The organism is Actinomyces timonensis, assembly GCF_040702965.1.
Taxonomy (GTDB): Bacteria; Actinomycetota; Actinomycetes; order Actinomycetales; family Actinomycetaceae; genus Actinomyces; species Actinomyces timonensis_A.
Genome location: NZ_CP159989.1, coordinates 1722678 through 1780348, shown reverse-complemented (window position 1 = coordinate 1780348; position 57671 = coordinate 1722678). Strand labels below are relative to the sequence as shown.

At 72.2% G+C, this 57671-nt stretch carries 45 protein-coding genes, 3 tRNA genes and 2 pseudogenes (2 of these 50 cut by a window edge); 37 read left to right on the top strand and 13 right to left on the bottom strand.

Features of this window, described 5'->3' with window-relative positions; genetic code table 11:
• The 5 genes from ABXS69_RS07755 to ABXS69_RS07735 form a co-directional block, all read left to right on the top strand.
• Window positions 1-481: the final stretch of an alanine/glycine:cation symporter family protein gene (locus tag ABXS69_RS07755; protein ID WP_366180135.1), read on the top strand. It extends 1058 nt beyond the left edge of the window; only the last 481 of its 1539 coding nucleotides appear in the window; its start codon lies beyond the left edge, outside the window; it ends in the stop codon at window positions 479-481.
• Window positions 482-500: 19 nt separating this feature from the next.
• Entirely contained in the window at window positions 501-2060 is a 1560-nt protein-coding gene (locus ABXS69_RS07750) for an alanine/glycine:cation symporter family protein (protein WP_366180134.1), read from the top strand.
• Window positions 2061-2071: 11 nt separating this feature from the next.
• Window positions 2072-3517 (top strand): alanine/glycine:cation symporter family protein, encoded by a 1446-nt coding sequence (locus ABXS69_RS07745; protein ID WP_366180133.1) that lies wholly within the window; start codon window positions 2072-2074, stop codon window positions 3515-3517.
• 144 nt (window positions 3518-3661) lie between these two features.
• Complete coding sequence (locus ABXS69_RS07740; protein ID WP_366181569.1) at window positions 3662-5155, top strand: alanine/glycine:cation symporter family protein; 1494 nt, start codon at window positions 3662-3664, stop codon at window positions 5153-5155.
• Window positions 5156-5233: 78 nt separating this feature from the next.
• Window positions 5234-6070 carry a fumarylacetoacetate hydrolase family protein gene (locus ABXS69_RS07735; RefSeq protein ID WP_366180132.1) on the top strand — a complete coding sequence of 279 codons (837 nt, stop codon included), beginning with the start codon at window positions 5234-5236 and terminating at the stop codon, window positions 6068-6070.
• Window positions 6071-6140: 70 nt separating this feature from the next.
• Here the strand turns inward: ABXS69_RS07735 and ABXS69_RS07730 are convergent, their stop codons facing one another.
• Complete coding sequence (locus ABXS69_RS07730) at window positions 6141-7373, bottom strand: aminotransferase class I/II-fold pyridoxal phosphate-dependent enzyme (RefSeq protein WP_366180131.1); 1233 nt, start codon at window positions 7371-7373, stop codon at window positions 6141-6143.
• Between the two features lie 188 nt (window positions 7374-7561).
• On the opposite strand from ABXS69_RS07730, the gene gltX reads away from it, so the two are divergent.
• Entirely contained in the window at window positions 7562-9106 is a 1545-nt protein-coding gene (gene gltX / locus ABXS69_RS07725) for a glutamate--tRNA ligase (protein ID WP_366180130.1), read from the top strand.
• Between the two features lie 101 nt (window positions 9107-9207).
• Here the strand turns inward: gltX and ABXS69_RS07720 are convergent, their stop codons facing one another.
• On the bottom strand, window positions 9208-9984 hold the full coding sequence (locus ABXS69_RS07720) for a hypothetical protein (RefSeq protein ID WP_366180129.1): 777 nt from the start codon (window positions 9982-9984) through the stop codon (window positions 9208-9210).
• 238 nt (window positions 9985-10222) lie between these two features.
• On the opposite strand from ABXS69_RS07720, the gene ABXS69_RS07715 reads away from it, so the two are divergent.
• From ABXS69_RS07715 to ABXS69_RS07705, 3 genes are all read left to right on the top strand, one after another.
• Window positions 10223-10294: transfer RNA gene (locus ABXS69_RS07715), tRNA-Gln, on the top strand.
• 37 nt (window positions 10295-10331) lie between these two features.
• Window positions 10332-10404 (top strand) — tRNA-Glu (locus ABXS69_RS07710).
• A gap of 31 nt (window positions 10405-10435) precedes the next feature.
• Window positions 10436-10508 (top strand) — tRNA-Glu (locus tag ABXS69_RS07705).
• Window positions 10509-10560: 52 nt separating this feature from the next.
• Here the strand turns inward: ABXS69_RS07705 and ABXS69_RS07700 are convergent.
• On the bottom strand, window positions 10561-11418 hold the full coding sequence (locus tag ABXS69_RS07700) for a polysaccharide deacetylase family protein (RefSeq protein WP_366180128.1): 858 nt from the start codon (window positions 11416-11418) through the stop codon (window positions 10561-10563).
• Window positions 11419-11595: 177 nt separating this feature from the next.
• On the opposite strand from ABXS69_RS07700, the gene ABXS69_RS07695 reads away from it, so the two are divergent.
• The 9 genes from ABXS69_RS07695 to ABXS69_RS07655 all read left to right on the top strand — a co-directional run bounded on the left by ABXS69_RS07695 (window position 11596) and on the right by ABXS69_RS07655 (window position 21563).
• Complete coding sequence (locus ABXS69_RS07695; protein WP_366181568.1) at window positions 11596-13230, top strand: ribonuclease J; 1635 nt, start codon at window positions 11596-11598, stop codon at window positions 13228-13230.
• A 5-nt stretch (window positions 13231-13235) separates the two neighbouring features.
• Window positions 13236-14159 (top strand): PfkB family carbohydrate kinase, encoded by a 924-nt coding sequence (locus ABXS69_RS07690; RefSeq protein WP_366180127.1) that lies wholly within the window; start codon window positions 13236-13238, stop codon window positions 14157-14159.
• Window positions 14160-14273: 114 nt separating this feature from the next.
• Window positions 14274-17180, top strand: coding sequence for a DNA translocase FtsK (locus tag ABXS69_RS07685; RefSeq protein ID WP_366180126.1), 2907 nt, complete (start codon window positions 14274-14276; stop codon window positions 17178-17180).
• Window positions 17181-17368: 188 nt separating this feature from the next.
• Window positions 17369-18046: a CDP-diacylglycerol--glycerol-3-phosphate 3-phosphatidyltransferase gene (gene pgsA / locus ABXS69_RS07680; RefSeq protein ID WP_366180125.1), complete on the top strand. Its 678-nt coding sequence runs from the start codon at window positions 17369-17371 to the stop codon at window positions 18044-18046.
• Window positions 18039-18542: a CinA family protein gene (locus tag ABXS69_RS07675; protein WP_366180124.1), complete on the top strand. Its 504-nt coding sequence runs from the start codon at window positions 18039-18041 to the stop codon at window positions 18540-18542. The genes pgsA and ABXS69_RS07675 overlap by 8 nt, the downstream gene beginning before the upstream one ends.
• Before the next feature lie 245 nt (window positions 18543-18787).
• Window positions 18788-19144 (top strand): helix-turn-helix transcriptional regulator, encoded by a 357-nt coding sequence (locus ABXS69_RS07670; protein WP_159523945.1) that lies wholly within the window; start codon window positions 18788-18790, stop codon window positions 19142-19144.
• Between the two features lie 114 nt (window positions 19145-19258).
• Window positions 19259-19486 carry a DUF3046 domain-containing protein gene (locus ABXS69_RS07665; protein ID WP_366180123.1) on the top strand — a complete coding sequence of 76 codons (228 nt, stop codon included), beginning with the start codon at window positions 19259-19261 and terminating at the stop codon, window positions 19484-19486.
• A gap of 314 nt (window positions 19487-19800) precedes the next feature.
• Window positions 19801-21042 carry a recombinase RecA gene (recA, locus tag ABXS69_RS07660; RefSeq protein ID WP_366180122.1) on the top strand — a complete coding sequence of 414 codons (1242 nt, stop codon included), beginning with the start codon at window positions 19801-19803 and terminating at the stop codon, window positions 21040-21042.
• Window positions 21042-21563, top strand: coding sequence for a regulatory protein RecX (locus ABXS69_RS07655; protein WP_366180121.1), 522 nt, complete (start codon window positions 21042-21044; stop codon window positions 21561-21563). The genes recA and ABXS69_RS07655 overlap by 1 nt, the downstream gene beginning before the upstream one ends.
• A gap of 138 nt (window positions 21564-21701) precedes the next feature.
• On the opposite strand, the gene ABXS69_RS07650 is transcribed toward ABXS69_RS07655, so the two are convergent.
• From ABXS69_RS07650 to ABXS69_RS07635, 4 genes are all read right to left on the bottom strand, one after another.
• Window positions 21702-23099, bottom strand: coding sequence for a sugar ABC transporter substrate-binding protein (locus tag ABXS69_RS07650; protein ID WP_366180120.1), 1398 nt, complete (start codon window positions 23097-23099; stop codon window positions 21702-21704).
• A gap of 8 nt (window positions 23100-23107) precedes the next feature.
• Window positions 23108-24049 carry a carbohydrate ABC transporter permease gene (locus ABXS69_RS07645; protein WP_366180119.1) on the bottom strand — a complete coding sequence of 314 codons (942 nt, stop codon included), beginning with the start codon at window positions 24047-24049 and terminating at the stop codon, window positions 23108-23110.
• 13 nt (window positions 24050-24062) lie between these two features.
• Entirely contained in the window at window positions 24063-24968 is a 906-nt protein-coding gene (locus ABXS69_RS07640; RefSeq protein WP_366180118.1) for a sugar ABC transporter permease, read from the bottom strand.
• 122 nt (window positions 24969-25090) lie between these two features.
• Entirely contained in the window at window positions 25091-27289 is a 2199-nt protein-coding gene (locus ABXS69_RS07635) for an alpha-galactosidase (RefSeq protein ID WP_366180117.1), read from the bottom strand.
• 263 nt (window positions 27290-27552) lie between these two features.
• Between ABXS69_RS07635 and ABXS69_RS07630 the strand changes: the two genes are divergently transcribed.
• From ABXS69_RS07630 to miaB, 3 genes are all read left to right on the top strand, one after another.
• Window positions 27553-28698 carry an ROK family transcriptional regulator gene (locus tag ABXS69_RS07630; protein ID WP_366180116.1) on the top strand — a complete coding sequence of 382 codons (1146 nt, stop codon included), beginning with the start codon at window positions 27553-27555 and terminating at the stop codon, window positions 28696-28698.
• Window positions 28699-28795: 97 nt separating this feature from the next.
• A complete protein-coding gene (locus ABXS69_RS07625; RefSeq protein WP_366180115.1) occupies window positions 28796-30319 on the top strand; it encodes an NAD(P)/FAD-dependent oxidoreductase in 1524 nt (507 codons plus the stop codon).
• Window positions 30320-30639: 320 nt separating this feature from the next.
• Window positions 30640-32319 carry a tRNA (N6-isopentenyl adenosine(37)-C2)-methylthiotransferase MiaB gene (gene miaB / locus ABXS69_RS07620; protein WP_366181567.1) on the top strand — a complete coding sequence of 560 codons (1680 nt, stop codon included), beginning with the start codon at window positions 30640-30642 and terminating at the stop codon, window positions 32317-32319.
• A gap of 38 nt (window positions 32320-32357) precedes the next feature.
• Here miaB and ABXS69_RS07615 read toward each other — a convergent pair whose 3' ends face one another.
• The 3 genes from ABXS69_RS07615 to ABXS69_RS07605 form a co-directional block, all read right to left on the bottom strand.
• Entirely contained in the window at window positions 32358-32480 is a 123-nt protein-coding gene (locus ABXS69_RS07615; protein WP_366180114.1) for a hypothetical protein, read from the bottom strand.
• Window positions 32481-32947: 467 nt separating this feature from the next.
• Window positions 32948-33130 (bottom strand): hypothetical protein, encoded by a 183-nt coding sequence (locus tag ABXS69_RS07610; protein WP_366180113.1) that lies wholly within the window; start codon window positions 33128-33130, stop codon window positions 32948-32950.
• A 784-nt stretch (window positions 33131-33914) separates the two neighbouring features.
• Window positions 33915-34439 (bottom strand): FAD:protein FMN transferase, encoded by a 525-nt coding sequence (locus tag ABXS69_RS07605; RefSeq protein ID WP_366180112.1) that lies wholly within the window; start codon window positions 34437-34439, stop codon window positions 33915-33917.
• 556 nt (window positions 34440-34995) lie between these two features.
• On the opposite strand from ABXS69_RS07605, the gene ABXS69_RS07600 reads away from it, so the two are divergent.
• From ABXS69_RS07600 to ABXS69_RS07540, 13 genes and pseudogenes are all read left to right on the top strand, one after another.
• Window positions 34996-36792, top strand: coding sequence for an FTR1 family protein (locus ABXS69_RS07600; protein ID WP_366180111.1), 1797 nt, complete (start codon window positions 34996-34998; stop codon window positions 36790-36792).
• A gap of 97 nt (window positions 36793-36889) precedes the next feature.
• The gene (locus tag ABXS69_RS07595; RefSeq protein ID WP_366180110.1) at window positions 36890-37531 is read left to right on the top strand and encodes an iron transporter; all 642 of its coding nucleotides are present in this window, start codon (window positions 36890-36892) and stop codon (window positions 37529-37531) included.
• 150 nt (window positions 37532-37681) lie between these two features.
• Window positions 37682-38953 carry a DUF2318 domain-containing protein gene (locus ABXS69_RS07590; RefSeq protein ID WP_366180109.1) on the top strand — a complete coding sequence of 424 codons (1272 nt, stop codon included), beginning with the start codon at window positions 37682-37684 and terminating at the stop codon, window positions 38951-38953.
• 49 nt (window positions 38954-39002) lie between these two features.
• Window positions 39003-40295: an FtsX-like permease family protein gene (locus ABXS69_RS07585; RefSeq protein ID WP_366180108.1), complete on the top strand. Its 1293-nt coding sequence runs from the start codon at window positions 39003-39005 to the stop codon at window positions 40293-40295.
• 5 nt (window positions 40296-40300) lie between these two features.
• On the top strand, window positions 40301-41656 hold the full coding sequence (locus ABXS69_RS07580) for an ABC transporter permease (protein WP_366180107.1): 1356 nt from the start codon (window positions 40301-40303) through the stop codon (window positions 41654-41656).
• 1 nt (window position 41657) lies between these two features.
• Window positions 41658-42444 (top strand): annotated as a pseudogene (locus ABXS69_RS07575) (ABC transporter ATP-binding protein).
• Window positions 42444-43004, top strand: a complete 561-nt coding sequence (locus ABXS69_RS07570) for an FMN-binding protein (protein WP_366180106.1) — start codon at window positions 42444-42446, stop codon at window positions 43002-43004. Before ABXS69_RS07575 ends, ABXS69_RS07570 begins: the two are co-directional and overlap by 1 nt.
• Before the next feature lie 71 nt (window positions 43005-43075).
• The gene (locus tag ABXS69_RS07565; RefSeq protein WP_366180105.1) at window positions 43076-43552 is read left to right on the top strand and encodes a YbjN domain-containing protein; all 477 of its coding nucleotides are present in this window, start codon (window positions 43076-43078) and stop codon (window positions 43550-43552) included.
• Window positions 43549-44340: a YbjN domain-containing protein gene (locus ABXS69_RS07560; protein WP_366180104.1), complete on the top strand. Its 792-nt coding sequence runs from the start codon at window positions 43549-43551 to the stop codon at window positions 44338-44340. The genes ABXS69_RS07565 and ABXS69_RS07560 overlap by 4 nt, the downstream gene beginning before the upstream one ends.
• An 8-nt stretch (window positions 44341-44348) precedes the next feature.
• Window positions 44349-45341: a tRNA (adenosine(37)-N6)-dimethylallyltransferase MiaA gene (miaA, locus tag ABXS69_RS07555; RefSeq protein ID WP_366180103.1), complete on the top strand. Its 993-nt coding sequence runs from the start codon at window positions 44349-44351 to the stop codon at window positions 45339-45341.
• 9 nt (window positions 45342-45350) lie between these two features.
• Window positions 45351-46343, top strand: a complete 993-nt coding sequence (locus tag ABXS69_RS07550; RefSeq protein ID WP_366180102.1) for a diaminopimelate epimerase — start codon at window positions 45351-45353, stop codon at window positions 46341-46343.
• Window positions 46340-47713 carry a branched-chain amino acid transport system II carrier protein gene (brnQ, locus tag ABXS69_RS07545; protein ID WP_366180101.1) on the top strand — a complete coding sequence of 458 codons (1374 nt, stop codon included), beginning with the start codon at window positions 46340-46342 and terminating at the stop codon, window positions 47711-47713. Before ABXS69_RS07550 ends, brnQ begins: the two co-directional genes overlap by 4 nt.
• Window positions 47714-47736: 23 nt before the next feature.
• Complete coding sequence (locus tag ABXS69_RS07540; RefSeq protein ID WP_366180100.1) at window positions 47737-49275, top strand: MFS transporter; 1539 nt, start codon at window positions 47737-47739, stop codon at window positions 49273-49275.
• On the opposite strand, the pseudogene ABXS69_RS07535 reads toward ABXS69_RS07540, so the two are convergent.
• Window positions 49265-49877, bottom strand: a pseudogene (locus tag ABXS69_RS07535) (methyltransferase). The gene ABXS69_RS07540 and the pseudogene ABXS69_RS07535 sit on opposite strands and share 11 nt — an antisense overlap.
• Before the next feature lie 54 nt (window positions 49878-49931).
• A complete protein-coding gene (locus tag ABXS69_RS07530; protein WP_366180099.1) occupies window positions 49932-51302 on the bottom strand; it encodes an MFS transporter in 1371 nt (456 codons plus the stop codon).
• Between the two features lie 201 nt (window positions 51303-51503).
• On the opposite strand from ABXS69_RS07530, the gene hflX reads away from it, so the two are divergent.
• Together hflX and ABXS69_RS07520 are read left to right on the top strand one after the other, a co-directional pair.
• Window positions 51504-55052 carry a GTPase HflX gene (hflX, locus tag ABXS69_RS07525; protein ID WP_366180098.1) on the top strand — a complete coding sequence of 1183 codons (3549 nt, stop codon included), beginning with the start codon at window positions 51504-51506 and terminating at the stop codon, window positions 55050-55052.
• Between the two features lie 162 nt (window positions 55053-55214).
• A complete protein-coding gene (locus tag ABXS69_RS07520) occupies window positions 55215-56219 on the top strand; it encodes an L-lactate dehydrogenase (RefSeq protein WP_366180097.1) in 1005 nt (334 codons plus the stop codon).
• A gap of 72 nt (window positions 56220-56291) precedes the next feature.
• Here the strand turns inward: ABXS69_RS07520 and lexA are convergent, their stop codons facing one another.
• The gene (gene lexA, locus ABXS69_RS07515) at window positions 56292-57173 is read right to left on the bottom strand and encodes a transcriptional repressor LexA (RefSeq protein ID WP_366180096.1); all 882 of its coding nucleotides are present in this window, start codon (window positions 57171-57173) and stop codon (window positions 56292-56294) included.
• Window positions 57174-57427: 254 nt separating this feature from the next.
• Here lexA and ABXS69_RS07510 point away from each other — a divergent pair, with 254 nt between their 5' ends.
• Window positions 57428-57671 carry the 5' end (the start) of a LysM peptidoglycan-binding domain-containing protein gene (locus ABXS69_RS07510; RefSeq protein WP_366180095.1) on the top strand. Its footprint extends 563 nt past the window's final position, so only the first 244 of its 807 coding nucleotides appear in the window; the start codon lies at window positions 57428-57430; the stop codon falls past the right edge of the window.

Here is a 57671-nt window from a genome sequence, read left to right as displayed (position 1 = left end):
GGCCATCGCCCACGAGCTGGGCGGCTGGACCGTGGCGCCCATGGCGGTGCTCATCTTCGTGCTCGCCTACTCCTCCATCATCGCCGCCTACGTGTACTCCGACGTCAACATGGAGTACCTCGTAGGGCCCCGACGCTGGGCGAGCTGGACGGTGCGCGTGCTCTCCGTGGTCTCCGCCTCGGCTGGCGCCATCCTCTCCCTCGACGTCGTGTGGAACGCCGTCGACATCGCCATGGCCATCATGACGCTTACCAACCTCGTGGCCCTGCTCTGGCTCGTGCGCTGGGGCGTGGGCGCCCTGCGCGACTACGAGGCCCAGGTCCGCGCCGGCGTCGCCGAGCCGGTCTTCGTGGGGCGCGGCAACCCCCACCTGCCCGGAGACGTCCCCGGCGACGTGTGGGCCTCGCGCGACGACGACGTCCCCTCGGACCCCCGATCGACCCAGCCGGCCGCCTCGACCGGCGCCGAGCACTGTTCCTGACGAACGAAGAGGACTCATGATGACCCCCGCACCGCTCACCGCACCGACAGCCCTGCCCGCGGCTACCCTCGCCGAGCAGCTCGGTCAGGTCGATGACTTCCTCTACACCTATGTGCTCGCCGCTCTGCTCATCGCCGTCGGCCTGTACCTGACGATCCGCACGCGCGCCGTTCAGGCCCAGCGCTTCGGGACCATGGCGCGGGCGCTGACCCGATCGCGCGGCGGCGCCGAGGGCGGCATCTCCTCCTTCCAGGCCTTCGCCGTGGGGCTGGCGGCGCGCGTGGGCATCGGCAATATCGCGGGCGTCGCGATCGCCGTCCTCATGGGCGGCCCGGGCGCGCTGCTGTGGATGTGGGTCGTCGCGCTCATCGGCATGGCCACCGCCTTCATCGAGTCGACCCTCGCGCAGCTCTTCAAGGAGCGCGGCCGCGACTTCACCTTCCGCGGCGGTCCCGCCTACTACATCAAGAACGGCCTGGGCTCGCGCGCCTGGGGCGCCGTCTTCGCGGTCCTGTGCATCATCTCAGTGGGCGTCACCGTGGTCATGGTGCAGACCAACTCCCTGGCCGGGGTCATCAACGCCACCGTCCCGTCCGTGGAGCCCTGGATGGTCGGCGTCTTCCTCATCATGCTCACCGGGCCCATCGTCCTGGGCGGCCTGAAGTCGGTGGCCCGGATCACCGAGTGGATGGCGCCCGTCATGGCGCTCGTCTACGTGGCCATGACCGTCATCGTCCTGGCCCTCAACATCACCGAGATCCCCGGCGTCATGCGCTCGATCCTCTGGGGCGCCCTCGGGGCCGACCAGGCCCTGTACGGCGTCGCCGGCGGGATCGTGGCGGCGATCCTCAACGGCGTGCGCCGAGGCCTGTTCTCCAACGAGGCCGGCCTGGGGACCGTGCCCAACGCCGCGGGCACCGCCACCACCACCCACCCGGTCCACCAGGGCCTCGTCCAGTCCTTCGGGGTCTTCATCGACACGATCCTCGTGTGCACCGCCACCGGCCTGCTCATCCTGCTCGCCACCGGCACCTACGCGCCCGGGACCTACACGGCGGACAACGCCAGGGCCATCGGGGCCGTCCTCACCCAGCAGGCCGTCGCCGAGCACCTGGGGCCCTGGACGACCTGGCCGATGGTGGTCCTCATCTTCGTCCTCGTCTTCTCCACCGTCCTGGGCTGTTACTCCTACTCGCAGGTCAACGTCAACTACCTGGGCGGACAGCGCCGCGCCGAGCAGGTCTTCGGCCTGACCCTGACCGCCGCGGCCTTCGCCGGCACCATCATCGACCTGCCCGTGGTGTGGGCCCTGGCCGACATCGCCCTCGGGCTGCTCGGCCTGCTCAACCTCGTGGTCATCGTCCGCCTCGCCCCCTGGGCCCTGGGGGCGCTGAGGGACTTCGACGCCCAGTCGCGCGCCGGCCGCATCCCGGTGTTCATCGGGCGCGCCAACCCCCACCTGCCCGGTGACCTGCCCGGAGGCGTCTGGGACGGGACGACGGCGGCGCCCGGCGGCCCCGCCGCCGGAGAGCCTGATGAGATCCCCGCGCGCGCCGCTGAGCCCGCCGAGCAGCGCTGAGAGGAGCCACCATGCCAGCGCTGAGCGACATCCTCACCCAGGTCTCGGACTTCCTCTACTCCACCTTCCTCGTCTGGCTCCTCATCGGGGCCGGGTGCTACTTCACGATCCGCACCCGCGGCGTGCAGCTGCGCCACTCCATCGCCATCGCCCTCTCGATGGTCGGCTCCCGGGCGAGCGGGGGGCGCTCGCTGTCGTCCTTCCAGGCCTTCGCCGTCGGGCTGGCCTGCCGCGTGGGCACCGGCAATATCGTCGGCGTCGCGCTGGCGCTCGTCCTGGGAGGCCCCGGCGCCATTCTCTGGATGTGGGTGGTGGCCCTGCTCGGCACGGCCACCGCGTTCACGGAGTCAACGCTGGCGCAGGTCCTCAAGGTCCGCCACCGCGATGGCGGCTTCAGGGGAGGACCGCCCTACTACATCGCCAAGGGCCTGCGCCTGCCGTGGCTCGGCGCGCTCTTCGCGGTCTTCTTCCTGGCAGCCAACGGGCTGTCGATGCCCATGGTCCAGTCCAACGCGGTGGCTGGCGCCCTGGGAGCCGCCGGTGCCATCCCCGCATGGGGCAGCGCTCTCATCGTCGTGGCCCTCACCACGCCTGTGCTGCTCGGAGGGCTCAAGGCCATCGGGCGCGTCGCGGAGGTCCTCGCCCCGCTCATGGCCGCCGCCTACCTGCTGGCCGTCCTGGGCATCGTGGTGACCCATCCGGCGGCCTCCTGGCAGGCGCTCACCTCCATCATCGAGGGCGCCTTCGGCCTGCGCGCCGGGCTCGCGGGGCTGGCCGGCGGGGTTGTCCAGGCGATCCTCAACGGCGTGCGCCGCGGCCTGTTCTCCAACGAGGCGGGACTGGGCGGGGCGGCCTGCGCCTCCGGCTCCGCCGCCGTGCGCCACCCCGTCCAGCAAGGGCTCATCCAGGCCCTCGGGGTCGTCATCGACACGATCCTCGTGTGCACCGCCACCGCCCTGGCGATCCTCATCGCCGGCGAGGCCGTCTACGCGCCCGGCGTCACCGGCGAGAACGCCGTCGGCTCACTGACCCAGGACGCCATCGCGCTCCTGGTGGGGGAGTGGACGCGCTGGCCCATGGCGATCCTCATCGTCGTCCTGGCCTACACGACGATCATCGGGGCCTTCTCCTACGCCCAGGTCTGCCTCGACTACCTCACTGAGAGCCGCTGGGCGTCCAAGGCCCTGCAGTGCGCCGCCGTCGCCTGCGCCGCGCTCGGGTCCTTCCAGAGGCTCACCACGGTGTGGACGCTGGCCGACATCCTCCTGAGCGTGGGAGCCGTCATCAACCTCGTGGCGCTCGTCGCGCTCATCGGCTGGGTGCTCGGCGCCCTGCGTGACTGGGAGGCCCAGCGCCGTCAGGGCGTCGAGCCCGTGTTCATCGGTCATGGCAATCCGCTCCTGCCCGGGGACACCAACGACGGCGTCTGGGAGGTCGCCCCTTCGACCCGGGCATGACACAGGCGGGTAACACGCTGGGCCTAGTCTCCCCGGGACTGCCCCCCGGCCTCTGGAGGTACTCTCTTGTTCCACCCCGCCCCCGCGCTCCCGGCGGTGCTGCCCACGGGCGCGCTCGATGACGCCACCAAGACCCTCGGAGACATCTCCGACCAGTTCTACGCCGGCTTCCTCGCCTGGGCGCTGATCGCCGTCGGCCTCTACTTCACGATCCGCAGCCGCGCGGTGCAGTTCAGGCTGTTCCCCGAGATGACCCGCACGGTCTTCGGATCGAGGGGCAACGCCGAGGGCGGGATCTCCTCCTTCCAGGCCTTCACCATCGGCCTGGCCAGCCGCGTGGGCACTGGCAACATCGTCGGCGTCGCCATCGCCATCACGCTGGGCGGGCCCGGAGCGATCTTCTGGATGTGGGTGGTGGCGCTGGTCGGCATGGCCACCGGCTTCATCGAGTCCACCCTCGCCCAGATGTTCAAGGTCCCCGCCGCCGACGGCACCTTCCGCGGCGGGCCCGCCTACTACATCACCCGCGGCCTGGGCTCGCGCGCCTGGGGCGGCGTCTTCGCCGTCGTCATCACCTTCGTCTTCGGCTTCGCCTACGAGGCCACCCAGGCCAACACGATCGCCGGAGCGGTCAACAGCGTCCTGGAGAGTCACGGGCAGAAGGTGGAGCCCTGGGTCATCGGCGCGGTGCTCGTGGCCCTGACGGCCCCCATCGTCTTCAGGGGCATCAAGCGCGTGGCCCGTGTGGCCGAGTGGATGGCGCCGATCATGGCGCTCATCTACGCGCTGCTGGCCATCATCATCCTCGTCCTGCACGTCGACGCCATCCCCGGCGCCTTCAAAGCGATCTTCGAGGGCGCCTTCGGCCTCAACGCCACTTTCGCCGGCATCAGTGGTGGGTTCTACGCCGCGGCCATCAACGGCATCAAGCGCGGCCTGTTCTCCAATGAGGCCGGTGAGGGCTCCGTGCCGAACGCCGCGGCGACGGCCACCACCTCTCACCCCGTCAACCAGGGCTTCATCCAGTCCATGGGCGTGTTCGTCGACACCATCATCGTGTGCACCGCCACCGCGCTCATCGTCATGCTCTCCGGCCTCTACGACTCCGCCGCCAACCTGGCCGGCCCTGAGGCCACCGCGGCCGCCGACGCCGCGAAGAAGTCCCTGACCTCCGACTCCGTCGCCTACGTCCTGGGTGACTGGAGCCAGTACCTCATGGTCCTCATCATCTTCGTCTTCGCCTACTCCTCCCTGCTGGGCAACTACACCTACGCGGAGATCAACGTCGACTTCCTGCGCGGCTCGCGCTCCAACCACGCCTGGCTGCGCCTCATGATCCTCGTGGCCACGTTCGTCGGGGCCGTCGCCTCCCTGGACTTCGTGTGGAACCTCTCCGACATCGCCATGGGTGCGATGGCCGTCATCAACATCGTCGCCATCACCATGCTCGGCAAGTGGGCCTTCGGGGCCCTGCGCGATTGGGAGGCCCAGAACCGGGAGCTGCGGGAGGGCAAGCGCGATGAGATCCGCTTCGTCGGCAAGGGCAACCCTTACCTGCCGGGTGACCTGCCCGGGGATGTCTGGGCGCCCAGAGGGGCGGTTGCCGCTGCCGCCGAGGCGCCGGTCGCCCAGGCCTGAGCGCCCCGGACGGGCTCGGGGCCGGGGGAGCGGAGCGGGGCGCCGCGGTCGCTATCCCGGCACCGGTAGGCTGGCCCCATGAAGATCGCGCGATTCTCCACCGGCGATGAGCCCCGCTACGGCATCGTCCAGGGCCTGGATGAGGCCGACGCCGTCCCCACGGGAGAGTCCGAGGGGCACCTGCTCGTCCTCAAGGGCGACCCCCTCTTCTCCGTGCCAGAGGCCACCGGGGAGGTCGTTGACCTGGGTGAGGCCCGGCTTCTCGCCCCGGTCATCCCCCGCTCCAAGGTGGTGGCCATCGGCAAGAACTACGCCGCCCATGCCGCCGAGATGGTCGGCGGCATGGATGGCGCCGTGCCGCAGGCCCCGATCATCTTCCTCAAGCCGAACACGGCCGTCATCGGCCCTGACGCCCCGATCGTCCTGCCGTCATGGAGCGAGGAGGTCCACTACGAGGCCGAGCTCGCCGTCGTCATCAAGCGCATCGCCAAGGACCTCGCCCCGCGGGACGCCCACCGGGTGATCATGGGGTACGCGGTGGCCAACGACGTCTCCGCCCGGGATCGCCAGCGCGCCGAGCCCCAGTGGGCGCGAGCCAAGGCCTTTGACACATCCTGCCCCCTGGGGCCCTGGATCGAGATCCCCGAGCCCGGTGACGAGCGCGCCTTCAACCCCGCGCGCGCCACCGTGCGCGCCCGGCTCGACGGCGAGACGGTCCAGGAGGGCAGCACCCAGGACATGGTCATGGGCATCGCGGAGCTCGTCGCCTACGCCTCGACGATCTTCACGCTCCTGCCCGGCGACGTCATCCTCACCGGGACGCCCGCGGGCGTCGGCGAGATCCGCGCCGGGCAGCGCGTGAGCGTCGAGGTCGAGGGCATCGGCGGCTTCTCCAACCCCGTCGTGCGCCGCTGAGGCGCCGCGGGCCGCCGCGCCGCCGGGCGCGCTGAAGGCCCGGATCCGGCGCGGCGGGATCGCGCGGGCGTCAGGCCAGGGCGGCGGTGATGCGGTCGGCGATCTCGTCCGCGATCCCGCGCCCCGTGGCCAGGTTGAGGCGGCAGAACGTGGCGTAGTCCGAGCCGAAGGTCACGCCCTCGTTCATCGACACCCCCGCCTCGCGCTCCAGGAACGCGGCGGGGGCGCCGTTGATCCGGCCATCGGCCAGTGCGGCCGAGAGGTCCAACCAGGTCAGGTAGGTGGCCTCCGGCATGGTGACCGATACGCCGTCGATCCCGTTCAGGCGGCCCGTGATGGCCTCCAGCGTGCCGCGCAGGTACTCGCGCACCGCCTCGTTCCAGCCCCGTCCCTCGGTGAGGGCCGCCGTCGAGGCGATCGCGCCGAGGACCGAGGCGCCCCCGGGAAGGGAGGAGCACAGCGGATCGGCGTTGAAGCGGGCGCGCGCCTCGCCGGAGGCGATGAGCTGGGCGCAGTGCAGGCCCGGCATGTTCCATCCCTTCGAGGCTGACGTCGCCGTGAACGTGAGGGCGGGGTCGGCGCCCGGGCGGGAGGCGTAGCAGATGTGCCGGGCGCCCCCGGGCAGGATGAGGGAGGAGTGGATCTCATCGGCGAACACGATGACGCCGTGCTTGGCCGACAGTGCCGCGACGGCGTCGAGCTCGGCGGCGCTGAGCACGCGGCCCACCGGGTTCCACGGGTTGCACAGCATGAGCAGGCCGGCGCCCGCGGCCATGGCGGTCTCGATGGCCTCCAGGTCCAGTGACCAGGCGGGGGCCGAGGCGCAGTCACCGCGCAGGGCCGGGACCTCGATCACCTCCCGGTCCAGCGCTCCCGGGATCGTCAGGAAGGGCATGTAGGCCGGGGTGGGCACGATCACCGGCGAGCCCGGGCGGGTCAGCCGGCTGATGACCGCCCGCAAGGAGGACAGCACGTCAGGCACCGGGCTCACGTCCTCCTCCGGGATGCCCCAGCCGAAGGAGTCGCGGTGGAAGTCGATGACCGCGGCGCGGCAGGCCTGCCAGACCGGCGTGGGCATGTAGCCGAAGAGGGCGCCGTCGACGGCGCGGCGCAGCGCCGCCGTCACTGCCGGGGCCGTGCCCAGGTCCATTTCCGCCACCCAGGCCGAGATCGCCGCGTTGGGCCGCTCCGCCCACTTCGCCGAGCCCCCGGCGCGCACCTGCTCGGGGGTCAGGGCGTCGAAGGCGGCGAAGAACTCCGAGGAGGACCGGGTGGGGGCGGGCCGAGAGGAGGACTGAGTCATGGAGTGAATCATACGAGGCCGCGCGCCTGTTCCCGTTGCCGTCCGCCCCGCGTGCCCGCTGGTGGATGGGGCGTCGGTGGGCGCCGAGGGCGCCCCTGGCGCTGCCGTCCCCGAAGGCTGGGTGATCGGCGCCCGATCCTTGCGGGCAGCAGGGCGGGCGCCCGCGGCCGGGCTACGCTATGCCCATTATGACTGACACCGCCACGCCCGCTCCCATCCGCGTCCGCTTCTGCCCGTCGCCCACGGGCACGCCCCACGTCGGCATGGTCCGCACCTGCCTGTTCAACTGGGCCCACGCCCGCCGCACCGGGGGCGCCTTCGTCTTCCGCATCGAGGACACCGACGCGGCGCGCGACTCGGAGGAGTCCTTCAACGCCATCCTCGACTCGCTGACCTGGTTGGGCCTGGACTGGGACGAGGGAGTCGGCAAGGGCGGTCCCCACGAGCCCTACCGCCAGTCCCAGCGCATGGGCCTCTACCGGGAGGTGGCCGCCGAGCTCCTCGAGGCGGGCTACCTCTACGAGTCCTACTCCACGCCGGAGGAGATCGAGGCCCGTCACCGCGCCGCCGGGCGCGACCCCAAGCTCGGCTACGACGGCTTCGACCGGGACCTGACCGAGGAGGCCAGGGCCGCCTTCCGCGCCGAGGGCCGCAAGCCCGTGCTGCGCATGCGCATGCCCGATGAGGACATCACCTTCACCGACCTCGTGCGCGGCCCCATCACCTTCAAGGCCGGGTCCGTGCCCGACTACGTCGTCGTGCGCGCCGGCGGGGACCCGCTCTACACGCTCGTCAACCCCGTTGACGACGCCGCCATGGGCATCACCCACGTCCTGCGCGGAGAGGACCTGCTGTCCTCCACGCCCCGCCAGATCGTCCTGTACCGCGCCCTCATCGCGATCGGCCGCGCGCGGTCCGTGCCCGAGTTCGGCCACCTGCCCTACGTCATGGGGGAGGGCAACAAGAAGCTGTCCAAGCGGGACCCCGAGTCCAACCTCCTCATCCACCGCTACCGGGGCATGATCCCCGAGGGCCTGCTCAACTACCTGGCGCTGCTGGGCTGGTCGCTGAGCAAGGACGAGGACGTCTTCACCCCCGCCCAGCTCGTCGAGCACTTCGACATCCACGACGTCAACCCCAACCCCGCGCGCTTCGACCCCAGGAAGTGCGAGGCGATCAACGCCGAGCACGTGCGGCGCCTGGAGCCGGCCGATTTCCGCGACCGCCTCGTGCCGTACCTGCGCGACATTCACCCGGATCCCTCCGACCCGGCCTGGCAGGCCCGCCCCCTCGTGTCTGCCCCCTCCTTCGCCGAGCTGGGTGAGCGCGAGCGGGAGATCCTCACCGCCGCCGCCCCCCTCATCCAGACCCGCATCCAGCTGCTGCGGGAGAGCCGCGACATGCTCGGCTTCCTCCTCGTGGGCGACGACGCGCTCACCGTCGACGACAAGGCCGTGGCCAAGCTCAAGGACTCCGCTCCAGCGGTGCTCGACGCCGCCATCACCGCCCTGGACGCCCTCGGACCCGAGGAGTGGACGACGCCGCGCCTCGAGGAGGTCCTGCGCGCGGCCATCGTCGACGGGCTCGGCATCAAGCCCCGCCTCGCCTTCGGGCCGTTGCGGGTGGCCGTCACGGGCCGCCAGGTCTCCCCGCCGCTGTTCGAGTCCATGGAGATCCTCGGCGCGGCCTCCTCCCTGGCCCGCCTGCGCGCCCTCAGGCGGCGCCTCGCCTGAGACGCGGACCGCTCGCGAACGGCCGTGCCGCGCGTCGAGCCGGGGCTCCCGGGCGCGGCGCGTGGCACGGCCGTTCGCGCCCGCTCAGCCGCCGCGGCTCCTCACAAGTCGGGGGAGGCCATCCCCTCGATGCGGATGCCCCCCAGGATCGTGTGCCACTGATCGACGGAGATCTCGTGCCCGCTCTCGCAGCCGATCCACGCATCGAAGCGCAGCCCCGCCCCGCCCACGACCCGTGAGAAGCGGTAGCCGGTGAGGTCGCGCTGGCCCCAGCGCTGCGAGTCGGTGATGCCCGTCCAACGCGCAGAGTACCCACCCATGATGCCGCCGTCGTCCCTGACCAGGCCGACCTTCTCCGGCTTGTCGGTGTTGAAGTCGTGGACGATGGGATCGGCCTGGCTCGCCCGGTTGTAGCTGTAGGTGTCGTCGTCGAACTTCTGCTGGTGGTAGACGGGGCTGATATCCCTGTTCACGTAGCCCAGGCAGTAGCCGTCGTAGGTGCGGTAGCCCTCGAGGTTGCCCTGGTCCGTGACGCTGTCCTGCAGGGTGATGCTGTCGTCCTGGTACCACACGGAGTAGTCGTCGTTGTAGAACTTCAGCGCCGGTGGCGTCCACCCCGCGTCGGGGTTGGGGGCCTGGTTGAGCGTGGGGACGGCGCCAGGCGTGTTCCGGGCATGGACCGGGGGAGGGCCAGGGGCGTCGAGCGTCGGCAGTGTGACGGGGCTTGACGACGTCGTCGGCTCCTGGGAGGGCCCGGCCTGGGAGGCGCTCTCACCACCGGAGCATGAGGCGAGGCACGATGACAGGCTCAGGGACGCCGTGATGACGATGGCCCGGGCCGTGCGGCGCCCGCCGCTCGCGCCGCGGATGAGGGTCATGTGATGGATCATTCGATACCTCCGGGACCGGGAGGGGGTCCTCTCGATTCTAGGGACTCCCGGGCGCGCGGGGCGCCGCCCGCCATGGTGAGGGCTGCCCGGCGGCGGGCCAGTCGCCCCGAGGGCCCCGAGGGCCCTGTGGTGGCGTTCACGTGCCAACGATTCGACAGCGAGGAGGAGCCCGTGTAGATTTCTTCCCGCTGCCCCGATCGGCTCGCCGGTCAGGGGTCACCTGCTTTGGGGTATGGTGTAATTGGCAACACAGGTGATTCTGGTTCATCCATTCTAGGTTCGAGTCCTGGTACCCCAGCGGAGAGCGCGAGCTCGCCACACAGTTGAAGAACTGCGCCCCGTTCGTCTAGCGGCCCAGGACACCGCCCTCTCACGGCGGCAGCACCGGTTCAAATCCGGTACGGGGTACTCACGCGGCCATCAGGCCGCCTGTCCACGCGCCCCGTTCGTCTAGCGGCCCAGGACACCGCCCTCTCACGGCGGCAGCACCGGTTCAAATCCGGTACGGGGTACTCACAGGTGAGTTATGAGGCTCGGTCGCCGCAGGCGATCGGGCCTTCGTCGTCAAGCCCTGAGCAGCTCGCCAGCGCTGACGACGCGCAGGCCGCGGGACTGGATTCGCTCCACGGACCGGCCCATCTCCTCCAGGAGCCCGGCGTACGGCTGACTCCGACCGTCGTGGCACAGGATGATCGCTCCGTCCTGCGCGGCATCCCCCACCTCCTTGGCCGCAGCGGCGCCTGGTGTGTGCAGGCTCCAGAGGACCAGGTCCAGGCCCCGGTCCGCGGCGGCGGCCAGGGCGACGGCGTCCACTCGCCCGTACGGGGGCCTCCAGAGCGACGGCTTGGGCGCCCCAGCGGAGGTGATCGCCTCGATCGTCCGGTCGATGTCCTGGCCGAGCTCATCCGGCGAGGCGCCGTAGACGTCCGTGTGGACCCAGTTGTGGATGGCGACCTCATGGCCCTCGGCGGTCTCGCGGGCGATGAGATCGGGGTGGGCCCTGGCAGCCTCGCCCAGCACGAAGAAGGTCGCCTTGGCCCCCAGGCGGGAGAGCATGTCGAGGACCACCGGGGTCCAGCGGGGGTCGGGGCCATCGTCGAAGGTGAGGGCCACCGACCCCGTTCCCGGCGCCGCCCGGAAGGTCGTGGACGCCGCGCGGCGGCCTGAACCATCCTCCGGCAGCGCGGCGACGCGGAAGGTGGGGGAGCGGCGCCCGTCGTGCCAGTGGGCGCCCGCTGCCCCGGCCGCGGCGCCGATCGTGCCCGCCGCGAGCACGCCGGCCACTCTCAGGGCCCCGCGGCGCGATGAGCGCGCGAGGCCGGCGTCGTGATCCGCCACGGCCGCCTCCGTGGTCAGACTCGCCCCGGCGCCTCCCAGCGCTCGGTCAGCGGAGTCCAGGGAGGGGCCGGGGCGCGGGGTCATGGGCCGAGGGTACGCCGCCCGCGCGGCGGTCGAGCCCCGCGCTCACCGCCCGCCGCCGCGCCGCGGACCCGCAGCCCCTCCCAGAGGGCCCCATCGCCGTCAGGGCGGTTGCTCTAGAATGCCGCCGTGACGAACTTCCCCTCTCTTGGCGCCCCAGGTCCGATCCCCGAAGGTGCGATGAGGATCGTGCCGCTGGGCGGCCTCGGCGAGATCGGGCGCAACATGACCGTCTACGAGGTGGACGGCAAGCTCCTCATCGTCGACTGCGGCGTGCTCTTCCCCGAGGACGACCAGCCCGGCGTCGACCTCATCCTGCCCGACTTCTCCTATATCGAGGACCGCCTCGACGACGTCGTCGCCCTCGTCCTGACCCACGGCCACGAGGACCACATCGGCGGCGTGCCCTACCTGCTGCGCCTGCGCGACGACATCCCGCTGGTGGGCTCCGAGCTCACCCTGGCCTTCATCGACGCCAAGCTCAAGGAGCACCGCATCCGCCCCGTCCTGCGGGAGGTCCGCGAGCACGAGCGCGTCGCCTACGGCCCCTTCGAGCTGGAGTTCGTGGCCGTCAACCACTCCATCCCCGACGCCATGGCCGTCATGATCCGCACCGGGGCGGGCAGCGCGCTGTGCACCGGCGACTTCAAGATCGACTCCCTGCCCATCGACGGGCGCATCACCGACCTGCGCGCCTTCGCCCGCTTCGCCGACGAGGGCGTGGACCTGTTCTGCGTGGACTCCACCAATGCCGAGGTCCCCGGCATGGTCGCGCACGAGAACCAGATCGGCCCCGTGCTCGACTCCGTCTTCGGGGAGTCCGACGGGCAGATCATCGTCGCCTCCTTCTCCAGCCACGTCCACCGCGTCCAGCAGGTGCTCGACGCCGCGGCCCTTCATGGGCGCCGCGTGGCCCTCATCGGGCGCTCCATGGTGCGCAACATGGGCATCGCCGCCGAGCGCGGCTTCCTCAAGGTGCCCGAGGGCGTCCTCATCGACGCCCGGGACGTCACCAGCCTGCCGGCTGACGAACGGGTCCTCATGGTCACCGGATCCCAGGGCGAGCCCATGGCGGCCCTGAGCCGCATGGCCCACGGGGAGCACCGCTCTGTCACCGTGGAGCCGGGGGACACCGTCATCCTGGCCTCCTCCCTCATCCCCGGCAATGAGAACTCCGTCTACCGGGTCATCAACCAGCTCATGCGCCTCGGCGCCCGTGTCGTCCACCGCGACAACGCTCGCGTCCACGTCTCCGGGCACGCCTCCTCCGAGGAGCTCCTGCACGTCTACAACATCGTGGCGCCCCGCAACGTCATGCCCATCCACGGCGAGATCCGCCACCTCGTGGCCAACGGCGCCCTCGCCGTCAAGACCGGCGTGCCGCCCAAGAACGTCATGCTGTGCGAGGACGGTGTCGTCGTCGACCTCCTCGACGGCCAGGCCCGGATCGCCGGGCAGGTGCCCTGCGGCTACGTGTTCGTCGACGGCGCCTCCGTGGGCGAGATCGACGAGGCCGAGCTCAAGGACCGCCGCATCCTCGCCGAGGAGGGCTTCGTCTCCGTCTACGCCGTCGTGGAGACCTCCACCGGCACGATCCTGGCGGGCCCGGACATCCAGGCCCGCGGCATGGCCGAGGACGACTCCGTGTTCGACGAGGTCCTGTCCGATGTCACCGCTGCCCTCCAGCAGGGGCTCGACGGCGGCAGGGCCGACGCCCACTCCTTGCAGCAGGCGATGCGCCGCGCCCTGGGCCGGTGGGTGGCCCGGCGCCTGCGCCGCCGCCCCATGATCGTGCCCGTCGTCATCGAGGCCTGAGACCCATGACCCCCCGCCGGCCCGCCTGCTTCATCTCCACCGGCAGCGTCCTCATCGACCTGCCCCTCCAGGTGAATCGGATCCCCGCCCCCGGCGGGGCTGTTACCGCCAGCTCCACCGGGCCGGTCGTGGGAGGCGGCTACACGGTGGTCTCCGCCGTCGCCCGGCAGGGCAAGCCCGCGGCGCTCGCGGCCACGCTGGGCACCGGCCCCAACTCAGCGCTCGTGCGCGAGGCCATGATGCTCGACGGCGTCGAGCTCGTCGTCGAGGAGCTCGTGGGGGACATCGGCACCTGCATCACCCTCATCGAGCCCTCCGGGCGGCGCACCTTCATCACCAACGAGGGCATCGAGGCCGAGCCCCAGCTCGACGACCTGCGCCGGCTCGACCTCCTGCCCGGCGACTGGGTCCACGCCACCGGCTACGACATCGTCCATCCCCTGAGCCACCGGGTCCTGGCCGACTGGCTCGTCGACCTGCCCGAGGGGGTCGGCCTCGTCGTCGACCTAGGGCCCGTGGAGCCGGAGATCGGCGCCACCACGCTGGGCCGACTGCTCAGCCGCGCCACCCTGCTCACCGGCAACCACCTGGAGATCACCCAGCTGAGCGCCCGGCTCGGCAGTCCCGCGGCGCTGCGCGAGGCCTGCCCCGGCGCGCTCATCGTGCGCCGCACCGGCGTGCACGGCTGCGTGCTCTGGCCCGCCGGCGGCTCCCCCATCGAGGTGGCAGGCTTCTCCCGAGACGTCGTGGACACCACCGGGGCGGGGGACACCCACACCGGGGTGCTCGTGGCCAACCTCATGGACGGCCTCGACGAGGTCACCGCCGCCACGCGCGCCAACGCGGCCGCCGCCGAGGCCGTCTCCCGGCAGGGCCCGGCGCGCTGCCCGCTGCGCGAGGAGATCGACGCCCTCCTGAGCGGGGCCTGAGCCCCAGGCGGCGCCCCGATCCCGATCCCCCAGGGAGGTGTGGCGTACTCTTCGCCCGCCCGGCGGCGTGGCAGGCCCGGCGCGGAAGGCACTGCCGCTAGCGTGTTGACCACCATGGCCACCCGCTCCACCACGCGAAACGCTAAGTCCTCATCGAGCCCGAAGCCGCCCCTGCGCGGCTCGGGCCGCCGCCGTCGCACGCAGCAGGGCCAGGGCGGCACCGGCGAGACCGCCACCATGCCCGCCCAGGCGGCGCCCGGCTCCCAGCGCCCCGCGGCTTATGGCTACTCCCGCACAGCCTGGGCCTTCGGGCTCCTCGCCCTGGCCGCGGTCACAGGGCTGCGCGAGTGGTTCGGGGTGTCCGGCGCCGCCGGCGGCTTCCTGCACCACCTGGCCGCCGGGCCCGTCGGCGTGCTCAGCATCATCGTTCCGATCCTCCTGGCGGCCCTGGGTATCGCCTCTCTGCGCGTCCACCGCCTCACCAACGTCCACGCCCGCGTGAGCGTCGGCGGCCTGGGCGTCCTGGCGGGGCTCACCGGCATCATCCACGTCGCCTCCGGCCAGCCCGCTCTCAGCGCCGGCATCGCCGGCGCCGAGGGCGCCGGAGGCCTGCTCGGCTGGCTCTTCGGCGCGCCCCTGGCCGGGCTCTTCGGCGCTGTCGGCGCCGTCATCCTCCTGCTCCTGCTCATCGCCTTCTCAGCGCTCGTGGTCTCCGGCAGGACCATCGCCGAGCTGCGGGACATCGCCGCCGCCCGCAGGACCGAGGCCGGCGCCGACGCCCCAGCGGACGCCTGGCCCACCCGCGCCCTGGGCCGGGTCCGCCAGGCCCTGGGATCGCGGGCCCCCGTCGACGACGCGGACCTCACGGCCACGGCCTCCCTCGACTCCTACGACGGCGATGAGCCCTTCCGCTCCGCCATCGAGATGGAGGACTCGGCAGCCGAGGACGTCGCCGACGGCGGGAAGGCCCCCCGGGGCGCCTCGCGGAAGCGCGGCTCCGGCCTGCGCCCCCGGATCACCCCGGAGGAGGGCGCCGCCTCGTCCCGGCAGCGCCCGCGCGGGGAGGGCGCCGCCAGCGGCCCCAGCGGCGCAGGTGGAGTCGGCGTCCCCGTGGGCGCCGAGCCCGCCACTGAGGTCATCGCGGAGGCCCGCTCCCCTCTCGCCCCGCCCGCCCTCACCCCCCGGGGAAGGAGCGCGATGGCGCCGGGGGAGCGGCCCGTGCCGCCCGCGGACCCCGAGGCCGTCACCGACGAGACCCCCGCGATCGATCCGGACCTCGCCGACGAGATCGAGATGGCCGGCGGCGCTGCCATGGCCCTGCCCGATGGCACCACCTACTCGCTGCCCGACTCCTCCCTCCTGGAGGCCGGCGCCGGGCACGCCACCCACACCGAGGCCAACGACGCCGTCGTCGACGCCCTCCAGAACGTCTTCACCGAGTTCAACATCGACGCGACCGTCTCCGGCTACACCCGCGGCCCCCAGGTCACCCGTTACGAGGTCCACCGCGGCCGGGGCGTCAACGTCTCCAAGATCACCGGCCTGGAGAAGAACATCGCCTACGCGGTGGCCTCCGACGAGATCCGCCTCCTCACCCCCATCCCCGGCAAGTCCGCCATCGGCATCGAGATCCCCAACTCCGACCGCGAGATGGTCAAGCTCGGTGACGTCCTGCGCTCGGGGGCCGCCAAGAAGCAGGCGCACCCCCTCGTGGTGGGCCTGGGCAAGAACGTCGAGGGCGACTACGTCGTCACCAACCTCGCCAAGACCCCGCACATGCTCGTGGCCGGCCAGACCGGCTCCGGCAAGTCCTCCTTCGTCAACTCCATGATCACCTCGATCATGATGCGCGCCACCCCCGAGGAGGTCCGCATGGTGCTCGTGGACCCCAAGCGCGTGGAGCTGACCATCTACGAGGGCATCCCGCACCTCATCACCCCCATCATCACCTCGCCGAAGAAGGCCGCGGAGGCCCTGGAGTGGGTGGTGCGCGAGATGGACGCCCGCTACGACGACCTCGCCTCCTTCGGCTTCAAGCACATCGACGACTTCAACAAGGCGATCCGCGCCGGCGAGGTGCAGCCCCTGCCCGGCAGCCAGCGGGTGCTCAGCCCCTACCCCTACCTCCTCGTCGTCGTCGACGAGCTCGCCGACCTCATGATGACGGCCCCCAAGGACGTCGAGGCCTCCATCCAGCGCATCACCCAGCTGGCGCGCGCCGCCGGCATCCACCTCGTGCTGGCCACCCAGCGGCCCGTCGCCCAGGTCGTCACGGGCCTGATCAAGTCCAACGTGCCCTCGCGTCTGGCCTTCGCCACCGCCTCCCAGCTCGACTCGCGCGTCATCCTCGACCAGAACGGCGCGGAGACTCTCACCGGCCAGGGTGACGCCCTCTACCTGGGGCCCGGCGCCTCCACCCCCATCCGCGTGCAGGGGTCGTGGGTCACCGAGAGCGAGATCCGCGCCGTCGTCGAGCACGTCAAGGGCCAGCTCACCCCCGAGTACCGCGAGGACGTCGTCGTCCCCGAGGTCAAGAAGCAGATCGACGAGGAGATCGGCGACGACATGGACCTGCTCCTGCAGGCCGCCGAGCTCATCATCACCAGCCAGTTCGGCTCCACCTCCATGCTCCAGCGCAAGCTGCGCGTCGGCTTCGCCAAGGCCGGGCGCCTCATGGACCTGCTGGAGTCCCGCGAGGTCGTGGGCCCTTCCGAGGGCTCCAAGGCCCGCGACGTCCTGGTCCAGCCCGAGCAGCTTCAGGAGACCCTCGCCTGGATCAAGGGCGACGGGGAGGCCCCCCAGATCGAGGACCCGGGCGCCTCCGACGCCACCGCTGCCCGCGTGCCCTCCGGCCTCCAGCCCGGAACCCCGCGCGAGGCGGGCCTGCCGACCGACCGCTACGCCGTCGACCCCCTCGAGGCCGCGGGCGACGCCCCCGTGAGCGAGTCCTGGGACGACGAGTCGGCCTCGGAGGACTCCGAGGACGCCTGGAGCCTCACCGGCCGCGGCCAGTCCTGGTAGGCGCGGACGAGGACCCGCGATCCGGCCCGCGCCCTCGGCCCTGTTGCCGGACCGTCGGCGCGCCGCCCGAGGCCGGCGGATGGGCCGCTTGGGGAGACCGGGCTCATAGACTATGGATAAGTATCGATAGGTGATCTGGTCATGCGGTGGCCTCACCGTTGCCCCACGGTTCCTCTACGCTTGAGGCGATGAAAGCCGCTCCGCCCCCCTCCCATCCGGGTCCCGCCGCGCCTTCGTCGGTCAGCGGCAGGGGCGCCCCCGCGGGTGGGGCGCCCCTGCTCAATATCGCCAACGCCCTGACCGTCCTGCGCATCGTCCTCGTGCCGGTCTTCGTGTGGCTCATGCTCCTCCCGGGCGACGCCGCGCGCCTGGCCGCCGCCCTCGTCTTCATGGTGGCCGCGGCGACCGACCGGCTCGACGGGCAGCTCGCGCGCTCGCGCAACCTCATCACCAACTTCGGCAAGATCGCCGACCCCATCGCGGACAAGGCCCTCACCCTGTCGGCCTTCATCCTGCTCAGCGTCGCCGGTCGCCTGTGGTGGTGGGTGACGGTCCTCATCATCGCGCGCGAGCTCGGCATCACCGTCATGCGCTTCGCCATGCTCCGGCGTGCCGTCATGGCGGCATCGCGGGGCGGCAAGATCAAGACGGTCCTGCAGATCCTCGCGCTGGTCGGCCTCCTCCTGCCCTGGCATGCCGTGCTCCCCGCGGTGCTGGCCACTGCCCTGCTGAGGGTCTCCTACGCGTTGGTCGCCGCGGCCCTCGTCGTCACCGTGGCCACGGGCGTCGACTACGTCTTCCAGGCGATCCGCATCTCGCGTGAGAAGTCCGCCGCCGGCGCGGCGGGCGTCGCCCAGCATGGGTGAGGCGCCGGCCTGGCCCGAGGGCCGCCAGGCGGCGGATGAACTGCTGCGCGCCCTGGGCGAGCGCGGGCTCACCCTCGCCGTCGCCGAGTCGCTGACCGCTGGCATGGTCTCCTCCGCGCTGGGCGGGGTGCCCGGGGCCTCCACGGTCCTCGTAGGCGCCGTCGTCTCCTACGCCACGAGGATCAAGGTCGAGCTCTTGGGGGTCGACGCCGCCCGCCTGGCCCGCGCAGGGCCGGTCGACGCCGTCGTCGCCCAGCAGATGGCGCGGGGCGCCGCCCGGCTCCTCGGGGCGGACGTGGGACTGGCCACCACCGGTGTGGCCGGACCTGGCCCCGCTGACGGGCACCCGGCCGGGACGGTCCATATCGCCGCCTTCGGCCCATGGGGGGCCGTGGGCCGAAGGCTGGGCCTGACCGGTGGGCGCGACGAGATTCGTGCCGCGACCGCCCTGGCGGTCCTGAGCCTCGCCGCTCGCGCCGCGCGGGAGGCTCCCTGAGGAGCCGCGCCCGTGCGGATCGGGGCGCGTGCCGTGCTCGCGCCCATGTCATGGCTCGCTCATGATTCCCACCAAGCGTCCTCTCAGACACCGGCGACATGCTTCATGCCATCGGCCAGGGCGCGGTGATGAACCAGCGACCGAGGCCGGGAATGAACCCTAGTAGTGAATGGTTGTGCCTCGTGATGAATGAGATGACTCGCCCCCGTCCAGCCCGCTCGTCCCGCCTGGCTCCCAGGATGGCGATGCGCCCGGCGCTCTCCACGGGGTACGGTTCTGCCGTGGACACCACCAAGCACGAGAACGTCCTCCTGCGCCGTGAGATCGGCGAGGTCCTCCGCTCCGTCCGCCAGCACCAGGGGCGCACCCTGCGCGAGGTCTCCTCGCAGGCGCGCGTGTCACTGGGTTACCTCTCCGAGGTCGAGCGCGGTCAGAAGGAGGCCTCCTCGGAGCTGCTCGCCTCCATCTGCCAGGCCCTCGACGCCCCCCTGTCCACAGTGCTGCGCGAGGTCTCCGAGCGCGTCGCCATGGCAGAGGGCGTCGTCATCCCCGACACCGTCCCGGACGAGCTCATCCGCCAGCAGGGCGCCATCGCACGCTGACGCCGGCGGGCCTGCCTGATCCCCGTCCCCGGGCGGTCGCGAGGCCGTCCGGGGATCTTCCCTCCCGTCGCCCGACCCCCTCCCGGCCATCCGTTCCCCTGACCAAGAGCCCTCATGAAGCACTCGGAGTTCTGGCGCGCCCTCGACGAGGTCTTCGGCTCCGCCTACGGGCGATCTCTGGCCCAGGACCTCGTCCTGCCGCCCTGGTCGACGACGGCCGTCCAGGCTCTCGACGCCGGCGAGCCGCCCCGCGAGGTCTGGGACTCGCTCTGCCAGGAGACCGAGCGCAGCGAGGCCGAGCGTTGGGTGTACCGGGACGATCCGCGCGCCCGCCGAGGGTAGGGCGCGGTTGCCACCGCGCGGCGGCCGGAGGGCCCTGCCGCTCGGGCGGCCGGACGGGACCCGCCGGGAGCGGCGCCGTCGGCCTCGTCCCGTGACACGCCGGGGAAGGCCCGCTCGCGAGTTCGAACACGTGTTCGGTTAGAGTTCACCACGGACGCGCCACGAGCCCTCGCAGGCCCCGTTCTGTGGAGGCTCGCGGATACATGTCAGTGGTCCGGCATACCGTCGTCCACGAGCCCCGGAGAGGGGATCTCGTCCACGAGGACCAGCCCTGAACACCGCGGCCCACCGCCGCCCGAGCCGGAGAAGAGATCATGCCCGCAGCAACCCAGAACCAGGATCGATCCAAGGCCCTGGCCACCGCCCTCGCCCAGATCGACAAGTCCTTCGGCAAGGGCTCCGTCATGCGCCTGGGTGACGACTCCCGCCCGCCCGTGGCCGTCATCCCCACCGGCTCCACCGCGCTCGATGTCGCCCTCGGGATCGGTGGCCTGCCCCGTGGTCGCATCATCGAGATCTACGGCCCCGAGTCGTCCGGTAAGACCACCGTCGCCCTCCACGCCGTCGCCAGCGCCCAGAGGGCCGGCGGGAACGCAGCCTTCATCGATGCCGAGCACGCCCTGGACCCGGTCTACGCCAAGGCCCTCGGGGTGGACACGGACAACCTTCTCGTGTCCCAGCCGGATACCGGCGAGCAGGCCCTCGAGATCGCGGACATGCTCATCCGCTCCGGCGGTCTGGACATCATCGTCATCGACTCCGTGGCCGCACTGGTGCCCAAGGCGGAGATCGAGGGGGAGATGGGGGACTCGCATGTCGGCCTCCAGGCCCGCCTCATGAGCCAGGCGCTGCGCAAGATCACTGGCGCCCTGTCCGCCACGGGCACCACGGCCATCTTCATCAACCAGCTGCGCGAGAAGATCGGCGTCTTCTTCGGCAGCCCCGAGACCACCACGGGTGGCAAGGCCCTCAAGTTCTACGCGTCCGTGCGCATCGATGTGCGCCGTATCCAGACCCTCAAGGACGGGGACCAGCCGGTGGGCAACCGCACCCGCGCCAAGGTGGTGAAGAACAAGATGGCCCCGCCCTTCAAGCAGGCCGAGTTCGACATCCTCTACGGCCGCGGCATCTCCCGCGAGGGCGGGCTGCTGGACCTGGGCGTGGAGAACGGCATCGTGCGCAAGTCCGGCGCCTGGTTCACCTACGGCACGGACCAGCTGGGTCAGGGCAAGGAGAATGCCCGCGCCTTCCTCGCGGACAACCCCGCCCTGGCCGATGAGATCGAGCAGAAGATCCTCGCCGCCCTGGGGATCGGGGAGGCCGGGCGCAAGGCCCAGGAGGAGGCCGCGGCCGCGGCGGCAGCGGCGGAGGCCGATGCGGCGGCAGCGGCGGCAGAGGCCGCCCTCGAGGCCGCCGCGGAGACGAAGGCCCCCGTCAAGGCCGCGGGGCGCGGCTCGGGCAGGGGCTCGGGGAAGGGCGGCGCCAAGAGCGGTGCCAGGAAGTCCTCCGCCCTTGATATCGACGCCGCCTTCGGTGAGGACGCTGGTGGCTTCTGATGCCCTGGCTCACCCCTGACGGGCATCAGGAGGAGGTCGAGGCGGCGCGGGAGATCGTCTTGCGCCGCCTCGACCGCGCCCCGGCCCCCCGCGCGGCCCTCGCCGAGCTGCTGGAGCGCAAGGAGATCGATCACCGCGTGGCGCAGGAGGTCCTCGACCGCCTTGAGGACGCCGGCCTCATCGATGACGGCGCTTACGCCGCGACTCTTGCGCGCACCCGCTTCGCTGAGAAGGGCGCGGCCCGCCGGGCCATCGCCGATGAGCTCCGGCGCAAGGGCCTGGGGGAGCGGGCGATCAGCGGGGCCCTGGCCCAGATCAGCGGCGACGACGAGGCCGGCGCTGCGCTCGCCCTGGCCCGCAAGAGGCTGCGCGCCACGCGCGGGCTCGATCCGGTGGTCCGTAAGCGGCGCGCCTTGGGGGCGCTGGGCCGCAAGGGCCACTCCCAGGCCGTGGCCCTGGACGCCTTCGCGCGAGCCCTGGCCGAGGAGGACGGGGAGGACCAGGGGTCCGACGGCGACTGAGCCGGTCGGCCGCCCATGCGCTCTCGCGCCAGGACCACCGTGCGCTCACAGGGCGGCGGCCCGCGCGGCCGCCCCGCCGTGCGAGCGCCGCAGGAGGCCGGGGCCGCCCGGCGCGTCGGGCCCGAGTGGGGCGCCGGCTCAGCCCTTCTCCTTCTTCGAGGTCTTGAACAGGAGGTTCACCTGCTCGTTGTACTCGGTGAGGGTGGAGGCCGGCACGCGGTTGACGTAGACGTCCGCGACTCCCGGCTTGATGATCGCGTTCACGTCGGCGCCGAAGTAGGTCAGCGGGAAGTAGAACGTGCCGCCGCCGTCGTCCTCCAGGTAGCTGGTGAAGGGCTTGGTGGACAGCCCGGTCCTCTCGAAGACCTCCACCGCCTTCTCCGTGGAGGACGTGATCGCCGGGAAGACGATCCCATAGGAGGCCACGATGTCCTGCGCCTCCCGGGTTCCCAGGAAGGCCACCCATTTCGAGGCGCCCTCGATGTTCCTCGACTTCTTGACGATCGAGTCGCCCAGGCCGTTCATGAGGGAGACGGACTTGCCGTTGGGCCCCACCGGGTGGGCGGCGATGCCGACGTCGATCTCCATCTTGGCGTAGGTGTTGAACATCCAGGCGCCGGCGACGCACAGCGCGATCGAGCCGCTGGCGAGCTGCACATCGGTGCCGTTGCCCTTGGCGAACGTGCCGGCAGGGGCCATGTAGCCCTTGTCGATGAGCCCGAAATACCAGTCGAGGGTGTCCTGGAACTGCTTCTCGTCATAGCGGTAGCGGGTGCCCCAGGTCTTCTTGTCGGTGTAGCGCCAGTCCCCGACGCTGCCGGTGAAGGGGCTCCACTGGGTCTGGCCGTCCGAGGAGCCCTCATCGGCGATGCCGGTGCCGTAGACGGCCACGCTCGTGGGGTCGAAGCCCGGCTCGTCGCCGCGCACGCCGTTCTTGTCGATGGTCAGGCGGGCGAGGACCCTCTCGAAGCTGCCGCCGTCGGCGAGGTTCCAGGACCATCCCTCCAGGTCCTTCTCGCTCAGGCCGGCATCGGCGAGCATGGTCTTGTTGTAGAAGACCGCCTCGGTGTCCCAGTCCTTGGGGCAGCCGTACTGGTGGCCGTCGTCGCCCTTCCACAGGTCGATGAGGCCGTCCTGGAAGGCCTCGGTGTCCACGTCGGACCACGCCGCCTGCTCATCGAGGGGGAGGAGGATGCCTAGATCCACGAACTGGGCGAACTTGGCGATGTGGTCGGTGAAGACGTCCGGGGCGGTGTCGGCGATGAAGCCCGCGGTGAGCTTCGTCCAGTAATCATCCCAACCGATCTGGGTGATGTTGACAGTGATGCCGGTCTTGGCCTTGAAGGCATCGGCGCAGGCCTGGTAGGCGGGCAGCTGCGCTGAGTCCCACAGCCAGTACTCCACGGTGCTGGGGTCCGATCCCCTCGATCCGGCGCAGACGGCCAGGGTCATGGCGGCGGCCCCGGAGGCCAGACCGCACAGGAGGGAGCGCCGCGAGAGCGCCGAGCGCAGGATAGGGAGGGAAGAGGTCGTCATCTGGTGCCTCACTTGATGCCTGTAAAGCCGATGGAGTTGACGATGCGCCGGGCGAAGACCATGAAGAGCAGGAGCATCGGGAGGGCCGCCACGAGCGTGGCCGCCATGAGGCCGGACCAGTCCGGGCCGGTCTGGGGCGCCTGGGACTTGAAGACCGCCAGCGCCACGGTGAGCACGCGGGAGGAGCCCGAGTAGGACACCAGCAGCGGCCAGAAGTAGTCGTTCCAGGCCGCGATGTAGGTCAGGATCCCCAGCGTGGTGACGGGCGCCTTCGACATGGGCAGGATGAGGGTGAAGAAGACCCGCGCCTTCGATGCTCCGTCGAGGAGGGCCGCCTCCTCCAGCTCCCGGGGGATGTTCATGAAGAACTGGCGCAGGAAGAACACCGCGAAGGGCGTCATGAGCATCGTCGGCAGCGCCACTCCCAGGAGGGTGTCGATGAGGTGCAGCTGCTTCATGAGCACGAAGTTCGGCAGGAGGGTGAAGATCGAGGGCACCATGAGCGCTGACAGGAAGATGGCGAAGACCGCGTCGCGGCCCTTCCAGCGCAGGCGCGAGAAGGAGTAGGCGGCCATGGCGGAGAAGAGCACCTGGCCCACCGTGACCAGCGTGGCCACGATGATCGAGTTGCGCAGGTAGAGCCAGAAGCTGATCTCCGCGCCGGAGCCGCCGTCGGCGATCGCCGCCTCGGTGGACTGCGCACCGAAGACCCTGGCGAAGGCCCGGAGGTTGAGGTCCACGGGCAGGGGGTTGGTGGGATCGGCGTAGATGCCAGCGTTGGAGGACAGCGCGGTGCGCAGCACCCAGTAGAAGGGCAGGAGCGTGAAGGCCATGATGAGGGCCATGGCGGCCCAGGCGGCGACGCGACCGGCCGAGACGCGCTTCTTCGGGGCGCTCGCCGCCCCGGCCCTCCCTGGGGCGGCTGAGGGAGTGGTGGCAGTGGTGGTCATGGTCGGGTCCCTCTCAGCTCAGGTCGGTCTCGCCCGCACGGGTCATGCGGTACTGCAGGGCGGTGATCGCCGCCAGGATGAGGAGCAGGCCGACGGCCATCGCGGAGGCGTAGCCGAACTGGAAGCGGCTGAAGGCCATGTCGTACAGGTAGAACTGCAGCACGCGGCTGGCGTTGACCGGGCCACCGCTCGTGGTCACGGAGACCGTGTCGAAGACTTGGAAGGAGCCGATCATCGTCATGATCAGGACGAGGGCGAGGATCGGGCGCAGCAGCGGCATGGTGATGCGCCAGAACATCGTCCACTCGCTGGCGCCATCCATCTTGCCCGCCTCGTAGACGTCCCCGGGGATCGCCTGGAGCCCGGCGAAGATGAGCAGCGCCGTGTAGCCGACGTGCCGCCAGACGTTGATGATGGCGATCGTGGGGATCGCCAGCGAGGAGGAGAAGAAGTCCACGCGGTCGCCGAGAACCGCCTCGATGACCTGGTTGGAGATGCCCAGCGTGTTGTCCAGCAGCCACAGCCACAGCATGGCGGCAACGACGTTCGACACGAGGTAGGGGGTCAGCACGATGGAGCGCACGAGCGTCGACTGGGTCAACCGCTGCATGAGGACGGCGATGACGAGGGCCAGCACCGTCTGCAGGCCGATGTTGATGACCACGTACTCCAGGGTCACCCGCACCGCGTTCCAGAAGATCTTGTCCTGGACCATGCGGGAGTAGTTGGCCAGCCCGTTGAAGGAGGCCGGGGTCAGCAGGTTGTACTCGGTGAAGGACAGCCAGACGCCCCGCAGCAGTGGCCAGATGTAGAAGGCGAGGAGCCCGATGCCCGCGGGGGCGATGAAGGCCCAGCCCAGGCGGGTGTCGCTGCGCGGCCTTCCGCGCAGTCGTGGGGCCGATGAGGCGATGGTGGTCATGGTTCCTTCCAGATCATCGTTGAAACGGATAGGGGAGAGGGGCGAGTCGGATGGGGGGCCGTGGACGACGACGGCGAGCGGGCCCTGTGCTCCGGCGCGGGCCGCTCGTGGGCCGGCGGGGGTCAGTCGACGGCGGTCGCGCGCACCAGGATGAGGTGGTCAGGGTGGAGGATCGGCAGGGCCAGGCCGGTCGTGGACAGGTACGAGCCCGGCAGGGTGACCGGCTCGTCCATCCACTCCGGGCGCAGGGCCAGCCCGGGGTACGACGGCGCCGCGAGCTCGATCCGGTAGCGGCGCCCCGGGTCCAGGCCGGGCAGCGGCCGGGGGGCCGTCGGCCAGGCGATGGTCTGCCCCAGGCAGGCGATCTCGTAGACCGCCTCGGAGCCGTCGGCGGCGACCACGCCCTCGATCCGCAGGGCGTCGTCGTCGGCCAGGTCCGCGTGGACCGTCAGGCCCGAGTGCAGCAGGGGGCGCAGCTCCTTGTGGAGGGCGATGATCGAGGCCAGGCGCTCGAACGCGGCCTCATCCGCGCGGGTCAGATCCCACTCCACGCCCATGTGCCCCCATAGGGCCGTGCCCGCGCGGAAGTCGAGGTCGAGATCGCGCAGCGTCGTGTGCGCGCGGCCGTCGCCCACATGCGTGCCGACGAGCTCGGGGGGCAGGAGCAGCATGGTGCCGCGCTGGATGTCCTGGCGGTCATGGGCGTCGATGGAGTCCGAGGCCCACACGCGCTGGGCACGCTCCATGATGCCCATGTCGATGCGGCCGCCGCCGCCGGCGCAGGACTCGATCTCCAGGTCCTCGAAGCGCTCGTGCAGGGCGTCGAGGAGGCGGTAGAGGGCGAGGGTCTGGTCATGGACGGCCGCCCCGCCGCGCCGGCCGGCCGTGGGGCAGGGCGCCTCGTGGCCGGCGGCCACGAGCGGGGAATTGTGGTCCCACTTGATGTAGGCGATGGAGTAGCGCTCCACGAGGGCGCTGATCGACTCGTACAGGTAGTCCCAGGCGCCGGGGGCGCACAGGTCCAGGACGCGCTGGTTGCGGTGCTCGGGCGCGCCTCTCGCCCCATCGGACAGGATCCAGTCCGGGTGGGCGCGGGCGAGCTCGGAGTCGACGTTGATCATCTCCGGCTCGAACCACAGCCCGAACTCCATGCCGAGCTCGTGGACGCGATCCACGAGGGGGCCCAGGCCCTCGGGCCAGGCGTCGGCCGAGACCCGCCAGTCGCCCAGGCCGGAGGTGTCGTCGCGGCGGGAGCCGAACCAGCCGTCGTCGAGGACGAAGCGCTCGATGCCCACGTCCGCGGCGAGCTCGGCCAGGCGCGTGAGCTTGTCGAGGCGGTGATCGAAGTAGACGGCCTCCCAGGTGTTGAGCAGCACGGGCCGGGGGCGCTCGGGGTGGGAGGGCAGGGAGCGCAGGAAGGCGTGGGAGCGGTGCGCCAGCGCGTCCAGCCCCTCGCCCCAGGAGAAGACCGCCCACGGGGAGGTGTAGGACTCCCCCGGGGCCAGGAGGACCTCACCGGGGGCGAGCAGCTCGCCGGCGCCGATGAGCGCCCTGCCCTGGGAGGGGCTCATGATGAGGGAGCGCGTCGATCCCGACCAGGCCAGGTGGACGCCGTGGACCGTGCCCGCGCGCCAGCCGAAGCCGGCGCGGCCGGCGGCGAGCCAGGTGGTGGCGTCGTGCCCGGGTCGGCCCTCCCAGGACTCGCGCAGGTGCGTGCCCGCGGTGAGACGGTGGCGCTGGAGCCGGCGCTCATTGACGTGGTGCCCGGACATGTCCAGGATCTCATCGGCGCCCTGGGGGAGGGGCAGCACGGGAGTGATCTCGTCGACCACGAGGCCGTTGGCCAGCTCGAGGCGCCCGCCCGGCTCGTTGGTGACCGTGGCGCGCACGCGCACGAGCCCGGACCCCTCCAGGCGGATCTCGCTGACGACGCTCACCCCGTGCGACTCATCGACGGCCGTCGAGACCACCATGGGGGCGGTGGGGGCGGGAGACCCCTCCCCGGCGGCCGGTGAGTCCTCGGCCCACCACTCGTGCTCGACCCACGTGGGGTGGAAGGAGAAGGCGGTTCCGTCCACCCGGTGCAGGCCGATGGCCGGGCGGGCCGACCATCCCAGGCTGGCGTGGGGGAGGACCGGCAGGTCGTTGCAGATCCAGGCGGAGTTCGAGCCGAGCGTGGTGGCCGACGCGCGGCCGGCGTCCTGGAGGGCGCTGCCGTCGAGTGGGCCGAGGTCGGCTCCCCAGTGGCGCACCACGGGGAAGCGGTCGGAGGGGGTGTCGAGAACAAGGGAGGTGCCGCCGGAGCGGAGGTGGAGGGTCATCGTCGTCCTTCCGGGATGGGGAACCAACACCGATTCCTTGTGGCATGAAAATATATGGTGGTCCCCGGAGGCGCAAGGGTTCGACGGGACTCATGACAGGCGCCCGCGAGAGAGGGCCGGGGCTCGGCCTGGTTCTCCGGGCGCCTTGGCGTGAGGCGCCGCGGGGTCTGCTCTAGAGTGGCGCAACGAGCGGCGTCATGTGGCGCCGTTCGCAGGCGCGAGCCGCACGGCTCGTCGCGCAGCTGACGTGGTGGGAGCCAGTGATGGAAGGTGCGGTGCGCGGCCTGGGCACCAGGGCGCTGCTGTCGCTGATCTGCGCCGGTCCCATGAGCCGCGGCGAGCTCGGCAGGCGCCTGGGCCTGTCCGCGGCGACGACGACGCGCGCGGTGCGTCCCCTCATCGAGGCCCGGCTCATCGAGGAGGGGCCCCCGGCGCAGGCCGGCGGGCCGGGCCGCCCCACCCGCCTGCTCGCCGTCGTCCCCACCAGCGCCACCGTCGTCGGCATCAAGCTCACCGACCACCGCCTCTACGCCGTCCTGACCGACCCGCTGGGCCAGGTGCTCGCCAGCGCGTCCCAGCCCCTGACGGTCAGCGACGCGACATCCGTGACCGCCCTCATCGCCTCGGTGGTCGCGCGGCTGGCCCAGCGCAGCGGCCGACAGCCCGACGCGATCGGGATCTCCCTGGGGGCCGCCGTCGTCGAGCGGCGCACCGTGGTGGTGGCCAGCTTCCTAGGATGGCGCGACGTGCCCCTGGCCGACATGGTCGGTGAGGCCACCTCACTTCCCTGCGTCGTGGCCAACGACGTGCGCGCCTTCGCCTACGCCGAGTCCTGGTACGGGACCGGACGCGGGCAGGACCCCTTCGCCCTGGTCACCTTCGGGGCGGGCATCGGCTGCGGGATCGCGGTGGGCGGCGAGATCGTCTCCGGGGCCAGGGGCGCGGCCGGCAGCGTCGGGCACCTCCCGGTAGCGCCCTCGGGCCCGAGCTGCGAGATCGGGCACGCGGGCTGCGCCCGCGCCCTGGCCTCAACCGCCGGAATCCTCCGGGCCGCCGCCGAGCACCTGGGCTGCGGGGCGGAGGAGCTGAGCGTCGAGCAGCTGCTGAGCCCGCCGCTGCGTGAGGACCCGGGAATTGACGAGGTCCTGCGCCGCGCCGCGCTGGCGGCGGGACGGGTCGTGGGGTCTCTCATCGCCTTCATCGACCCCGAGCTCGTCGTTGTCTCCGGGGAGGGGGTCGGGGTGCTGGAGGCCTATCGCGAGACCTTCGAGGAGGAGGTCGTCAGCCTGCGGCACTGGAGCGCGGCGCCGGTGCCGGTGGTGCTGCGTCCCTTCGAGTTCGCCGAGTGGGGCAGGGGCGCTGCCGCCCTGGCGCTGGAGCGCTGGGCGCTGGTGGCGGGCGACCGGTAGGGCACCACCGGGCGTCGGCCCGGGGTGTGGCAGGAACCATGTCCGGTACTCAGATCCCTGCTTTGGAACCACGTAAGGACGCCCTTAGATTGTGGGTATGAGTCGCCGTACCATCATCGCCCTGTCGACCGCCGCTCTCCTTGGCACCACAGCAGCCCTCGCGCTGGCCGCCCGGCCCGAGCGCCGCGACGTCCCCGACGTCACCACCGCCGACGGCGCCCGCCGCCCACCCCGGGTCATCATCGCCGGTGGTGGCTACGTCGGCTTCTGCGTCGCCCGCTCCCTGCGCGCCCAGCTCAACCTCGACCAGGTCGAGATCGCCGTCATCGACTCGCGCGCCTACATGACCTACCAGCCCTTCCTGCCGGAGGTCGCCGCAGGGTCCATCCAGCCGCGCCACGTCATCGCCTCCCACCGGCGCAACCTCGACGGTGTGACGATCATCACCGGTGCGATCACCGCCATCGACCACGCCGCCAGGACCGTCACCGTGCGCCCGCCGACCCCCCAGTCCACCCGGGAGCAGCTCGAGCCCTACACCCTGACCTACGACCACCTCGTGCTCGCCCTGGGCGCCGAGGCCCGCACCCTGCCCATCCCCGGCCTGGCCGAGCAGGCCATGGGCTTCAAGCAGGTCGAGGAGGCCACCGCGCTGCGCAACCGCGTCCTGACCCGAATCGAGGACGCCGCCTCCACCTGGGACGCCGAGCGCCGTCGCCGCCTGCTCACCTTCGTCTTCGTCGGAGGAGGCTTCGCCGGCGTCGAGGCCATCGCCGAGCTCGAGGACATGGCCCGCGCCACGGTGCGCACCATCCCCTCTATCGACCAGGACGACGTGCGCTTCGTCCTCGTCGAGGGCTCGCGCCGCATCCTGCCCGAGCTGACCGAGGAGCTCTCCGGCTACGGCCTGCAGCAGCTGCTCGAGCGCGGCATTGACGTGCGCCTGTCCACCTTCCTCAGCTCCTGCGTCGACGGCCACGTCGTGCTGTCAGACGGCACCGAGTTCGACGCCGACACCATCGTGTGGACCGCCGGCGTCAAGGCTGCCCCCGTCCTGCAGACCGCCTCCGACCTGCCCATCGAGCCTCGTGGCCGCGTCACCGCCCTGCCGACCCTCCAGGTCGCCCGCGACGGCGCGCCCGTCGAGGGCGCCTGGGCCGCCGGCGACTGCGCCGCTATCCCGGACCTGACCAGCCAGGACCCGGAGGCGACCTGCGCCCCCACCGCCCAGCACGCGGTGCGCCAGGCCACGGTGCTCGCGGACAACCTCGTCGCGGTCCTGACCGCGGGCGCGCAAGGCGGCGCCGAGCTCGCCCAGTACGCCCACGCCAACCTGGGCACCGTCGCCTCCCTGGGCATCGGCAAGGGCGTGGCCCGCATCATGGGCCGGGACCTGCGCGGCTTCGCCGCCTGGACCGCCCACCGCGGTTACCACGTCTACGCGATGCCGACCCTCAACCGCAAGGTCCGCATCATGATGGACTGGCTCGCCGCCGTCGTCTTCAGGCGCGACCTCGCCTCATTCGGCTCGATCGCCGAGCCCGGCGCGGCCTTCGCCACCGCCGCCCGGCACGACGCCGTCCTCGCCGAGCGGCGCAAGGCCGCCGAGAGCGGGTCCTGACCGGCCGCCAAGGAGGCGCTGGCACCGGTCAGGCCGGTGAGGTCGGCCCATGCCGGCTCCTCCAGGCTCGTGGCCCCCACGCTCGCCAGGACCGCGGCCGGGTCCTCTCCCGTGGTTCCCAGGTGGCGGTGCGAGAAGCGGTCGTGGCCGGTGGCGGCGCGCACTGCGGTGGCCCCTCTCTCGTAGTGCTGTCTGTCACGCCCTAGGGGGGGAGGGCGGGCGGTCCGCGGCAGAACGGGGAGCCAGGAGCGGTGAGCCTGACAGCGGTGGTGGCGCTCGGCGCGCGGGGCGACGTCGGCGCCGCCCCTAGACTGCTGGTGATGACCACCGCCGATACTGACGCCACGCCCGTGCTCGACGCCCGCTCGAGCGCCCACTCCGCCCTGCCGCGCACCTACCACGTGCGCACCCTCGGCTGCCAGATGAACGTCCACGACTCCGAGCGCATGGCCGGGCTCCTCGAGGCCGCGGGCTACGTGAGCGCTGACGACGTCCCCGCCGCCGCGGCCCGCGCCACCGATGCCGGTGACGGCGGCGCGGACGTCGTCATCGTCAACACCTGCTCCGTGCGGGAGAACGCCGCCACGCGCCTGTTCGGCAATCTCGGCCAGCTGGCCGCCGTCAAGCGCGAGCGCCCGGGGATGCAGATCGCCGTCGCCGGGTGCCTCGCCCAGCAGATGGGACAGGGGATCGTGGACAGGGCGCCGTGGGTCGACGTCGTCTTCGGCACCCACAACCTCGACGTCCTGCCCGCCCTCCTGGCGCGCGCCCGCCACAACGCGGAGGCGGCCGTCGAGATCGAGGAGTCCCTCAAGGTCTTCCCCTCCACGCTGCCCACCCGACGCGATTCCGCCTACGCCGCCTGGGTCTCCATCGCCGTGGGCTGCAACAACACGTGCACCTTCTGCATCGTGCCCTCCCTGCGCGGCAAGCAGCGCGACCGCCGCCCCGGGGAGGTCCTGGCCGAGATTGAGGCGGTCGCGAACCAGGGCGCCATCGAGGTCACGCTGCTGGGCCAGAACGTCAACTCCTACGGGGTCGGCTTCGGGGACCGCGGCGCTTTCGCCAAGCTGCTGCGGGCCGCCGGGGGAGTTGAGGGCATCGAGCGGGTCCGCTTCACCAGTCCCCACCCCGCGGCCTTCACCGACGACGTCATCGAGGCCATGGCCTCCACCCCCGCCGTCATGCCCAGCCTCCACATGCCGCTGCAGTCCGGCTCCGACCGCGTCCTTCGCGCCATGCGCCGCTCCTACCGCTCCGAGCGGTTCCTGGGGATCCTTCAGCGTGTGCGCGCGGCCATGCCCGAGGCGGCCATCACCACCGACATCATCGTCGGCTTCCCCGGCGAGACGGAGGAGGACTTCCAGGCCACCCTCGACATCGTCGAGGAGGCCCGCTTCGCCTCCGCCTTCACCTTCGAGTACTCCCCGCGCCCCGGCACGCCTGCGGCGGACCTGGAGCCCGTGCCCGTCGAGGTGGTCAAGGACCGCTACCGCCGCCTGGACGAGCTCGTGCGGCGCATCACCCATGAGGAGAACGTGGCCCAGGAGGGACGGGTGATCGAGATCCTCGTGGCCGAGGGCGAGGGGCGGCGCGATGCCGTCACCGCCCGCGTCTCAGGGCGCGCCGCGGACAACCGCCTCGTCCACGCCGCCCTGCCCGCCGGGTTGGCCGCGGACGACTACTCGCGGGGAGCGCCCCGGCCGGGGGACATGGTGACCGTGCGCGTCACCCATGGCGCGCCCCACAACCTCATCGCCGACTCCGCCCTGTGCGGGCGGGCGCTGAGCGGGGCCGAGCGCGCCGCGGGTGAGGCGCGCTCCGCCGGGGATCGCGCCTGGAACGACGACGGGCCCGCCCTGTTCGAGGTGCGCCGCACCCGCGCCGGCGACGCCTGGGAGCGCCGCCAGGACCAGGCTCATGCCGCCCCTGAGCCGGACACCGCCCCGGTGAGCCTGGGGCTGCCCACCCTGCGCGTGGGAGCCCCGGCCGCCCGGTGAGGCCGACGCTGGCGCTGAACCGAGATCGGAACGGATGTCTAGGGCGTGGTCCTCGCCGCTCTCGACTCCTTTGAGGTGTGGCGCTCGCTGCTCACGAATCTCCTCAGGAGCCATCGCTCGGCGATGAGCGTGAGGATCGTCGCGGCGATGATGATCGCCATGGCGATCCTGCTCTGCGAGGCGCGCTCATGGGGGAGTCCTGGGAAAGGCCGGAGTCGCGATAGTGGTCAGGCATCGCGTTGAAGGCCGTGCCGCACGATGCTCTTTCCCTGCTCCTCGGCGAGGAGAATAGAGTGGTGAGTGGGATATTCGATCTGTTGCTGGTCTTCTGAGAGATGACGGGGGCACCTCCCAGGGGGGCGGTGACGACCGTGGCGTGATTGATCGTCCCGTCAGGCGTTCTGTTCGGATCCAAGTCCGTGTAGAGGGGATCGCCTGGCTCGACCTTCCAGATGCTGTCGAGCGCGGAGCATGGGCCCTGGGACGCGTAGGAGCGCTGGTGGGCGGAGTTGTTCCATGTCCGAGAGGTGCCGACGGATCCCCGGTCCTTGCTGGTGAGCGATATTCTCGCTGGTGCGGAAATCTCCATCCTTGTCTTCTTAGGGCAGGGCGGCGCTGTGGGCGCCCGTCACGGATCTGTCGCTCGTGGCCCCGATCGGTCCCCTCCGTAGGCGAAGGTCGTTGAGGTCTCGGCGGCGGCGGTTGTCGTGCCGTCGTCGTTCATGACGATGACGACTACCGTTGCAGCGCTCTGCATGGCCTCGACGGATTGATCTGCGGATGTCAGCTTGTCGCGAATTCGCTGGTTCAAGATCTCCTCCTTCGTCAATTCCGGTCTGGAGGAGGCGGCATCCGAGCTTGCCCATTGTGAGTCGGGATCGGTTTAGTGGTCAGTGATGATCGCCGTGGCGGTGTCGGGGGTGGGTGATGGGGGCGCGGGGACGGATCGTGCGCCGAGGGGGCGTCATTCCGCATGCGGCCGTCAGTGTTAAACTCATTGGGAGGGCTGGGTGTCGAGGTGATCGCACCCCCCTCATGAGGATTGTTCTTCGATCTTGAGTGATGGAACTGTTGGTTGCGCGCGGTCTCGCCATTCGCTCATCGTCGAAGTGTGCCTGTTATTCGACGGCAGCCTCCTTGTTTCGCAGGTCAAGGCTGTTCTGGATTGTCAGGAGACTCCCCGCCGCCTTTCGGTAGCGATCATCGTTCGGTGTCGATTCCCCGGTATGTCGCCGGGCGATTTCGGCGCCCTTGGGAGTGTTGACTAGTGCCTTTTGCACTGACTGGTGCAGGTAGCGCCGAGTGGTGCCGGTAGGACGCACCACTGGGTGTGGATGGCGCTGCTCGGTGTGGGTGGCGGCGTTGGGTGTGGGGCGGGTGGGCATCGCTGGGTGGGTTCAACGCCGTGGGGGTGCTGACTGGTGCCTTTTGCACTGACTGGTGCGGGCAGCACCGAGTGGTGCGGGTAGGACGCACCACTCGGTGCCGATGGCACCACTGGGTGTGGATGGCACTGCTCGGTGTGGATGGCACCGCTGGGCGCGGGTGGCGCCGCCCGGTGTGGATGGCGCCGCTGGGCGGCGGCGCCCCGTCTGTCAGGCGGTGAACAGTGAGCCGGGCAGGCCCCGGGAGGCCTCCGCGCTCCCGTCAGCGCGCAGGAGGGCGCACTCGAAGCGCGGGCCCGAGGTCGCCAGCTCCTCTGGGCGCGTGAGGAAGAGCGCGGTGGATAGGCCGTCCGCGAGAGCGCAGGTCTCGGCGATCGCCCATGTCGCCGTCATCCGGGCCGCCGGCCTGCCGGTGAGGCCGTCGAGGATGTGATGCAGGCCGTCGCCCCACGCCCTGCGACTGGTCCCCGAGCCGGCCACCGCGCCGCGCGCGATCTCCACGGTGCCGACCACGCGGGTGCTGTCGGCGGGATCCTCCAGCCCGATCCTCACCGGCTCGTCGGCATGGACGAGCACGTCCCCGCCGGCGTCGACGACGAAGTCCTCCACGCCCGATTCCAGGAGCAGCGCCCCCACGAGGTCGGCGAGGAACCCCTTGCCGACCGCGCCCACATCCACCAGCGCGGGGCGCTCGAGGATGAGCGCGTCTCCCTCGTGATGGGCGAGCTCCCCCACGTTCCCCGGCCCCGCGGGCCCAGGCCCGTCACCGACCCGGCGCGCACGGTGAAGGAGTAGGCGGGATCGTAGCCGAGGGCGACCAGGTCGGCGCCCACCAGCGGATCGATCCGGCCCCCGGTGGCGGCGTGAAGGTGGTCGTACAGGTCCAGCATGGCCCCTGACCCCTCCGGCAGGTCCAGGCGGATCGGCCCGTCGCCGAGCCTCCCGTCCGCGGCGCGGCTGATGAGGGAGTCGGGGCGGAATCTCGACCACGTGCCCTCGAATCCCTCGACCAGCGATATGACGCCCCGGCGCGCCTGGTGGGGCAGTGGGGCGCGGCCGAGGATCGACCACACGGAGCCCGTGGCCGGGAAGGACCAGGCTTCGGGCCCCGTCATGCCTGGTCTGGACCGCTCCGGGGGCTGCTCGGCGGACGATCGCGACATATCAGGCATCTTAGATGAATTGACCTCCGCTATGAGGTGAGCCTACCCTAAGTGGTGAAGGTCTTATTTCTGAAGAAACCGCGCGTCAGGCCGATGAACGGCCCCGGCGCCGTCGAAGGATCCGCCTCATGCTCCTGCCCCCTGACTCTCCCAGCGGCAGTGCCACGCTCCGCCCAGCGCGCCATCGGGACGCTCCGAGCGCGGCCCCTGCCCGCCTGGCGGCCCTGATCGCGGCGCTGCTGGTGCCTCTGCTCGTCTCCCCGGCCCTCTCCGGCCTCGTGCCGGCAGCCGCCTCCCCGGCGAGCGCGCCCCGATCCCTGACCGACTACTCGACCTGGTCCGAGGTGGCCGGTGCCGTGGGCGGGAAGATCGACTCCGCCCTGGCCGACTACGCCTCCGGCAACACCACCGGGGCCGCCGCCGACTTCCAGAGCGCGCTCAGCAGTGTTTACGTCGCCTCCAACATCGGGGAGGTCATCTCGGCGCGCATCGGGCAGGACCGGGCCGCCGAGCACCAGAGCGCCTTCGCCGCCCTGAAGAAGGCCGCCCTGGTCAAGGGCAACGACGACTCCCTCACCCAGGACTCCGCCGCCCTCAGGGCCTCCGTCGATCAGGCGGCGACGGCTCTCGACGCCATGGGCGACCTCGCCGGCCCCCGTGACTACGCCGCCGCCAAGGAGGCCGCCATCCAGGCGCAGCGCGAGCAGATCCAGGCCGGCAGGAAGCGGGTCAACTCCGGGCGCGGCGAGCGCGCCTGGGCCGAGGTCGCCCAGGAGATGAGCGCCCTCATCGAGGAGGGCGTCTCCAAGGCCAGGGCGGGCGACGGCGAGGGCGGCGCCGAGAGGGTCAACAAGGCCTACTACGGCTACTACGAGAAGCTCGGCTTCGAGAAGACCGTGCTGACGGCGATCTCGGGAGATCGCGTCTCCAAGGTCGAGAACCAGTTCAAGGTGGTCCGCAAGACCATGCTCTCCGGCGAGGACCCCTCCGCCGCCGCGGCCGAGCTCACCTCCATGATCAGCGAGGACGCCGCGGCGCTCGACGGAGGCGCGGCGGCGTCGGTCAACCCCGTCAAGGCCTTCCTCACCGGATCCTTCGGCCAGGCGCTCCTCATCCTGCTGCGCGAGGGGCTCGAGGCCATCCTCGTCGTCGCCGCCATCATCGCCTACCTCCTCAAGGCCGGGATGAAGGACCGGGTCAAGCACATCTACGCCGGTATCGTGCTCGCCCTCATCGCCAGCGGGATAGTGGCGGCCCTGTTCCACCTCCTCTACGATTCCGCCTCCTCCCACCAGGAGATCCTCGAGGGAGTGGTCGCGCTGGTCGCCATGCTCATGCTGCTCGCCACCTCCAACTGGATGCTCTCCAGATCCTCGGTGGCGTCCTGGAACGCCTACATCAAGGACCGCACCCAGGCCTCGGTCTCCAACGGAGGCTTCTGGGCCCTGGCCATGCTCTCCTTCCTCGCGGTCTTCCGTGAGGGGGCCGAGACCGTCCTCTTCTACGAGGCCCTGCTCGCCATCGACCCGTCCGGCTCGGCCTCTGTCTGGCAGGGATTCGCCGCGGGGGCGGCCATCCTCGTCGTCCTCTTCCTCCTCATCCGGCACACCAGCGTGAGGATCCCGCTGCGCCCGTTCTTCGCCATCACCAGCGCGCTCATGGCCATCCTCGTCGTCGTCTTCGCCGGTGGGGGAGTGCACGCCCTCATCGAGGGGGACGTCGTCCCCGCCACCTACATGCCCGGCTGGCCCACCCACGACTTCCTCGGCCTCTACCCCTACCGGGAGACCCTCGCCGCCCAGGGGGTCATGGGCGGGATCGTCGTCGGCCTGGCGGTCGCATCCGTCATCAAGCGCCGGCGCGAGGACCGGGTGAGAGCCAGCGCCGAGGCCGTCAAGGAGGACGGGGCGGCCAGCGCCCACTGAGGGGCAGACCCTCCCATCACGCTCCCCGGGCGATGCCCGGGGCCACAGGGCGCCACCGGCGCCGAAGCCCGCACCCCGAGAACATAAGGAGCACCCCATGCGCACCACGCTCGCACTGACCCGCCGCGGCGCGATCACCGTCGCGGCCACCCTCTCAATGGCAGGAGCCCTGGCGGCCTGCGGCTCCAACAAGGACGGCGCCTCATCGGCCTCGACGGCGGCAGCCGACGGCGAGGCCGCCGACTCCGGGGCCGGGTTCGAGGAGTACCCGGTCGGCTCGGATCAGCAGATCGAGAACCAGGCGAACGTCGCCGTCGTCTACTTCCAGCCCGTGGACATGAAGCCTGCCGGCATGGCCCTGGAGGCCGCCAAGGCCAGCTTCCACCTCGAGGCCGACATCTCCGCCCTGAAGTCCAACACCCTGGGCTACGGCTCCGGCGACTTCATCCCGGGCCTGACCGTCGACTACGAGATCACGGACAAGGCGACGGGCGCCGTGGCCAACAACGGCCAGGCCAAGGGGACATTCATGCAGATGAACGCCTCAGACGGCCCTCACTACGGTGGCAACATCGCCCTGCCCGACGCCGGTCAGTACGTCCTCAAGCTCACCGTGCACAGCCCCGCCGAGAACGGCTGGGTCCTCCACTCCGACCCCGAGACCGGCGTCAAGGGCGACTTCTGGACGGCCCCCGCCGAGCTCACCTGGGACTGGGACTACACCCCCGTGGAGTGGTGAGCGCCCGAGGCCGGGTGGCGGGGCCGCCACGCGTGTGGGAGCCCCGGCGCGCGCCGGCGACGCTCCTGCTGGCGCGCGCCGCCCTCCCGGGCCCCGTCCTCGGGCCCCACCGATCCATCGTCCCTCCTCGCCATCGTAGAAGGATCCTCCATGCTCGAGCGCTTCGCCTCCGTCGTCGGCGGGATGACCCTGCCATTCCTGCTCTACGCCGCGCTCGCCGTCGTCCTCGTCCCGCCGCGCCCCGAGGGGTGGCCCCTGACCAGCCGGGCGCGCCTGGGCGCCTCCGCGCTCGGGATAGGCGCCGGAATCGCCCTCGCATGGCTGCGGGCCTCGGCGGCGATCACCTCCCGCACGGCCGTCAACATCCCCGCGGTGGCCGCTGCCGTCGTCGCCGATGCGATCCTGCTCATCGTCCTGGCGGCCCTCGTCATCCGCCCCCGATGGGGGCATGGCGGATGGACGGCCGTGGTGGCCAACGCCTCCGCCTGCGCCGTCCTGGCCCTGGCCTTCTTCCGCGCCGTCCCCGAGATGATCCTCCAGTTGACCGCCTTCATCAAGCCAGGAGAGGAGGTCCTCTCCTCGCAGATGCTGCTGCGGATCCTCGGCTTCTCCGTCGGCTGGGCGGCGGTGGGGGTCCTGGCCCTCGTCCACTACAGGGCCGCCCGCCGCAGCCCCGTGACCCTGACTCGGGCCGCCGCCCTCGTCCTCGTCTCCATCATCGTCCTCCTCCACGCGACGACCCTGGCGCGCATGCTCCACTCCACCAGGCGCGTCAAGCTCAGCGGCGAGGCCTTCCGCGCGATGATCTGGGTGACGAACAACGACGAGGGCGTCATCCTCATCGCCGCGGCCTCGGTGCTCCTCATCCCCATGGTCATCGCCTTCCTGGCGACCCTGCGCAGGATCCCCGAGCAGGGCAACCCGGCCCTGCGCCGTCGGGAGGTCGCGGGGCGGCGCCGCACCAGGCGCTGGGTGATCGCCTCCGGGGCGGGGCTGGCGGCCCTTGCGGCCACGCGGACCGTCCTGGTCCGGATCGTCAACGAGGTCCCCGCGCTCTCCGATCCCGAGCCCTACGCCGTCAGCGATGGCGCGGCCCGTATCGACCTCGCCAAGGTCGCGGATGGCCATCTCCACCGCTACGCCTACACCGCGGCCAAGGGGACCGAGGTCCGATTCCTCGTGATCCTCAAGAACGGCGGCTCCTACGGCGTGGGCCTGGACGCCTGCATCTCCTGCGGCCCCGCCGGGTACTACGAGAAGGACGGCAAGGTGATCTGCAAGCGCTGCGATGTGGCCATCAACCCCGCGACCATCGGCTTCAAGGGAGGGTGCAACCCCGTCCCGATCGACTTCACCGTCGACGGCGGCTTCCTGGCCATCACCACCGACGCCCTTGAGGCCTCCGCCGAGGTCTTCGCATGAGGCCGTCCCCCGACGCCCCCACCACTGTCATCCGGGAAGGAACGGGCTGATGCTCCTCATGCGCCTCATCCACCGATCGTTCACGCGCCAGCCCCTGAGGCGCGGCCTCATCGCCCTGACCGTGGCGCTGTCGACCGCGATCAGCGTGGCGATGCTCGGCGTCGTCCTCGATGTCGGGGACAAGCTGAACGCCGAGCTGACCGCCTACGGATCGAATATCGTCGTGGCCCCCAAGGCCGATGCCGTCGTCTCCAGCCTCTATGAGACGTCGGGGGAGCAAGAGGCCACCTCCTACCTGCGCGAGGATGAGCTGCCCAAGATCAAGACGATCTTCTGGGCCTACAACATCGTCGACTTCGCCCCGCTGCTCAACAGCCGCGCCCGGGTCTCGGCCGGCGGCTCCGGCGCCTCCGGCGACATGACCGTGACGGGCACCTGGTTCGACAAGGAGCTCGCCCTGCCCACGGGCGAGAGCGCTGAGGCGGGATTGAGCACCATGCGCCCCTGGTGGAGGCTCGACGGTTCCTGGCCCCGCGACGACGCCGACGAGGCGGTCATCGGCGCCGCGGCCGCCTCCGACCTCGCGGTGTCCCCCGGCGACACGCTCACCCTCAGCACCGCGACGGGGAGCCGCGACCTTACCATCACCGGCGTCTACACCTCGGGCGACGCCGACGACTCCCGCGTCCACGCCCCCCTCGATCTCGTCCAGGGGCTCAGCGGGCATGAGGGCCAGGTCGCCAAGATCGAGGTCAAGGCCCTGACCACCCCCGAGAACGAGCTCAGCCGCAAGGCCGCGGCCAACCCCAAGCTGCTGTCCTCCGCGGACTGGGAGACCTGGTACTGCACCGCCTACCCCTCCTCGATCGCCTACCAGATCAGCGAGGTCATCACCGGATCCGTGGCCAAGCAGGTCCGGCAGGTTGCCGCCGTCGAGGGCAACGTCCTGCAGAAGACGCAGGCCCTCATGATCCTCATGACCGTCCTCAGCCTCGTGGCGGCTGCGCTCGCCATCGCCTCCCTGACCACCGCCTCCCTGGTGGAGCGCACTGGCGAGTTCGCCCTCCTCAAGGCCATCGGGGCCTCATCCGCCTCGGTGAGCAGACTGATACTGGCTGAGACCGCCGTCGTGGGAGTCATCGGCCTTCTCGCGGGGAGCGCCCTGGGGACGGGGCTGGCGCAGATCATCGGGCAGGTCGTCTTCGACTCGGGGATCACCATGCGCCCCACGGTGTTCGTCATCGTCGCGGTGCTCGTCGCGCTCGTCCTCGTCGCCGCCACCGCCTCCTCTATGCGGGCGATCCTGCGGATACAGCCCGCCACGGCCCTGCGCAGGAGATGAGCCCGATGACAGCGAGGCCCACGGCGACCGCGTCCTCCCTGAGCCCGGCGCGATCCGGGACCGAGCGCCGCGCCCCGAGGCGCATGACGAACCGGAGGATGTTCGCCACGATGCTCATCGGAGCCATGGCGCGCCGGCGCTCGCGCGCGCTCACGGCGATCCTGTCCTCCGCCGTCGGCGCGGCGACCCTGTTCTGCCTGGCCGCCATCTGCCTGGCGGTCCCGGCCCAGGTCAGCGCGCAGATCCGCCAGTTCGGTGCCAATCTCATCGTCGTGCCCGTCTCCGAGGAGGGGGAGGCCCACAGGGTCTCGGACGCCGATGAGCGGGCGATCACCGCCTCAGCGGCCCGGGCCAGTGGGACCTCCGAGGCCGCGCTGCGCACCGCCGCCTACCGCTATGAGGTGGTCCGCATCAATAAGTCGCCGCACCTCGCCGCCGGCATCGACGTCGACTCCGTGCGCGCGCTCAACGGGCACTGGGAGATCCAAGGGGAATGGCCCACCCCGGGCAGGGCCCTCATCGGCAAGGACGTCGCCGACTCGGCGGGCTTGTCGCTCGGCTCGGTCCTCACCGTCGACTACCTGTCCAGCGACAGCCTCTCCCTGACGGGAGACGCGGCTCCGAGCGCCCCCGTCACGCCCACCGCCCGGGCGGGCCGGGCTCCGAGCGCCCATGCCCAGCACCCGGCCCACGGCTCCCGTGCCCATCGCTCCTCCGGGGGATCCAAGGAGTGGCGCGTGGCCGGGATCGTCGACACCGGAGGCGAGGAGGACGACATCATCTACGCCACCAGCGCCGATATCGACGATCTCACCGGTCGGCCCGGGCCCGGGTACGACGTCATCGAGATGTCCGTCAGCACCGACTCCACGGATATCGCCACGATCGCCGACTCGATCCAGGCCAGCGCCGACGGCGTCCGCGCCCAGCCGGTGGCCAGGCTGACCGCGGGCACCGCCCGCATCATCACCATGCTCGACACCCTGTTCTGGGTGGTCTGCCTCATCGTGCTCGCCCTGACCCTCATGGGGGTCTCCACCACCATGACCGTCATCGTCGCGGAGCGGCGCGACGAGATCGGCCTGCGCAAGGCCCTGGGGGCCACGGGGCGCGCCATCTCGATGGAGTTCTACTCCGAGGCCGCCATCCTCGGGCTCATCGGCGGCGCGCTCGGGATGGCGGCCGGCCATGGCCTGGCCCAGGCCGTGAGCACCAGCGTCTTCGACGCCCCGATCCCCTTCTCCTGGTGGCTGGCCTCCCTGTGCGTCGCCCTCACGGCGCTCGTGGCCGTCGTCGCCTCCATCGCCCCGGTGCGCAGCGCCTCGCGCATCGATCCCGCCGTCGTCCTGAGAGAGGAATGACATGCTGCTCACGCTCTCCAACGTCTACAAGACCTACGGGGACCTCCACGCGCTGGAGGACCTCAGCCTCACCGTCGAGCGGGGGGAGTGGCTCTCGATCGTCGGCTCATCGGGCTCGGGCAAGACCACGCTCATGAACATCATCGGCTGCATGGACACCCCCACCCGGGGCACGGTCACCCTCGATGGGCGCGAGCTCGGCCGCCTGAGCGCCTCCCAGCTCACCGACATCCGTAAGAACGTCATCGGCCTGGTCTTCCAGCAGTTCCACCTCGTCCCGCACCTGACCGCCATCGAGAACGTCATGGTCGCGCAGTACTACCACTCCATGACCGATGAGAAGGAGGCCATGGAGGCCCTGGGCACGGTCGGCCTGGCTGAGCGCGCCCACCACCTGCCCTCCCAGCTTCTCCGGCGGCGAGCAGCAGCGCGCGTGCATCGCCCGCGCCCTCATCAACCACCCCGAGATCGTCCTGGCGGACGAGCCCACCGGCAACCTCGACGAGGCCAACGAGCAGCTGGTCCTCGACATCTTCGCCCGCCTCCACGCCGAGGGCGCCACCCTCATCGTCGTCACCCACGACGCCCACGTCGCCTCCTGCGGCCAGCGACAGATCCTGCTCAACCACGGGCGCCTCGTGGGGGAGAGGATCAGCGGCAGCGGGGCGCGCGGCCGCGGGACGCCGGACATTCTGGGCTTCCCCTCCGGCGGCGCCGAGCGCCATGATGGGGCGGATCATGATGGCACCGGCCGGCACGACCGCGACCAGGAGGGTGAGGACGGATGATGACCGCGCGCGCACGGGGGGACGACGGGGGCGGAGCCGGCGCCCGCGGCAGGGGCGCCGACGCGACCCGGAGGGCGCTGTCCCTGACCGGCGCCGCCATGGCGGCGCTCTCCCTGGCGGCCTGCGGCGGGAGCGACACCGCTCCGGGCCAGGGCGAGTACGCGGGCCGGGCCCAGGGGACAGGGCGGGGGCCGACGCCCTGGACCGGGGCCCCGGCGAGCGCCTCAGCCCCGCCGGCCTCCCCCACCGCCGGCCCCTACACGGATGGCTCCTACCAGGACACCCAGGCCTACAAGGGCGCGGATGAGCTGCCCGCCGATGAGTCCATCGACGTCTCCGTGACCCTGAGCGACGGCGCGATCACGGATGTCACGGTCACGGGGCGCGCGGGCAACGCCACCTCGGAGGACTTCATCCGGGGCTTCACCTCCAGGATCAAGGGCGCCGTCGTCGGCAAGAGCATCGAGCAGGCGCATGTCACCGCGCTCGCCGGGGCCTCCAAGACCTCCGCCGCCTTCAACGCGGCGATCGATGCCATCGCGGAGCAGGCCCGCGGCTAGCCTTCCGCCGACGGCGGATCGCCCCGCGCCTGGGTTACCCCGCGCCGCGGTGGGGCGGCTAGGCTGGTGCCATGCCCTCTGACTCGGACCCCCGCACGGACACCACCGTCGTCGCGGCGCCGACGCCGGTGAGCGCCGAGCGCATCCTGGAGGCCGCCCACCGACTGGGCCTGAGGTACTTCGTCGACGACGAGGGCGACGTCGGCATCCCCTGGCGCTGCGTCGTCGTCCACGTCATCTTCCAGGACTCGCGCGCCGTCCAGCTGCGCGGCACCTGGCACCGCATCGCCGACACCGAGCACCTCGCCCCCCTGCGCTCCCTCGTCGAGGACTGGAACGCCACCCGCATCGGCCCCAAGGCCTTCCTCACCGTGGGCGACGGAGGGATCGTCCGCCTCCACGGCGAGATCACCTACCCGTTGGACGCCGGCATGACCGACGCCCAGATCGATGACTTCGTCTTCACGGGATGCCGCCTCATCGTCGCCCTCGTGCGCGAGGCCGAGGAGGCCTTCCCCGACCCCCTGCGCGGGAGCCTCGAGCCGTGAGCGAGGCCCCGCGGCGGCGCGCGCGCCTCGAGCGCCTCGTCGGCCTCATCGCCCGATCGATGGGCAAGGGCTGGGACCAGCGGGCCGGCGCCTCCCGCTCCGCGGGGGCCCCCTCGCCGGGGCCCTCGCCATCCTCCGCGCGATCCGCCCCGTCGGCGGGATCAGCCCCGGGGGGCCCCTCATCCGACTCGGCCGGCCCCTCCGACTCAACCGGCTCAGCGGACCCCGTCGGCCGCGCCCGCCCCGCTGGGAGCCCCCGGCGACAGGGCTCGGAGAACGTCAGCGCGGGCCGCGGCGGCGCGCCCCGCACCCGCAGCGGAGCCTGGCGCTCGCGGCGCCCCGCTCAGCCCGCCCGCGAGCAGGTCACCTCGCGCCTGACCCTCGAGCGCATCGAGTCCATGCTCGCCTCGGAGATGTCCTACCGGATCCGCCGCGAGGAGGACCAGGGTCACGCGACCCTCATGGGCAACTGGGACGGCTTCCCCTTCATCATCGAGATCCCCGCCGAGCACGACGGCTGGCTCCTCGTCTCCGGGGACTGGGCCGAGCCCGGCCCCGAGGGGCAGCGCGACGAGCTCGCATCCGCCATCAACGACTGGAACCGTGACCGCTTCTTCCCCACCGTCGCCATCGTCGACGGCCCCGAGGGTCCCTTCATCCGCGCCATCTACATCACCGACCTGCGCGCGGGCATCACCGACGACCAGCTGCGCCTCCACCTCGACACCGCCCTGGCCTCCTGCACGCAGGCGCTGCGCACCGTCGGCCCTCTCCTGCCCGAGATGTGAGGCCCACCGTGGCACTGACGCGCATCGCCGTCGTCGGCCCGACGGCGACCGGAAAGTCCGAGCTCGCCCTCGACCTGGCCGACGCCCTCGGCGACGGGCCCGCCAGCAGTGAGATCCTGGGGGCCGACGCCTCCCAGCTCTACCGGGGCATGGACGTGGGCACCGCCAAGCTCCCGCCGGCCGAGCGCCGTGGCCACCCCCACCATCAGATCGACGTCCTCGACGTCGTTCAGGAGGCCTCCGTCGCCGCCTACCAGCGGCACGCCCGCGCCGATCTGGGTGCCATCGAGGCCCGCGGCGGGCGGGCCCTCATCGTCGGCGGCTCGGGCCTCTACGCTCGCGCCGTCACAGACGCCTTCGACTTCCCCGGCACCGACCCGGCCGTGCGCGCGGAACTGGAGGAGCGCGCCCGCGCCGGGGGCGCCCGCGCCCTGTGGGAGGAGCTGGCGGGGGCCGACCCCCTCTCCGCCCAGCGCATCGACGACGGCGACACCCGCCGCATCGTGCGCGCGCTGGAGGTCCTGGCCGTCACCGGCCGCCCCTTCTCCGCCACCCTGCCCCGCTACGAGGATGTCGCCCCGACCGTCCACCTGGCCCTGCGCCCGCCGCGCGAGGCCCTCAGCGCCCGCATCAACGCCCGCGCTGCCGCCATGTTCCGCCCCGCGGCGGGCCCGGGCATCATCGAGGAGACCCGCGGGCTTATCGCGGCCGGGCTGCGCGAGGGGCCGACGGCGAGGCGCGCCATCGGCTACGCCCAGGCCCTGGCGGTCATCGACGGGGAGATCAGCGCCGACGAGGCCGTCGACGCCACGGCCGCCGACACCCGCCGGCTCGCGAGCCGCCAGTTCAAGTGGTTCCGCCGAGACCCGCGCATCCACTGGATCGACATGCGCCTCACCCCTGACGGGGCGGTGCCCGACGGCGAGCGGCAGCGGGTGCTCGACATCGCGCTGGGGCTGGTCAGGGCCGCGGATTCCGGGCAGCCCGAGCCTGTCGCATAGGGTGGGCGCATGACCACCTCGACGCGCAGTGGCCTGGCGGGCCACGAGCTGATCAAGGGGCGCGCGGCGGGCGACGACCTCCTCATGCTCGTCGATCCCGACTGCGACGTCCCTCTCACCGCCGCGGATATCGCCGCCGCGTGCGACCGGCGCGGCGGCATCGGCGCCAGCGGGCTCGTGCGCGTCGTGCGCACGGCGAGCCTGCCCGGGGCCGAGCGCTTCGCCGAGGCCGTGCCCGAGGCGGAGTGGTTCATGGACCACTACAGCGCTGATGGGACCGTCGCCGAGACGACCCCCAGCGCCGTGCTCCTGCTCGCCCAGACCCTCATCGCCGAGTCCCTGGCCGTCATCCTGGAGGGCGCGTCGGTGACCATCGGGACGCGCGGGGGCGCCCGCACCGCCACCAGGATCGGCGACCTGTGGGCCGTGGACATGGGGCCCGCGCGCCTGCCCCTCCGCCCCGAGACCCCTTCCGGCGCCGCCGAGGCCGACGACGACTGGCCCGGCTGGGACACCGCCGTCGTCGTCCCGGGGCTCGACGGCCCTCGCGCCGGCCTGAGCGTCACCATGCCGGGCGCCGCGGACACCCACGTCGTCATCGCCCTGGCCGACGCGGCCGAGCTCGACGCTGCGGGTCCCGAGGGGGCCATCGGTCCCGGCGGCGCCGTGCGCTACGAGCCCGAGCCGTCCGGGCCGGTGGCCCTGGACGCCGTGGTCCCCCTGGGCGAGGAGGCCGACCCCGCCAGCGGGGAGCCGATCGGCGTGGCTCGTATGAGGGCCCTGGGTCGGTCGGCGGGGGACGCCCCCTCCACCGGGATGAGCTGCTGCGCCGCCGCCGCCGCCCTCCGCGAGTGGGAGGGCGAGGGCGCCCCCGAGTCGTACCGCATGCTCGTCCCCGGCGGGGAGGTCGGGGTCCACGCGGGCGGCGCGGGCGCCGCGCCGGGGGGAAGCATCATCCTCACCGGCCTGGCCAGCCTCATCGCGCGGGTGACGGTCCTATGAGCCGCCACGACCTGCGCCAGGTCGCCACGACCGGCCTCATGCTCTTCGCCCTGTTCTTCGGGGCGGGCAACCTCATCTTCCCGCCCTCCCTCGGCGCCTCCAGCGGGGACGCGGTGGGCGTCGTCGTCATCGGTTTCATCGCCACCGGGGTGATCCTGCCGCTACTGGGCGTCATCGCCGTATCCACCTCGGGGGAGGGGATCCTCGGCCTGGCCCGGAGGGTCGGGCCCCGCTTCGGGCGGGTCCTCCCGCTCGTCGTCTACCTGTCCATCGGCCCGCTCTACGCCATCCCCAGGACCGCGATCGTCTCCTACGAGCTCGCCACGAGGCCGCTCCTGGAGCTCGCCGGGATGCCCACCGGCCGCGTGGCCCTGGCCCTCCACGCCGTCGGGTTCTTCGCCGTCGCGCTCGCCCTGTCCCTGCGGCCCTCGCGCATGGCCGACAGCATCGGCAAGCTCCTGACGCCCGCGCTCCTCATCCTCATCGCGGTGCTGTGCGCCGCCGCTGTCATGTCGGGCCCGACGATCGATCGACCCGCCACCGGCGCCTACGCCACCGCGCCGCTGGCCGCCGGCCTCACCCAGGGCTACCTCACCATGGACGCGCTGGCGGCCACCGTCTTCGGGATCGTCGTCATCACCACCCTGCGCTCCCAGGGGATGAGCACCGAGAGGCAGATCCTGTGGGGCACCAGTGGCGCCGGCGTCATCGCCGCGATCTGCCTGGCGGCCGTCTACGGCAGCCTGGCGCTGCTGGGCATGCGCGCCGACGGGGATCCCGCCGACGGCACCTCGCTCCTGCGCGCCGCCGCCGCCGACTCCCTCGGGCCCACGGGCACGGTGGTCTTCGCGCTCATCGTGGTGCTCGCCTGCCTGTCCACCGCCATCGGGCTCATCTCCTCCTGGGCCGGCTACGCCAACACCGCATGGCCCCGGATCGACTTCCGCGCCCAGGCCATCGGCTGCTCCGCCGTCTCCCTGGCGCTCACCAACCTGGGTCTGAGCGCCATGATCGTCATCATCTCGCCGGTCACGCTCCTGCTCTACCCCATCGTCATCACCCTCATCGTCGTCACGCTCATCGACAGCGCCGCTCCGGGCCATCTGCGCTGGACCTATCGGGTTCCCGTGAGCCTGGCCGCCGTCCTCGGCGCCGTCTCCGCCGCGGCGGAGACCGGCTGGTCGGCGCCCTCCGACCTCCTCGCGCGCACCGGGGCCTGGGACAACTCGATCGGGTGGATCCTGCCGGTGGTCATCGTCACCGCGATCTCGATCGGCGTGGACATCGTCACCGGCCGGTGGAGCCGGCCCGCCAGCGACACCAGCGACGTTCCCGACGAGGTCCGGCGGGCCATCGCCTCGCGGTACTGAGCCCCGAGTCCTAGGGGGAGCCGGTGACACCCAGCGCCAGCGAGTCCGCCCGCCGCATCGATCCCGCGGCCAGTGGCGCGGGGCCGATGGACCGTCAGCAGAAGGAGATCCTCTCCGTCCTGCTCATCGCCGCTTTCATGTCGCTCCTGGCCGTCTCCTCGGTCAATGTGGTCCTGCACGCCATCGAGACGAGCCTGCGCGCCTCCGCCTCCGCCCTGCAGTGGGTGGTCTCCGGTTACGCGCTCGTCTTCGGGATCCTGCTCGTGGCCGCGGGGCGAGCCGGGGACGTGCTGGGCCGGGGCCGCCTGCTCGTCGCGGGCCTGGCGGTCTTCGGCACCGGCTCGCTCCTATCCGGCCTGGCGCCCTCCCTCCTCGCCCTCAACCTGGCGCGCCTGCTCATGGGCGTGGGCTCGGGCTTGCTGAGCCCCCAGGTCACCGGCATGATCCAGCAGTACTTCGCGGGTGAGCGGCGCGGGCGCGCCTTCGGGATGTTCGGCGGGATGGTGGGCGTGTCCGTGGCCGTGGGGCCGGTCCTGTCCGGCGCGCTCGTCGGGGCGCTCGGCCCCGAGGCCGGGTGGCGCGCCTCCTTCCTCGTCAACGTACCCGTGGCGCTCATCGGCGTGATCGTCGCGCTGCGGGTCCTTCCAGCCTCCGCCTGGGCCCCATATCCCACCACCGCTCCCGGCCCCCGGGGCTCTGGCGCCTCCATGAGCGCCAGACCGCCCCGCGCCGACTTCGACCCCGTGGGCATGGTGCTCCTGGGCCTGGCGACCCTTCTCATCATGCTCCCCTTCGTCGAGTCCTCCGGCTCACCGGTGGGCGCCTGGATCTGGGGGAGCCCCGGCATCGGGCTGGCCCTGGGAGCCGGCTGGCTCGTCTGGGAGCGCGGCTACGCGATGCGCGGGTGCCAGCCCATGGTCCACCTGGGGATGTTCCGCACGCGCTCCTTCGCCGTCGGGACGCTGCTCATCGGCGCCTACTTCACCTCCGCGGCGGGGATCTGGCTCATCATCGCCCAGTACGTCCAGCAGGGCCTGGGGTCCTCCGCCCTCGCGGCGGGCCTGGTAGGCCTGCCGTCCGCGCTGGCAGGGGCCATCGGCGCCCCGATCGCAGGGCGGCACGCGCTGCGTGTAGGGCGCTCCATGGTGCTCATCGGACTGATGCTCGTCATCGCGAGCCTCCTGGCCACGATGCTCGTCGTCCGCCTCCACGCCACCGTCGGCCTGCCGTTCTGGTGGGCGAGCCTCACCCTCGCCCTCCATGGCGCTGGGCAGGCGATGGTGGTCTCGCCGAACCAGACGCTCTCCCTGGCCGAGCTGCCCCTCCACTACGCCGGGGCGGCCGGTGGCATCCTGCAGACCAGCCAGCGCATCGGCACCTCGGTGGGGATCGCCGCGCTCACCGGCATCGCGTTCTCGACGGCGGGCCGCCAGGGCTGGGACCAGGGATTCCTCATCGGCCTGGGCGCGAGCGCCGCGATCTGCCTGACGGCGCTGGCCCTGGCGGCCCTCGACCTACGAGCCGGCGCCGGGCGGCGCGGGGACGGCTCTGTCAGCGGCTGACGCGCAGGACCCGGAATCCCTTGGCCGAGGCCTCCCGCGCCACCGCCCAGCCCTGGGACGCGAGCCAGGAGGCCAGCGAGTCCGCCCCCAGGTTCTTGCCGACGACGAGCCAGGCCTCGCCGTCGTCGGCCAGGAGGGGCAGCCAGTTCGTCAGGAGCGCGCGCAGCGCCTCCTTGCCGATCCTCACCGGGGGGTTGGACCAGATGAGGTCCAGGTGCCGCCCGGAGGCGCGCAGCTCGGCGAGGAGCGCGTCGGCCGGGGCGGCGCGCACGCCCCCCAGTCCTGCGGCCACGGCGTTGCGCGCCGTGCAGCTCCACGGCGCGCTCATTGACGTCGGCGGCCAGGACCTCCGCGGCCGGGGAGGCCGAGCCCAGGGCCAGGGCGATCGGGCCCCAGCCGCAGCCCAGGTCCAGGAAGCGGCCGGTCCCGGGCGGATCGGGCACGTGGTCCAGCAGCACCCGCGTGCCCTTGTCCACCCGGTCCGCGCTGAAGACGCCGGAGGCCGTGGTCACCTCCACCTCGCGGCCCCGGATCGTGAACCGGTGGCGGCGCTCAGCGGCCCGGGCGGCCGGGGAGGCGGTGAAGTAGTGCTGGTCGCTCACGCCTCCAGGCTACCCGCCGCCGAGGACGCCGGGTGGGGCCGGTCCCGGGCCACCTCAATCCATGCGCCGGGCGAGCAGGGGAGTGGCGGCCAGTCCCACCACGAGCACGATGAGCACGGGGACGAGCAAGCGCGCCTCGACCCCGGCCGTCGTCGGGGCCACGGCGGCGGTGATGAGCGTGGCCAGGGCGGCGGCCCCCGCCGAGCTCGCCACGGCGGCGGAGGTGGCTGCGCGGGCCTGGCTGATGCCGTCATCGATCTCGGGCGCGGTGATGACCCGCAGCCACGCGTCCTGGTTCGTCAGCCCCATCCCGGCCCCGAGGACCCCGAAACCCGCGTGCAGGCACCACCAGGGGGCGGCGCCGGCCAGGGCCACGATCATGAGCGTGCCCCCGGAGGCGAAGGCGATCCCCGCCAGGGCCGTGCGGCGCCGCAGGAGCCCGGGATCGCGGGCGGGACGCGCCCCGCAGCGCATCGCGATGACCGACCAGCACACGCCCGCCGTCGTCAGCGCCCAGCCGATCGCGCCCGGGCCCAGCCCCAGCGCGTCATGGGCTGCTGGCGCCACCACCAGGTCGATCGTGAAGTAGAGGGAGCACAGCCACGCCAGGGTCCCGACGGCGGCCCCGCGCCCGCGCGCCAGCCGCAGGGAGCCCGCGGGGAAGACGCGCGCGCAAGCCCCCACCACGAGGGCCATCCCGAGGCCCGCCATCGGCCAGAACCAAGGGCCCGACGCCCGGGCCGCGCCGATGGCGCCGACCCCGCCCGCCATCGCCAGCGCGGGGATCCACGGCGCGCCGTCGTCCCCGCCCACGCGCAGGCCCGCCGCCTCGCGCGCCATCGCGGCCCGCGCCGCCACGAGGACGGGCAGGTAGCCCACGAGCGCCCAGCGCCACCCGGCGGCGGCGCTCAGGGCCGCGGCGTAGGCGGGCCCGATGAGGGAGGAGACCACCCACATCGCCGAGCCCGCCGCCGCGTACAGGCGCCGCCAGGCATCGGGCATCCCAGCCACGAGCACCCCCATCGACACGGTGGCGAGGGCCCCCGCCGCCAGGCCGCGCAGCACCTCGCCCAGGATGTACGCCCAGATGGTGGGCGCGAGCGCGCCGATGACCGCGCCCGCCGTGAGCAGCGCGGTCAGAGCCGTCATGAGGGCGCCGGCGCGCCAGCGCTCCAGCATCGCGCCGCCCAGGGGCATCGTGAGGAACGCGGGCACCTGGGCGGCGGCCGTGACCAGTCCGTAGGAGTCGCGGGCGTCGAGGTCGGTGGCCAGCAGCGGCAGGACCGTCTGGTTGATGTAGGTCTGCATCCCCGCCAGGAGCTCGACGACGAGCATCGCCATCGCCAGGTGGCCCAACCTCGTGGTCAGCAGGGCGCGCGGTGATGGTGGCGGTGCGGGGGCCCGCGTCGTCGGCGATGGGCTCACGCGCCGAGACTAGCGCCGACGAGCGCCGAGCCCCCGGGTGAGCGAGGGCGACTGCGCTACACTGCGCCCATTGTGGATCACCCGGATCCCGTGACCGGCGGCCAGCAGGCGCCGCGCGCGGCTGCCCGGACCGACGCGCCGGATCGGTCGGCCCGTCGAGCCCCGCTCCGGGCCCGCCTCACGCGATTCCGAAGGACTCCAGTGACCCACCCCACCCCCCACACCGCCGGGCGGCCCGACGACGCCGAGGCCCGCGCCGAGCAGATCGTCGCCCGCATCCTCTCCCGCCGGGGGACCGCCCTGGCCTCTACCGCCTCCCAGCGCGAGAACCTCGAGAGCGACGACGGCTTCCTGGAGCGGGAGGCCCGTGCCGCCACCCGGCGCGTCGCCTCCCTGTCCACCGAGCTGGAGGACGTCAGCGAGGTCGAGTACCGCCAGATCCGCCTGGAGAAGGTCGTGCTCGTGGGCCTCGACCTGCCGCGCGCGGCGGGAGGCCCCGCCGGGGCCCAGGACGCTGAGACCTCGCTGGCCGAGCTCGCCGCCCTGGCCGAGACCGCAGGCTCCGAGGTCCTCGACGCCGTCATCCAGCGCCGTGACCACCCCGATCCCGCCACCTACCTGGGCAGCGGGAAGGCCAAGGAGCTCGCCGAGATCGTCTCGGCCGCGGGGGCGGACACGGTGATCGTCGACGGCGAGCTCGCCCCCTCCCAGCGCCGTGCCCTGGAGGACGTCGTGCGGGTCAAGGTCGTCGACCGCACCGCCCTCATCCTCGACATCTTCGCCCAGCACGCCAAGTCCCGCGAGGGCAAGGCCCAGGTCGAGCTCGCCCAGCTGGAGTACCTGCTGCCGCGCCTGCGCGGATGGGGCGAGTCCATGTCCCGCCAGGCCGGCGGGCGTGTCGCCGGGGGCCAGGGCATCGGCTCGCGCGGCCCCGGCGAGACGAAGATCGAGCTCGATCGGCGCCGCATCCGCGAGCGCATGGCCAAGCTCCGCCGCGAGATCAGGGCCATGGCGCCCTCGCGCGAGGTCAAGCGCGGCACGCGCCGCCGCGGCCCCATCCCGAGCGTCGCCATCGCCGGGTACACCAACGCCGGCAAGTCCTCCCTCATAAACCGCCTCACCGGCGCGGGGATCATGGTGCAGGACGCCCTCTTCGCCACCCTCGACCCCACGGTGCGCCGCGCCCAGGCCTCCGACGGGCGCGTCTACACGCTCACCGACACGGTCGGCTTCGTGCGCAACCTGCCCCACGAGCTCATCGAGGCCTTCCGCTCCACCCTCGAGGAGGTCGCCGAGGCGGACCTCGTCCTGCACGTCGTCGATGCCGCCCACCCCGACCCCCTGTCCCAGATCGCCGCCGTGCGCACCGTCCTGGCGGAGATCCCCGGCGCCCTGGAGGTCCCCGAGCTCATCGTCCTGAACAAGGCCGATCTCGCCGATCCGATGACGCTCGTGGCCCTGCGCTCCCAGCTGCCCGGGGCTCTGGCCGTCTCAGCGCGCACCGGCGAGGGCGTCGAGGGGCTGCGCGAGCGCCTGGAGGAGATGCTGCCCCGCCCGGACGTGCCCGTCGACGTCGTCGTGCCCTACTCGCGGGGCGATCTCGTCTCGCGCGTCCACGCCGACGGTGAGATCGAGTCCATCGAGTACGTCGAGGCCGGCACGCGCCTGGTCGCGAAGGTCAGCGCCCCTCTCGCCGCCGAGCTGCACCGGCGCGGCCCTGTGAGCGATCGGGCGGCGGGCTCACCCGGCGGCGCCGAGGGCCCGCGCCCCGCCGAGCGGACAGCGCTGGCGGCCCTCGCCCACGCCGTCGGCGCCATGGGCGGCAGTCCCCGGGCCGGGCAGGAGGAGATGGCCCGCCGGGTCAGCCAGGCCCTGGCCGACGGCACCCATCTCATGGTGCAGGCCGGCACCGGCACCGGGAAGTCGCTGGGATACCTCGTGCCCGTGCTCGCCCGCGCCGTCGAGGCGGGGGAGCGGGCCGTGGTCTCCACCGCCACGCTCGCTCTTCAAAGGCAGATCCTCACCAAGGACGCGCCGCTGGCCGCCGACGCGGTCCAGGAGGCCACCGGCCGCGCCCCGTCGATCGCCCTCCTCAAGGGCTGGCAGAACTACGTGTGCCGTCACCGCGTGGCCGGGGGCTACCCCGAGGACGACGACGCCGACTCGCTCTTCTCGGCCGCCAGCGCCCTGGCCCCCGCCCGCCTGGGGCGGGCGGCATCCACCAACCTGGCCGAGCAGGTGCTGCGCCTGCGCGAGTGGGCCTCCACCACGCCCACCGGCGACCGCGACGACCTCGTCCCGGGGGTCACGGACCGCGCCTGGGCGCAGGTCTCCGTCTCCCGGGCCGAGTGCCTGGGCACCTCCTGCCCCTTCCACGACGACTGCTTCCCCGAGCGCGCCCGCGCCGCCGCCGGCGAGGCGGACCTGGTCATCACCAACCACGCGATGCTCGGCATCGCCGCCGCCGGCAATCCGAATGTCCTGCCCGAGCACGGCATCGTCGTCGTCGACGAGGCCCACGAGCTCGCCGACCGGGTCCGCTCGCAGGGGACCGTGAGCCTGTCCGCCGCCGCCGTCATGCGCGTGGCCGCCACCGCCCGCAAGCACGCTGGCGTCATCGCCGCCGACCTGGAGGCCGCCGGCCAGGCCCTCCAGCTCGCGCTCGCCGACCTGCCCGATGGGCGCCTCGTGGAGGGCCTGCCCCAGGCCCTCCACGACTCCCTCATCACCCTCGACGAGGCCGCCCGGCAGGTCACCAGCGATATCCGTGAGGCCGCCAAGGCCCGCTCGGGGGACGCGGGCGCGATCTCCCTGGCGCGCACCGCCGTCGCCGACCTCCTCGACGCCGTCGAGCGCACGACCTCGGGCAGCGTGGAGGCCCGCCGGGACGTGGCCTGGATCGAGAGGCCCCGCATGGGCGCCGACCCGCCGCGCCTCCTGCTCGCGCCCATCGACGTGGCGGGCAGCGTCGCCGACTCCCTCCTCGAGGGCCGGGCCGCCGTGCTGACCTCCGCCACCCTGGCGCTGGGCGGGGGCTTCGACCCCATGGCGCGGGCGCTGGGCCTCACGCTGGGAGCCACCGCGTGGGACGGGATCGACGTCGGCACGCCCTTCGACTACGCCCGCCAGGGCATCCTCTACACCCCCACGCACCTGCCCCGCCCCCAGAAGGGAATCTCCGAGGCCGCGCTCGACGAGGTCCTCGCCCTCACCGAGGCCTCCGGCGGCGGGATGCTGGGCCTGTTCTCCTCCAGGCGGGCCGCCGAGGAGGCCGCCTCCCTGCTGCGCGGCGCCACCGGCCTGACCGTCCACGCCCAGGGGGAGGACCAGCTGCCCACGCTCGTGCGCGCCTTCGCCGAGGACGAGGACTCCTGCCTCGTGGGCACCCTGAGCCTGTGGCAGGGCGTGGACGTCCCGGGGAGGGCCTGCCGGCTCGTCATCATCGACCGCGTCCCCTTCCCCCGCCCGGACGATCCCGTGGCCAACGCCCGCGCCGAGGCCGTCAGCGCGGCGGGGGGCAACGGCTTCATGTCCGTGTCCGCCACGCACGCCGCGCTCCTGCTCGCCCAGGGCGCGGGTCGGCTCGTGCGCCGCTCGGACGACCGCGGCGTCGTCGCCGTTCTCGACCCCCGGCTGCGCCGCGCCCGCTACGGGGCCTTCCTGGCCCGCTCCATGCCGGCCCTGTGGCCCACGACCGAGCGAGAGGTCGTCCTCGGGGCGCTCAGGAGGCTCGCGGCGGCCGGGAACTAGAAGAGCGCTGAGACGGGCGGGGGCGCCCCGCCTATGGCACCCGGGGGAGGCGACGCCGAGTCGTGGGGCTTCGGGGCTTAGGGCCGCCGTGCCGCGCTCCTCCTGTGACTAGGCTGGGACCTGGGCCGAGCGGCCCGTCCCACGAAGATCTGGAGGTTTTCCGTGTCCGACGCCGTGATCACCAACACCGCTGAAGGCTCCTACCCGACGGGCAAGTCGGGCCGCCCCTCGAAGGTCGCCATCATTGGCGCCGGAGCCGTGGGCTCCACCCTCGCCTATGCCTGCGTGACCAAGGGCGTGGCGCGCGAGATCGTCTTGCAGGACATCGCCAAGGAGAAGGTCGAGGCCGAGGCCCTCGACATCGCCCAGGGTATCCAGTTCACCTCCGCCGGCGCCGTCTCCGGCTCCGACGACCCGGAGATCTGCCGCGACGCCGACGTCATCGCCATCACCGCCGGGGCCAAGCAGAAGCCCGGCCAGTCCCGCCTCGATCTCGCCGGCGCCACCGTGGGCATCATGGAGAAGATCCTGCCCAAGCTCGTCGAGGTCGCCCCGCACGCCGTCTTCGTGCTCGTGGCCAACCCGGTCGACGTCGTCACTTACTGCGCCAAGAAGATCACCGGCCTGCCCGACAACCAGGTCTTCGGCTCCGGCACCGTCCTGGACACCGCCCGCATGCGCTACCTCATCTCGCTGGAGACCGGGACCGCCACGCAGAACATCCACGGCTACATCGCCGGCGAGCACGGGGACTCCGAGGTCCCGCTGTGGTCCTCCACCCAGATCGGCGGCGTGCCGATCACCCAGTGGGGCAAGACCCTCGACGGCGGCTACTTCGACCGGGAGAAGCGCGACCGCATCGCCCACGACGTCGTCCGCTCCGCCTACCGCATCATCGAGGGCAAGGGCGTGACCAACTACGCCGTCGGCCTGGCCGTGCAGAAGATCATCGGCGCCATCCTCAACGATGAGCAGCGCGTGCTCACCATCTCCCCGCTGCTGGACAACTGGCATGGGATTTCCGACGTGTGCATGGCGGTGCCCACCATCGTCGGGCGCGAGGGAGCCGGTAGGCGCCTGGAGCTGCCGCTGACGCTGGACGAGCGCGACGCGCTCACCGCCTCCGCGACCCGCCTGCGCGAGGTCGCCCGCGGCCTGGGCTACTGAGGCCCCGCGCCCGCGCGACGACGGCGCCCCCATCCGGTCATGGATGGGGGCGCCGTCGTCGTAGGCCGCTCGCTACAGCGCGCGCAGGACGGTGACGACCCGTCCCATGATGGTGGCGTCGTCGCCCGGGATCGGCGCGTAGTCGGGGTTGCGCGGCAGGAGCCACTGGTGCCCGTCCTTGCGGGACAGGACCTTGATCGTGGCCGAGGCGCCGTCGACGTCGTCGAGCATGGCGGCGACGATCTCCCCGTTGGCGGCGTCGGACTGGGCGCGGACCACCACCCAGTCGCCGTCGCAGATCGCGGCGTCGATCATCGAGTCCCCGTGAACCTGGAGCATGAAGAGCTCCCCGGAGCCGGTCAGGCGCCGGGGCAGGGCCATGACGTCCTCGACCTCCTGCTCGGCCAGGATGGGCGAGCCTGCCGCGATCCGCCCCACGAGGGGCACTGCCACGGTCTCCCCCTCCGCCACTCCCGGCAGCATGGGCAGGGCGGCGGGGGAGGGGCTGGCTGGGGCGGGGACCGCCAGCGCGGGGCCCCCAGGAGCGGCCGCGGGCGCGAGGGCCCCGGGCTCCTCGGGAACGATGACCTCCAGGGCGCGGGGCCGCTTGGGATCGCGGCGCACCAGGCCGAGGCGCTCGAGCTTGTCGAGCTGGTGCTTGACCGACGATGGGCTGGTGAGCCCCACCCGCTGACCGATCTCGCGCATCGAGGGCGGGTAGCCGTGATCGACGACGGCGTCGCGCACGGCCTTGTACACCGCGCGGGCGCGCTCATCGAGGCTCGCGAGGACGTGATCGCCACTGGCCGCGCCGCGAGCGCCCTCGGCGCCCCCCGCGCTGGGGGCGCCATCCCGGTGGGAGCGCTCCCGCGCGGCTGCCCCCTCCGCCCGCCGCGCGGCCGGTCTCCCGGCTCGTTCCCCCGTGGTGCGGTCGCTGCCGTGGGGCGTGCTCATCGCGATCTCCTCGATAGTGCGGGCGGTCTGCTGGATCGGGCCGGCGTCGGGGCGCCGCGGCGACCACGGGCCCGATGCGAGCGGTCAAGGGCGCCGGATTCGTGTCAGTGCCCGGTGATGTCCTGGTTGCCGTCAACCATACGGCCAGCCCGTCGGTCATTCAAACACACGTTCGAAAAATGCTGGACGTGTCGCGCCGGGCCCGCTAGTCTTCGAACAGTTGTTCGTCGAACATGTGTTCTAGGAGGTTCCCCGTGAGCGCACTCGCACTCCCGCCGCAGCCGTCCCGCCGCCTGCGGATGGTCACGCCCCTGTCCGCGCACTCGGCGGCCTCGGCCCCTTGCGCGGGGACTGCCGAGCAGGAGGCGCCGGCCGCGCGCGCGGCCGGCGTTCCTCGCCGCCCGCGCCTACGACTCGTCACCGGGGCGGATGCCCCGGGGCTCCCTGCCATCGCGGCTCTCGCTGACCTGCGCCGGCGCCCGAGCGCGCCGCGCCCCG

Bases quoted from the DNA above. Each gene is read 5' to 3' on its own strand.
- recA (WP_366180122.1), top strand. From the start codon at position 19,801: ATGCCCGCAGCAACCCAGAACCAGGATCGATCCAAGGCCCTGGCCACC.
- ABXS69_RS07580 (WP_366180107.1), top strand. From the start codon at position 40,301: ATGACAGCGAGGCCCACGGCGACCGCGTCCTCCCTGAGCCCGGCGCGA.
- ABXS69_RS07615 (WP_366180114.1), bottom strand. From the start codon at position 32,480: ATGGCGATCATCATCGCCGCGACGATCCTCACGCTCATCGCCGAGCGA.
- ABXS69_RS07590 (WP_366180109.1), top strand. From the start codon at position 37,682: ATGCTCGAGCGCTTCGCCTCCGTCGTCGGCGGGATGACCCTGCCATTC.
- ABXS69_RS07695 (WP_366181568.1), top strand. From the start codon at position 11,596: ATGAGGATCGTGCCGCTGGGCGGCCTCGGCGAGATCGGGCGCAACATG.
- pgsA (WP_366180125.1), top strand. From the start codon at position 17,369: ATGAAAGCCGCTCCGCCCCCCTCCCATCCGGGTCCCGCCGCGCCTTCG.
- ABXS69_RS07685 (WP_366180126.1), top strand. From the start codon at position 14,274: ATGGCCACCCGCTCCACCACGCGAAACGCTAAGTCCTCATCGAGCCCG.
- ABXS69_RS07630 (WP_366180116.1), top strand. From the start codon at position 27,553: ATGGAAGGTGCGGTGCGCGGCCTGGGCACCAGGGCGCTGCTGTCGCTG.
- miaB (WP_366181567.1), top strand. From the start codon at position 30,640: ATGACCACCGCCGATACTGACGCCACGCCCGTGCTCGACGCCCGCTCG.
- ABXS69_RS07655 (WP_366180121.1), top strand. From the start codon at position 21,042: ATGCCCTGGCTCACCCCTGACGGGCATCAGGAGGAGGTCGAGGCGGCG.
- ABXS69_RS07750 (WP_366180134.1), top strand. From the start codon at position 501: ATGACCCCCGCACCGCTCACCGCACCGACAGCCCTGCCCGCGGCTACC.
- ABXS69_RS07600 (WP_366180111.1), top strand. From the start codon at position 34,996: ATGCTCCTGCCCCCTGACTCTCCCAGCGGCAGTGCCACGCTCCGCCCA.
- ABXS69_RS07670 (WP_159523945.1), top strand. From the start codon at position 18,788: ATGCGCCCGGCGCTCTCCACGGGGTACGGTTCTGCCGTGGACACCACC.
- ABXS69_RS07690 (WP_366180127.1), top strand. From the start codon at position 13,236: ATGACCCCCCGCCGGCCCGCCTGCTTCATCTCCACCGGCAGCGTCCTC.
- ABXS69_RS07565 (WP_366180105.1), top strand. From the start codon at position 43,076: ATGCCCTCTGACTCGGACCCCCGCACGGACACCACCGTCGTCGCGGCG.
- ABXS69_RS07665 (WP_366180123.1), top strand. From the start codon at position 19,259: ATGAAGCACTCGGAGTTCTGGCGCGCCCTCGACGAGGTCTTCGGCTCC.
- ABXS69_RS07700 (WP_366180128.1), bottom strand. From the start codon at position 11,418: ATGACCCCGCGCCCCGGCCCCTCCCTGGACTCCGCTGACCGAGCGCTG.
- ABXS69_RS07595 (WP_366180110.1), top strand. From the start codon at position 36,890: ATGCGCACCACGCTCGCACTGACCCGCCGCGGCGCGATCACCGTCGCG.
- ABXS69_RS07720 (WP_366180129.1), bottom strand. From the start codon at position 9,984: ATGACCCTCATCCGCGGCGCGAGCGGCGGGCGCCGCACGGCCCGGGCC.
- ABXS69_RS07585 (WP_366180108.1), top strand. From the start codon at position 39,003: ATGCTCCTCATGCGCCTCATCCACCGATCGTTCACGCGCCAGCCCCTG.
- ABXS69_RS07730 (WP_366180131.1), bottom strand. From the start codon at position 7,373: ATGACTCAGTCCTCCTCTCGGCCCGCCCCCACCCGGTCCTCCTCGGAG.
- ABXS69_RS07745 (WP_366180133.1), top strand. From the start codon at position 2,072: ATGCCAGCGCTGAGCGACATCCTCACCCAGGTCTCGGACTTCCTCTAC.
- ABXS69_RS07635 (WP_366180117.1), bottom strand. From the start codon at position 27,289: ATGACCCTCCACCTCCGCTCCGGCGGCACCTCCCTTGTTCTCGACACC.
- ABXS69_RS07645 (WP_366180119.1), bottom strand. From the start codon at position 24,049: ATGACCACCACTGCCACCACTCCCTCAGCCGCCCCAGGGAGGGCCGGG.
- ABXS69_RS07625 (WP_366180115.1), top strand. From the start codon at position 28,796: ATGAGTCGCCGTACCATCATCGCCCTGTCGACCGCCGCTCTCCTTGGC.
- brnQ (WP_366180101.1), top strand. From the start codon at position 46,340: ATGAGCCGCCACGACCTGCGCCAGGTCGCCACGACCGGCCTCATGCTC.
- ABXS69_RS07640 (WP_366180118.1), bottom strand. From the start codon at position 24,968: ATGACCACCATCGCCTCATCGGCCCCACGACTGCGCGGAAGGCCGCGC.
- gltX (WP_366180130.1), top strand. From the start codon at position 7,562: ATGACTGACACCGCCACGCCCGCTCCCATCCGCGTCCGCTTCTGCCCG.
- ABXS69_RS07650 (WP_366180120.1), bottom strand. From the start codon at position 23,099: ATGACGACCTCTTCCCTCCCTATCCTGCGCTCGGCGCTCTCGCGGCGC.
- lexA (WP_366180096.1), bottom strand. From the start codon at position 57,173: ATGAGCACGCCCCACGGCAGCGACCGCACCACGGGGGAACGAGCCGGG.
- ABXS69_RS07675 (WP_366180124.1), top strand. From the start codon at position 18,039: ATGGGTGAGGCGCCGGCCTGGCCCGAGGGCCGCCAGGCGGCGGATGAA.
- ABXS69_RS07570 (WP_366180106.1), top strand. From the start codon at position 42,444: ATGACCGCGCGCGCACGGGGGGACGACGGGGGCGGAGCCGGCGCCCGC.
- ABXS69_RS07735 (WP_366180132.1), top strand. From the start codon at position 5,234: ATGAAGATCGCGCGATTCTCCACCGGCGATGAGCCCCGCTACGGCATC.
- ABXS69_RS07550 (WP_366180102.1), top strand. From the start codon at position 45,351: ATGACCACCTCGACGCGCAGTGGCCTGGCGGGCCACGAGCTGATCAAG.